General features: G+C 27.0%; 51 protein-coding genes (1 of these 51 running past the window's edge). 6 read left to right on the top strand and 45 right to left on the bottom strand.

Annotation, left to right across the window (positions count from 1 at the left end; all coding sequences use genetic code 11):
• Together ACYUEW_RS12035 and ACYUEW_RS12030 are read right to left on the bottom strand one after the other, a co-directional pair.
• Window positions 1–909, bottom strand: the 5' portion of a protein-coding gene (locus tag ACYUEW_RS12035; protein ID WP_460276852.1) for a protein adenylyltransferase SelO. Its footprint begins 567 nt before the window's first position; 909 of the gene's 1,476 nt are visible here — the first part of the coding sequence; the start codon lies at window positions 907–909; its stop codon lies off the left edge, out of view.
• Window positions 910–1,229: 320 nt separating this feature from the next.
• Window positions 1,230–1,691 carry a YdeI/OmpD-associated family protein gene (locus ACYUEW_RS12030; RefSeq protein ID WP_460276851.1) on the bottom strand — a complete coding sequence of 154 codons (462 nt, stop codon included), beginning with the start codon at window positions 1,689–1,691 and terminating at the stop codon, window positions 1,230–1,232.
• A gap of 387 nt (window positions 1,692–2,078) precedes the next feature.
• Between ACYUEW_RS12030 and nifJ the strand changes: the two genes are divergently transcribed.
• Window positions 2,079–5,597 (top strand): pyruvate:ferredoxin (flavodoxin) oxidoreductase, encoded by a 3,519-nt coding sequence (gene nifJ / locus ACYUEW_RS12025; RefSeq protein WP_460276850.1) that lies wholly within the window; start codon window positions 2,079–2,081, stop codon window positions 5,595–5,597.
• Between the two features lie 39 nt (window positions 5,598–5,636).
• Here the strand turns inward: nifJ and ACYUEW_RS12020 are convergent, their stop codons facing one another.
• The 6 genes from ACYUEW_RS12020 to ACYUEW_RS11995 form a co-directional block, all read right to left on the bottom strand.
• On the bottom strand, window positions 5,637–5,804 hold the full coding sequence (locus tag ACYUEW_RS12020; protein ID WP_061329843.1) for a CDIF630_02480 family spore surface protein: 168 nt from the start codon (window positions 5,802–5,804) through the stop codon (window positions 5,637–5,639).
• Between the two features lie 356 nt (window positions 5,805–6,160).
• Window positions 6,161–8,047, bottom strand: coding sequence for a glycerophosphoryl diester phosphodiesterase membrane domain-containing protein (locus ACYUEW_RS12015; protein WP_460276849.1), 1,887 nt, complete (start codon window positions 8,045–8,047; stop codon window positions 6,161–6,163).
• Window positions 8,048–8,473: 426 nt separating this feature from the next.
• Window positions 8,474–9,217, bottom strand: coding sequence for an ABC transporter permease (locus tag ACYUEW_RS12010; protein WP_460276848.1), 744 nt, complete (start codon window positions 9,215–9,217; stop codon window positions 8,474–8,476).
• Complete coding sequence (locus ACYUEW_RS12005) at window positions 9,210–10,133, bottom strand: ABC transporter ATP-binding protein (RefSeq protein WP_460276847.1); 924 nt, start codon at window positions 10,131–10,133, stop codon at window positions 9,210–9,212. The genes ACYUEW_RS12010 and ACYUEW_RS12005 overlap by 8 nt, the downstream gene beginning before the upstream one ends.
• 246 nt (window positions 10,134–10,379) lie before the next feature.
• Window positions 10,380–11,735 (bottom strand): sensor histidine kinase, encoded by a 1,356-nt coding sequence (locus tag ACYUEW_RS12000; RefSeq protein ID WP_460276846.1) that lies wholly within the window; start codon window positions 11,733–11,735, stop codon window positions 10,380–10,382.
• On the bottom strand, window positions 11,732–12,451 hold the full coding sequence (locus ACYUEW_RS11995) for a LytR/AlgR family response regulator transcription factor (protein ID WP_460276845.1): 720 nt from the start codon (window positions 12,449–12,451) through the stop codon (window positions 11,732–11,734). The genes ACYUEW_RS12000 and ACYUEW_RS11995 overlap by 4 nt, the downstream gene beginning before the upstream one ends.
• Before the next feature lie 561 nt (window positions 12,452–13,012).
• Between ACYUEW_RS11995 and ACYUEW_RS11990 the strand changes: the two genes are divergently transcribed.
• On the top strand, window positions 13,013–13,609 hold the full coding sequence (locus tag ACYUEW_RS11990; protein ID WP_460276844.1) for a hypothetical protein: 597 nt from the start codon (window positions 13,013–13,015) through the stop codon (window positions 13,607–13,609).
• Window positions 13,610–13,673: 64 nt separating this feature from the next.
• A complete protein-coding gene (locus ACYUEW_RS11985; protein WP_460276843.1) occupies window positions 13,674–14,435 on the top strand; it encodes a hypothetical protein in 762 nt (253 codons plus the stop codon).
• A 315-nt stretch (window positions 14,436–14,750) separates the two neighbouring features.
• On the opposite strand, the gene ACYUEW_RS11980 is transcribed toward ACYUEW_RS11985, so the two are convergent.
• From ACYUEW_RS11980 to ACYUEW_RS11920, 13 genes are all read right to left on the bottom strand, one after another.
• Complete coding sequence (locus tag ACYUEW_RS11980; RefSeq protein ID WP_460276842.1) at window positions 14,751–15,377, bottom strand: DUF998 domain-containing protein; 627 nt, start codon at window positions 15,375–15,377, stop codon at window positions 14,751–14,753.
• A 57-nt stretch (window positions 15,378–15,434) separates the two neighbouring features.
• Window positions 15,435–15,680, bottom strand: a complete 246-nt coding sequence (locus ACYUEW_RS11975; RefSeq protein WP_045884620.1) for an AbrB/MazE/SpoVT family DNA-binding domain-containing protein — start codon at window positions 15,678–15,680, stop codon at window positions 15,435–15,437.
• Between the two features lie 395 nt (window positions 15,681–16,075).
• Window positions 16,076–17,146 (bottom strand): tRNA 2-thiouridine(34) synthase MnmA, encoded by a 1,071-nt coding sequence (gene mnmA, locus ACYUEW_RS11970; RefSeq protein WP_460276841.1) that lies wholly within the window; start codon window positions 17,144–17,146, stop codon window positions 16,076–16,078.
• A 114-nt stretch (window positions 17,147–17,260) separates the two neighbouring features.
• Window positions 17,261–17,389, bottom strand: coding sequence for an LDCC motif putative metal-binding protein (locus ACYUEW_RS11965; RefSeq protein WP_265204184.1), 129 nt, complete (start codon window positions 17,387–17,389; stop codon window positions 17,261–17,263).
• A gap of 154 nt (window positions 17,390–17,543) precedes the next feature.
• Window positions 17,544–18,344 carry an ATP-dependent sacrificial sulfur transferase LarE gene (gene larE, locus ACYUEW_RS11960; RefSeq protein WP_043031747.1) on the bottom strand — a complete coding sequence of 267 codons (801 nt, stop codon included), beginning with the start codon at window positions 18,342–18,344 and terminating at the stop codon, window positions 17,544–17,546.
• Window positions 18,345–18,633: 289 nt separating this feature from the next.
• A complete protein-coding gene (locus ACYUEW_RS11955; protein ID WP_460276840.1) occupies window positions 18,634–19,764 on the bottom strand; it encodes a cysteine desulfurase family protein in 1,131 nt (376 codons plus the stop codon).
• A gap of 104 nt (window positions 19,765–19,868) precedes the next feature.
• A complete protein-coding gene (locus tag ACYUEW_RS11950; RefSeq protein ID WP_460276839.1) occupies window positions 19,869–20,693 on the bottom strand; it encodes an amino acid ABC transporter substrate-binding protein in 825 nt (274 codons plus the stop codon).
• 34 nt (window positions 20,694–20,727) lie between these two features.
• A complete protein-coding gene (locus tag ACYUEW_RS11945; RefSeq protein WP_460276838.1) occupies window positions 20,728–21,396 on the bottom strand; it encodes an amino acid ABC transporter permease in 669 nt (222 codons plus the stop codon).
• Window positions 21,397–21,439: 43 nt separating this feature from the next.
• The gene (gene cysK / locus ACYUEW_RS11940) at window positions 21,440–22,369 is read right to left on the bottom strand and encodes a cysteine synthase A (RefSeq protein ID WP_278001019.1); all 930 of its coding nucleotides are present in this window, start codon (window positions 22,367–22,369) and stop codon (window positions 21,440–21,442) included.
• A 333-nt stretch (window positions 22,370–22,702) separates the two neighbouring features.
• The gene (locus tag ACYUEW_RS11935) at window positions 22,703–23,140 is read right to left on the bottom strand and encodes an RrF2 family transcriptional regulator (protein WP_003356138.1); all 438 of its coding nucleotides are present in this window, start codon (window positions 23,138–23,140) and stop codon (window positions 22,703–22,705) included.
• Between the two features lie 652 nt (window positions 23,141–23,792).
• A complete protein-coding gene (locus ACYUEW_RS11930) occupies window positions 23,793–24,602 on the bottom strand; it encodes a ZIP family metal transporter (protein ID WP_257413352.1) in 810 nt (269 codons plus the stop codon).
• 113 nt (window positions 24,603–24,715) lie between these two features.
• Window positions 24,716–25,468, bottom strand: a complete 753-nt coding sequence (locus ACYUEW_RS11925) for a hypothetical protein (RefSeq protein ID WP_431603449.1) — start codon at window positions 25,466–25,468, stop codon at window positions 24,716–24,718.
• Between the two features lie 104 nt (window positions 25,469–25,572).
• Window positions 25,573–25,716, bottom strand: a complete 144-nt coding sequence (locus ACYUEW_RS11920) for a hypothetical protein (RefSeq protein WP_003487160.1) — start codon at window positions 25,714–25,716, stop codon at window positions 25,573–25,575.
• Between the two features lie 192 nt (window positions 25,717–25,908).
• On the opposite strand from ACYUEW_RS11920, the gene ACYUEW_RS11915 reads away from it, so the two are divergent.
• Entirely contained in the window at window positions 25,909–26,415 is a 507-nt protein-coding gene (locus ACYUEW_RS11915; RefSeq protein ID WP_061328032.1) for a GNAT family N-acetyltransferase, read from the top strand.
• Window positions 26,416–26,766: 351 nt separating this feature from the next.
• Here ACYUEW_RS11915 and ACYUEW_RS11910 read toward each other — a convergent pair whose 3' ends face one another.
• The 6 genes from ACYUEW_RS11910 to ACYUEW_RS11885 form a co-directional block, all read right to left on the bottom strand.
• Window positions 26,767–27,561, bottom strand: a complete 795-nt coding sequence (locus ACYUEW_RS11910) for a Cof-type HAD-IIB family hydrolase (protein WP_003490294.1) — start codon at window positions 27,559–27,561, stop codon at window positions 26,767–26,769.
• A gap of 500 nt (window positions 27,562–28,061) precedes the next feature.
• Window positions 28,062–28,910, bottom strand: coding sequence for a bifunctional 5,10-methylenetetrahydrofolate dehydrogenase/5,10-methenyltetrahydrofolate cyclohydrolase (locus ACYUEW_RS11905; RefSeq protein WP_265228331.1), 849 nt, complete (start codon window positions 28,908–28,910; stop codon window positions 28,062–28,064).
• On the bottom strand, window positions 28,910–29,542 hold the full coding sequence (locus ACYUEW_RS11900) for a cyclodeaminase/cyclohydrolase family protein (protein WP_003490292.1): 633 nt from the start codon (window positions 29,540–29,542) through the stop codon (window positions 28,910–28,912). Before ACYUEW_RS11900 ends, ACYUEW_RS11905 begins: the two co-directional genes overlap by 1 nt.
• A gap of 287 nt (window positions 29,543–29,829) precedes the next feature.
• The gene (locus ACYUEW_RS11895) at window positions 29,830–30,762 is read right to left on the bottom strand and encodes a ketopantoate reductase family protein (protein ID WP_460276837.1); all 933 of its coding nucleotides are present in this window, start codon (window positions 30,760–30,762) and stop codon (window positions 29,830–29,832) included.
• A gap of 352 nt (window positions 30,763–31,114) precedes the next feature.
• Complete coding sequence (locus ACYUEW_RS11890; RefSeq protein WP_460276836.1) at window positions 31,115–32,038, bottom strand: pseudouridine-5'-phosphate glycosidase; 924 nt, start codon at window positions 32,036–32,038, stop codon at window positions 31,115–31,117.
• Window positions 32,032–33,129: a PfkB family carbohydrate kinase gene (locus tag ACYUEW_RS11885; protein WP_460276835.1), complete on the bottom strand. Its 1,098-nt coding sequence runs from the start codon at window positions 33,127–33,129 to the stop codon at window positions 32,032–32,034. The genes ACYUEW_RS11890 and ACYUEW_RS11885 overlap by 7 nt, the downstream gene beginning before the upstream one ends.
• A gap of 397 nt (window positions 33,130–33,526) precedes the next feature.
• Between ACYUEW_RS11885 and ACYUEW_RS11880 the strand changes: the two genes are divergently transcribed.
• Window positions 33,527–34,408, top strand: a complete 882-nt coding sequence (locus tag ACYUEW_RS11880; protein WP_003487172.1) for a DMT family transporter — start codon at window positions 33,527–33,529, stop codon at window positions 34,406–34,408.
• Between the two features lie 151 nt (window positions 34,409–34,559).
• Here the strand turns inward: ACYUEW_RS11880 and aspD are convergent, their stop codons facing one another.
• The 9 genes from aspD to ACYUEW_RS11835 form a co-directional block, all read right to left on the bottom strand.
• Complete coding sequence (aspD, locus tag ACYUEW_RS11875; protein ID WP_460276834.1) at window positions 34,560–36,203, bottom strand: aspartate 4-decarboxylase; 1,644 nt, start codon at window positions 36,201–36,203, stop codon at window positions 34,560–34,562.
• Window positions 36,204–36,635: 432 nt separating this feature from the next.
• The gene (locus ACYUEW_RS11870; protein ID WP_003487174.1) at window positions 36,636–36,938 is read right to left on the bottom strand and encodes a hypothetical protein; all 303 of its coding nucleotides are present in this window, start codon (window positions 36,936–36,938) and stop codon (window positions 36,636–36,638) included.
• A gap of 246 nt (window positions 36,939–37,184) precedes the next feature.
• Window positions 37,185–37,979 (bottom strand): ABC transporter ATP-binding protein, encoded by a 795-nt coding sequence (locus tag ACYUEW_RS11865; protein WP_003487175.1) that lies wholly within the window; start codon window positions 37,977–37,979, stop codon window positions 37,185–37,187.
• Window positions 37,942–38,847, bottom strand: coding sequence for an ABC transporter permease (locus ACYUEW_RS11860; RefSeq protein WP_003487176.1), 906 nt, complete (start codon window positions 38,845–38,847; stop codon window positions 37,942–37,944). The genes ACYUEW_RS11865 and ACYUEW_RS11860 overlap by 38 nt, the downstream gene beginning before the upstream one ends.
• Entirely contained in the window at window positions 38,847–39,854 is a 1,008-nt protein-coding gene (locus ACYUEW_RS11855; protein ID WP_003487177.1) for an ABC transporter substrate-binding protein, read from the bottom strand. Before ACYUEW_RS11855 ends, ACYUEW_RS11860 begins: the two co-directional genes overlap by 1 nt.
• Before the next feature lie 882 nt (window positions 39,855–40,736).
• Window positions 40,737–41,153 carry a HutP family protein gene (locus ACYUEW_RS11850; RefSeq protein ID WP_003487178.1) on the bottom strand — a complete coding sequence of 139 codons (417 nt, stop codon included), beginning with the start codon at window positions 41,151–41,153 and terminating at the stop codon, window positions 40,737–40,739.
• Window positions 41,154–41,338: 185 nt separating this feature from the next.
• Complete coding sequence (locus tag ACYUEW_RS11845; protein ID WP_460276833.1) at window positions 41,339–41,758, bottom strand: acyl-CoA thioesterase; 420 nt, start codon at window positions 41,756–41,758, stop codon at window positions 41,339–41,341.
• A 108-nt stretch (window positions 41,759–41,866) separates the two neighbouring features.
• Entirely contained in the window at window positions 41,867–43,030 is a 1,164-nt protein-coding gene (gene rpsA, locus ACYUEW_RS11840) for a 30S ribosomal protein S1 (RefSeq protein WP_460276832.1), read from the bottom strand.
• A gap of 384 nt (window positions 43,031–43,414) precedes the next feature.
• Window positions 43,415–44,587: a YARHG domain-containing protein gene (locus ACYUEW_RS11835; RefSeq protein ID WP_042385340.1), complete on the bottom strand. Its 1,173-nt coding sequence runs from the start codon at window positions 44,585–44,587 to the stop codon at window positions 43,415–43,417.
• A gap of 466 nt (window positions 44,588–45,053) precedes the next feature.
• Between ACYUEW_RS11835 and ACYUEW_RS11830 the strand changes: the two genes are divergently transcribed.
• Window positions 45,054–45,848, top strand: a complete 795-nt coding sequence (locus ACYUEW_RS11830; protein WP_003487187.1) for a zinc ribbon domain-containing protein — start codon at window positions 45,054–45,056, stop codon at window positions 45,846–45,848.
• Window positions 45,849–45,912: 64 nt separating this feature from the next.
• On the opposite strand, the gene ACYUEW_RS11825 is transcribed toward ACYUEW_RS11830, so the two are convergent.
• The 9 genes from ACYUEW_RS11825 to ACYUEW_RS11785 form a co-directional block, all read right to left on the bottom strand.
• A complete protein-coding gene (locus ACYUEW_RS11825; RefSeq protein WP_460276831.1) occupies window positions 45,913–46,851 on the bottom strand; it encodes an ABC transporter ATP-binding protein in 939 nt (312 codons plus the stop codon).
• Window positions 46,823–48,502: an ABC transporter permease gene (locus ACYUEW_RS11820; RefSeq protein WP_003487190.1), complete on the bottom strand. Its 1,680-nt coding sequence runs from the start codon at window positions 48,500–48,502 to the stop codon at window positions 46,823–46,825. Before ACYUEW_RS11820 ends, ACYUEW_RS11825 begins: the two co-directional genes overlap by 29 nt.
• 1 nt (window position 48,503) lies before the next feature.
• Window positions 48,504–49,550, bottom strand: a complete 1,047-nt coding sequence (locus tag ACYUEW_RS11815; protein WP_460276830.1) for an ABC transporter substrate-binding protein — start codon at window positions 49,548–49,550, stop codon at window positions 48,504–48,506.
• 391 nt (window positions 49,551–49,941) lie between these two features.
• Entirely contained in the window at window positions 49,942–51,141 is a 1,200-nt protein-coding gene (locus ACYUEW_RS11810) for a hypothetical protein (RefSeq protein WP_003487194.1), read from the bottom strand.
• 181 nt (window positions 51,142–51,322) lie between these two features.
• Window positions 51,323–51,463 (bottom strand): hypothetical protein, encoded by a 141-nt coding sequence (locus tag ACYUEW_RS11805; protein ID WP_003487196.1) that lies wholly within the window; start codon window positions 51,461–51,463, stop codon window positions 51,323–51,325.
• Window positions 51,464–51,937: 474 nt separating this feature from the next.
• Window positions 51,938–53,677: a phosphoenolpyruvate carboxykinase (ATP) gene (locus ACYUEW_RS11800; RefSeq protein WP_042385343.1), complete on the bottom strand. Its 1,740-nt coding sequence runs from the start codon at window positions 53,675–53,677 to the stop codon at window positions 51,938–51,940.
• A gap of 139 nt (window positions 53,678–53,816) precedes the next feature.
• Window positions 53,817–54,143: a nucleoside triphosphate pyrophosphohydrolase family protein gene (locus ACYUEW_RS11795; protein ID WP_460276829.1), complete on the bottom strand. Its 327-nt coding sequence runs from the start codon at window positions 54,141–54,143 to the stop codon at window positions 53,817–53,819.
• Between the two features lie 157 nt (window positions 54,144–54,300).
• A complete protein-coding gene (locus ACYUEW_RS11790; protein WP_003487202.1) occupies window positions 54,301–56,007 on the bottom strand; it encodes a methyl-accepting chemotaxis protein in 1,707 nt (568 codons plus the stop codon).
• 42 nt (window positions 56,008–56,049) lie between these two features.
• Complete coding sequence (locus ACYUEW_RS11785; RefSeq protein WP_191597315.1) at window positions 56,050–57,150, bottom strand: AI-2E family transporter; 1,101 nt, start codon at window positions 57,148–57,150, stop codon at window positions 56,050–56,052.
• Window positions 57,151–57,671 lie beyond the last annotated feature (521 nt).

Below are 57,671 nucleotides of genomic sequence, written 5' to 3'. Positions count from 1 at the left end.
ATTCCATGCAGCAATATTAGGTTGATTACCATAGGCATATCTACCATAAATATCAATGGAACTAAATACAGTTTCAGGGTCATATGCATCCATGAATGCGCAAGGACCATAATCAATTGTTTCTCCACTAATTGTCATGTTATCGGTATTCATTACTCCATGAACAAAACCAATCTGTTGCCATTTTGCAATAAGATCAGCCTGTTTTTTGATTACCTCCTGAAGCAAAAAAAGATAAGGGTTCTCTTTATCATACCCTACTTTAAAATGTCTTTCCAAAGTATAATCAGCTAGGGCTCTAAGCTCTTCAACTGTCCCCCATCTTGAAACGTATTCAAATGTACCAACACGTATATGACTGGCAGCTACACGAGTTAGTATCGCACCGGGTAGCTCAGTTTCTCGCATTATTGACTCACCTGTTGTAACCACAGCTAGACTACGAGTGCTAGGAATTCCTAATGCATTCATTGCCTCACTTATAATGTATTCTCTTAACATTGGACCTAGCGCTGCTTTTCCATCGCCTCCTCGTGAATATGAAGTTCTACCTGAACCCTTAAGCTGAATATCAAATCTCTCACCTAGTGGAGTGATATGTTCCCCTATCAGTAGAGCTCTTCCATCACCCAACATGGTAAAATGCCCGAATTGATGTCCTGCATATGCTTGAGCAAGAGGTATAGCCCCTTCTGGAGTCTTGTTTCCTGAAAGTATATCTACTCCATCAGCACTTTGTAGTACTTGGGCATTTAATCCTAAGGATGTTATTAACGGATAATTCAATATAGCTAATTTTGGTGAAGGTACACGGCTTGGGCTTTGCCTAGTAAAAAATATTTCTGGAAGGCTAGCATAGCTATTTTCTAAATTCAAGCCTGTTTTTATTATTACTTTTCTTTCTTTCATTGTATCTCCTTTTCTTCTCTTATTTTTTATATAAATTTTTTACATGAAACAAAATCGTAGTTTCTATTACTTTTCAGATATAAACTTCTATGATAACTAAACTATTTTTAGTTTATACTTCTAAAAATTTATTATTCCCGCTACATTTCTCTTTATCTCCTAACTCTTTAATAACTTAATCTATGAATTTATATTTTATCTCTCTATAATGCCAATATATAATAATATTAATTAAATATTTAATATAAAATTCATGTAAAATTTAAAATAACCCAATGTAAGTAATAATGTTATTACTTACATTGGGTTATAAATCAAAATTACATTTTAATTTTATTCTCTAATTTAACTATAGCTTCTTTCATTCTTTTTACTTTAGTCTCTTCTTTTTTAGCTGATGTTATCCATTGAATATATTTACGTTTTTGAGAATATGATAGAGATTCATAAAAATCATTTGCTATCTTATTATTAGAAAGCTTAACTTTAAATTCTTCCGGTACAATAACTATACGTTCTTTCTCATCCTTTTGTAGTTCAACTTTTATAATATCTCCATAAGTTTTATCAATCTTATTTCTTATCTCCTTAGTGATTCCAATTATATAACAAGCTAATCCCATATTTACAATTGAGCCCCTATATTGTTCATTTTCGAATTTTACTAATACCTTAACTCTTTTGGCTGAAAACTCCTTTTCAACATCGAAAGGTATCTCTATATATGTAGCATCTTTTCCTTCAATTTTTTTTATCTCTGCTTCAAAAGTATAAGTTTTCATATAAGTTTTAATCCTCCTATGTAAAAATGATACATTTCTTTATAAATAGACTATATATTATTTAAAATTATATTACTTATTACTAACTCATCCTTTGCAATCAGATTATAACATAAATCAATGACATTTTTAACATTATTGGCTTGTTTCCTTATATTTCATCATATTCCATTTATTTATCCCCCACAGATACTCTTTACCGTATCATAAAAAAAGATGGTAAGTATAAAAAACTTTCTAAGCTATTAAGCAGTAAAGTTAAAGGAAATTTAATGACTTTTCTTTTAGTCCTCTATCCATATTTATGTTACATGTATTTATAATACTTTACTAGTAAATAATAAACATGTCTTATTAAATTAAAATCTTAGGAGGGAGAAATATTTTATGGCAAAAATTATGAAAACAATGGATGGAAACCAAGCAGCTGCTGAGGCATCCTATGCTTTTACTGAAGTTGCAGCTATCTATCCAATTACACCTTCCACTCCTATGGCAGAAGGTGTAGACGAGTGGTCTGCTCATGGGAAAAAAAATATATTTGGTCAGTCTGTAAAAGTTGTTGAAATGCAATCTGAAGCTGGAGCTTCTGGAACTGTTCATGGCTCCTTAGTTGCTGGTGCACTAACAACTACATACACTGCTTCTCAAGGTTTGTTATTAATGATTCCTAATCTATATAAAATAGCTGGTGAACTATTACCTGGTGTATTTCATGTATCTGCTAGAGCCCTAGCCACTCATGCTCTATCAATTTTTGGTGATCATCAAGATGTAATGGCTACAAGACAGACTGGTGTAGCACTTTTAGCAGCTTCAAATGTTCAAGAAGTAATGGACTTAGCAAACATAGCACATCTATCCGCTATTAAATCTAAAGTTCCATTCTTACATTTTTTTGATGGCTTTAGAACTTCTCACGAATACCAAAAAATTGAAACTATTGATTATAATGATGTAGCTAAATTAGTAGATTATGATGCTCTAAAAGAATTTAAATCTAGGGCATTAAATCCAGAACATCCTACTCTTAAAGGAACTGCTCAAAATCCAGATATTTATTTTCAGGGAAGAGAAGCATCAAATAAGTTCTATAAAGAAGTACCTAATATTGTTGAAAACTACATGCGAGAAATAGAAAAAATTACAGGAAGATCCTATCATCCTTTTGATTATTATGGAGATCCTAATGCAGAAAATATTATAGTTGCTATGGGTTCTGTATGTGATACTATAGAAGAAACGGTAGATTATCTAATAAATAAAGGAGAAAAAGTAGGCGTTATAAAAATTCACTTATATCGTCCATTCTGTCCAACATATTTTATGAAATCTCTACCTAAAACTGTTAAAAAAATTGCTGTTCTTGACCGTACAAAAGAACCTGGTTCAATAGGAGAACCTATATATCTTGATGTATGTAAAGTATTCTATAATACAAAAGATAAGCCTATTATTGTAGGTGGTAGATATGGTTTAGGATCTAAAGATACAAGACCTTCTCAAATTATTTCAGTATTTGATAATTTAAATCAAGATAACCCTAAGGATGGATTCACAATAGGAATTACTGATGATGTTACCAATACATCATTACCTGAAAAGGATGTAGTTGACACAACTCCTGAGGGTACTATAAGTTGTAAATTCTGGGGATTAGGTTCTGATGGAACAGTAGGTGCAAATAAAACTGCTGTAAAAATTATTGGAGATAATACAGATTTATATGCTCAGGCATACTTCTCTTATGACAGTAAAAAATCTGGCGGTAGCACCATTTCCCATTTAAGATTTGGAAAGGATAAAATAAAATCACCTTATTTAATTTATAATGCAGATTATATTGCTTGCCATAACAAATCCTTTATATACAATTTTGATGTTCTAAAGGGATTAAAGAAAAATGGCACATTTGTATTAAATTGTCCTTGGGATGAAGCAGAACTAGAAGAAAAACTACCAGCTTCTATGAAAAAATATATAGCAGAAAATAATATAAATTTTTATATTATTGATGGTATATCTATTGCACAAAACATAGGTTTAGGCGGTCGAATTAATATGATAATGCAATCTGCGTTCTTTAAATTGGCTAATGTAATACCTGTAAATGAAGCTGTAGAGCTTTTAAAAAACTCAGTTGAAAAAACTTATGGTAAAAAAGGTGAAAAGATTGTAGAAATGAACAAAGCAGCTATTGATACAGGTATTGATGCAGTACACAAGGTTAATATTCCATCTTCATGGAAAAATGCTGAAACTGAACCAACATCAATGAAAAAAGAACCTGATTTCATAAAAAAAGTTCAAAGACCTATGTCTAGACATGAAGGAGATGAACTCCCTGTTAGCGCTTTTAATGGAATGGAAGATGGTACTTTCCCATTAGGAACCACTTCTTACGAAAAACGTGGTATTGCTGTTATGATTCCAGAATGGCAAATTGATAAATGCATTCAATGTAATCAGTGCTCCTATATTTGTCCTCATTCAGTAATAAGAGCTTACTTATTAGATAAAGATGAAAAAGAAAAGGCACCTGATACATTTGAAACAAAAAAAGCTGCTGGAAAAGGGTTAGAAGATTTAGAATATCGTATTCAAATAAGTTCATTAGATTGTACAGGATGTGGTAATTGTGCAGATGTTTGTCCAGCACCAGGTAAAGCCTTAATTATGAAAAATGCGGAAGAACAAATTGAAATGCAATCTGAAAACTGGGAATTTGGTCTTAATATTACTACTAAAGAAAATTTAATGGATCCAAAAACATTAAAAGGCAGCCAGTTTATAAGACCATTACTAGAGTTTCACGGAGCTTGTCCTGGATGTGGAGAAACTCCATATATTAAACTTCTAACACAACTCTTTGGCGATAGAATGATGATTGCCAATGCTACTGGATGTTCATCTATTTGGGGAGGTAGTGCTCCATCAATTCCATATACTACAAATTCACAAGGCAAAGGTCCTTCTTGGGGTAATTCTCTATTTGAAGATAATGCTGAATATGGTTATGGAATGTACCTTGCTGTAAAACAGGTCAGAGAAAGATTGGCTAATTTAATGCAAGAAGCATTAAATATGGAAATTAACCAGAATCTTAAGGATGCTTTTAAACAATGGTTGGATTCAATGGATGATGGTGAAGGCTCAAAAACTGCTACAGCAAAAATACTAGAAACTATATCAAATGAAAATTATCAAAATAATCTTATCTTAAATGAAATAATGGAGAAAAAAGATTATCTTATAAAGAAATCTCACTGGATGATAGGTGGAGATGGTTGGGCATATGATATAGGCTTTGGCGGCTTAGATCACGTGTTAGCTTCTGGAGATGATGTTAATATATTTGTAATGGATACAGAAATCTATTCTAATACTGGTGGTCAATGCTCCAAGTCTACTCAAACTGGTGCCATAGCTAAATTTGCTGCTGCTGGTAAAAAAATTAAGAAAAAAGATCTTGGGCTTATGGCAATGAGTTATGGATATGTATATGTGGCTCAAATAGCTATGGGTGCAAATATGAACCATACTATTAAAACAATTGCGGAAGCAGAAGCATATAAAGGACCTTCATTAATAATTGCATATGCTCCTTGTATTAGTCATGGAATAAAAACAGGCATGGGAACAAGTATAGCAGAAGAGAAAAAAGCAGTCCAATCAGGTTATTGGCATCTTTATAGATATAATCCAATGTTAAAAGAAGAAGATAAGAATCCATTCATCTTAGATTCAAAAGAACCAACAAAACCTTTTAAAGAATTTATTCAAGGAGAAGTTCGATACTCTTCTCTAATGAATGTATTCCCTGATATTGCTGCAAAAATGTCAGATATGGCTGAACAACATGCTCGTGAAAGATACGACAACTATAGGCATTTAGCAGATAAATAGTATAAATCAAAAATAGAAGGGAACCTATAAGTTTCCCTTCTATTTTTGATTAGTATCTACCCATTCTTTGGCATTTCTCACTTCAACTTCACTTGGGATAGATACATTACAAATAGGTTTCATACTTTCGATATTTGCCCACGCAGCAGTATCATGCTTTTCTATAGGCATCGCCATAAAACTTTCCTTATTATTGTTTTTATCCACTACTATCGCACCCTTCAATTATATCTTTAGTTTATTTTAGTATTCCCTAAATAGATTTACATTAATCTAAATCTATTATATATTTTAAAATTTAAGTCTTATAATATCATTGTGAATTCCAAACCAAATTATATGCAAAATCTTCTAATTCATATCCAATTTTTTAAAAAATTAACAATTTATTTATTTACCTCACTACTTATTTTATAATTTGTATGCACTCATACTTCCATCCGAAATTCAACCACATGACTAAATTTCTTTCTAAGGACTGAATAAGTTCAGCGTGACTTTTCATTAACACTTATATCCTTTTTTCTTATATAACAAATAGTTCAAGAGTTTTAAAACTTTATCTAGTCATTAAATAATGCTACAATTTTGTAAATATAATCTATTTCATTTCTAAGCTGCTTATCTTTTTTCTCCTGAATTAACCTTATTACTTCTTTAGAGTTATCTGTAATAATACTATCTACTTGTAACTCTATAAACTTTTCCATTTTTTCGGGATCATTTATTGTCCAAACATGAATCCTCTTATTATTTTTATGCACTTTCTCAATAAATTCTGGCGTTGCAACGGCTTCTTCTACACTTAAGAAGTCCACATTCAATGCAGTAACATCTCCCATACCTGCAAATACAATATATCCCACTTTGATTCTAGAATTTAAATTTTTTACCTTTTGCAGGACATTATAATCTAATGACGTAACTACACATTGATCTACAAAATTATTGTCCTCTATAAGCTTTACTACCCTTTCTTCTAGCTTTTGATCATGTCCATTCAGTTTAATTTCTATATTCAGCTTTATATTTTTATTGGCTGATTTCATAATGCTGTCCAAGGTTGGAATTTTCTCGCCAGCAAACTTAGGTGAAAAATGACTTCCCACATCTAATTTTTCTACTTCATCAAAGGTCAATTCCCAAATATTTTTGTTTACCCCTGTATTGTTCTTTAAATTGGTATCGTGGGTTAAAACCACCACTCCATCCTTTGTTTCCTGTACGTCTAGCTCACTATAATCTGCTTTGTTGTCAATAGCGCTTAAAAGTGAACTCATAGTATTATCTGGTGCATTAACAGCATCTCCCCTGTGAGCGGTAACAGTAACCAAATTGTTATTAGCATCGAATTCATAAGTAATAAAATAAATATAGGAAAGCCATGTAAATATCATTATTCCTAGCACACTAACTGCTATTAATTTTTTCTTATGTCGATTAAATAAATTTTGCCAGTTTATTTTGCTTGGTGTTACTGTAATAATCATAGGGGTTGGTTCTACACCATCTTTCATTTTGGCTTGTCTATAGTACAATTGAGTAATCAACATAATAGTAAGTGGAGAAATAAATAAAGTGGCTATCATGACTAATATTCCACCCATTGTTGTAACAAAGGAAAGAATAGTTACAAATAGTTTCACATTTCCTTTTAGTACTTCATTTAAAAGCACCATACCAATTCCCACTAAAATCACCACTACTGCTACAATAGCAAAAATACTTAAGTTCCAGAAAAACATAGTAGTCCAAATTTTAAGAAAAGATCCTTTTACAAGCTGTGAACTCCTCTTTAATGCACTAAAAAAATCCTTTCCTTCCAATACTACAACGTGTAATGAAAAAATCCATCTAATTAAAAAATATAATAGTATAAAAAATACAATTGCATATAAACTTATCCATTTTGGTGTTTTGTATACTACATCCATAATAAAGGCTGGTATTTCAATCTTCGGGAGTAAACTTGAAGACAACCCCATTGAACTAGCTACAAAAGGAATAATAAAAAGAACATATATTACAATTGGAATAGAGCCTATTTTTATAATACCTCTAATACTTTTCATTGCTGTAAAAAAAGATGCTTTTGCTGAAATCTTTTTATCAAAGTATGTTTCCTGTGATATTACAATAAGCCCTGCATATTCTATAAAAATAAAAAGGAAGCTAAGAATTCCCAAAATTAAAATTGTCAAAATTCCTGGAATACTTCCTATAAAACTTAATATTTGGTTATTTGCCATCATCTTCATCCCTCTTAGATGCATAAAATAATTTAGCACCATTGTAATAAATGGGAGAAATATAAAGCTTGTCAACACTTTGTATGTCGATTCAAATCCAATATTTATAAAAAAACTCTTTTTAAAATAGGTGAAATTTTTTCTTATCATCTTTAATGTGGATATGGGTTTATTATGCTTTGTCTCCATTCTCGTTGTCATTGATCTGTCCCCTTTACATTTTCTTCTTCAATTTAGCTACAATAAATACCGCTAAAATTAACATACATTATTATGTTTTTCTTATATAATAACAACCATTTCATTGTTTTTAAATATGTTTTTTATAAATAATATATATTTCTTGTCGCTTTATAATATATATAAGATTATATTAAGAAGCACTATATATCTTTACATCTACACCGTAAAAATTTTGTCTACACCCCCCGATGTTAAAATAGCTATCGTAAGGATCAAAAAATTTTATACATCACTTAGAAATTAATACTAAATTCCTTGGTCTTGATATAGAAATTAAAAGCAAATAAAAAAGTGCTCCATCCTCACAAGATTAGCACTTTTTCTTGTTAACATATTTCATTAAAAACCAATAACCCTAAACCAAAATATATTTCCTATTGAACCTTATAACACTATATCCTTCCTTTTAACCACAACTATACTAAGTACTAAGAAAACAGTTATATATATACATGCAGTAAGTGAAAGCATTAGAATATTATCAGAATTTAAATTTTGTACAATCCTATAAGCATACATTCCTCCAGAAAATGTATAATACATTATATTTTTCATCTGAGAATCTATCATCATCATAATAACATCAATTCCAATTCCTAATCCTATCATTGCACCACTATTATTAATGGTCATTGCAATAAAGCTTACAACTGCACTAAAGGATAATAAAGGTAATATTATACTAGCATAGACTTTTATATTATTAATAAACAAATTTAAGCTATCTCCATTATTCCCCAAACTAAAAGCGATAGTTCCAACAATATAACTTCCAACAAAACCCACAATTAAAAATATTAGCGCATATAAAGCTATAAATAAAAATTTTCCAATTATAAAATCACTTTTCTTAATAGGAGTCATTAATGAAAATTTCATAGTTCCATGAATATAATCTTCTGTTAATGTTTCAGTTATTACTAACACCATAAATATTGGAATCATTGGTTTCATCAGCATTCCAAAAAGAGTTTCGATCACAAAATTATTTGCATTCATTCCATCCTGTGGATGGGATTTTCCCAAAACAGCCATAATAGCTATACTTATAATTAAAGTCATTGCTAATACATAAAACTTTTTACCACTAAACATTTTTATAACTTCATTTTTTAGAACCTTAAGCATATTTTTTATCTCCTTCCATTACATCGAAAAAATAATCCTCCAATGAAGTTTCACTGCAATGTAGATTTTCAACATTAACATCATTAGAAATTAAAAGCTTATTTATATTTTGAAAATTACCTTTCTTTATCTTAATTCTTATACCACCTTCAAAACATTCAATCTTTGAGGAAGTATTCATATTTTTTAATAAACGAGAAGTTTTTTCTTTTTCTTTTGTATAAATTTCTATTACTTCCTCATCTGTATTTAAAAGATCTTCAACATAACCTTCAATCTTAAGGCTCCCCTTTTCTATAATTCCTATTCTATTACATACTGATTGAATTTCATTTAATATGTGTGATGATATAAGAAATGTTACATGGTATTTTTTTGATAAATCCTGTATAAGTCCCCTTATATCCTTTATTCCTTGAGGGTCTAATCCATTAGTTGGCTCATCTAATATAACTATATTGGGATTATTTAAAAAAGCTCTCGCAATTCCAAGCCTTTGTTTCATTCCTAGAGAATATTTAGACACATTTTTATGAGCTGCATCCGTTAATCTCACCATTTGGAGTACTTCATCCACTCTTTCTTTAGAAGCACCATATAGATTAGCCATAAGGATAAGATTTTTATATCCTGATAATCCTCCATAAAAGCTTGGGGCTTCTACCATAGCTCCTATTTTTTCAATAGCCTTTTGGCTATCTTTTTCTACATCATATCCATTAATAATAACCTTACCTGAAGTAGGTTTTATAAGTCCCATAATGCTTTTTATGGTTGTACTTTTCCCGGCTCCATTTGGTCCTAAAAATCCATAAACATCTCCTTCATATACAGTAATATTAAGATTATTTACTGCTTTTTTGTTTTTATATTCTTTAGTAAGATTATGAGTACTTAATAAACATTTTTTTTTCATATATAATCAGCTCCTCTTAATATCCTGTGCCTATCAACGCACATTACTTGTTTTTATTTGATGATTATATACTAACAAAGTTATATAGACTATTTTTTATGCCTTCCTAAGTGAACCTTATCTATTCATAAAAAGCTTTATTTTTACGGTTATGAAATAAAACTTTACGGTTAAGAAAAAAGACAGCCTTCTTTAAACTACCACCATATATTAGACAAAAATCTAACACTTCGATGTGCAGTTTAATTAGGATGTCTTTTCTATATATTTTATCCATATTTCCTGAATAAACATATTCCCTTCAATAGATGTATTTAAAAATACATTTCCATATTTCGTATCTATAATATTTTTTACAGTATATAAGCCTAAGCCTCTTCCCTTTCCTTTTGTAGAAAATCCTTCTTTATATATTTTATGAATTATAGGCTTGTCTCCAAAAAAATTATTATGTACTGCTATAACCACATAATCATTTTTATTTGCAACAGCAATACATATCTTAGGTGCTTCACATTCTCCTGCTGCTTCAATGGCATTATCCATAAGTATTCCTATTATTCTACATAAATCCATTATATTTATATGTATATAATCAATATCTTCTACAATATGAACATTTATGTCTATATTCATTGATGAAGCTTTTATAAGTTTTGTTGATAGTATTGCCTTTAGTCCCTGAACTTTAATATATTTAAGCTTATCTATATTGCTATTACTCCATTTTATATTCTTGTCCATATCAATAACATTATTATAAAAAAACTCACTAAGTCCTTCTATATCTTCATTATCTATATATTCCTTAAGAGGTGAAAGCATATTTATGTAATCATGTTTGAATCTTCTTGTTTCACTATACATCTCTTCTATAATATGAGCATATTCTTCTATTTCATTTTTTTCTTCAATTTTCCTTCTCAATTCAACCCTATATTCAACACTTTTATCATAATAATAAACTATAATACTTGTAAGCATAATTGATATTAGTGGCAAAGCTTCTGGAACAAAATTGCCCATAATAAAATCTATCTTTTCATTATTTATTATAGAGGTACATGTAAATATATAAATTGATGCTATCATTACAGTTAATAATGTGCTTATCATTAAAATCATTCTAAATCTTATTTGGGATGATGAAATTTCTTTATTTCTCCTTTTGTTTGATACAGTTCTTTTTATTATTAAAGATGCGAACACTATAATAGGTAACATTATTATAAATTGAATTAATATATAATCTAGTGATACATTATCTAATCTTGCACCCCAAAATGCATATATAAAAGTGTATATTGTATTTGCCAAATATACACTATAAATAGTAATCAATGTTTTTATTTTACTTTCATTTTCATTATTTCTTAATTGAACAATAGTTATAATTGAAAGTATAGGAAGTATTAAAGTATATGAACCAGTGGTAAGCACCATTTCCGTTATAAATGAAATGATAAAATATTTTTTTATATTACTTATATTTATTGTATTTTTATATAAGATATATATTGAAATTGAACATAAAATACTCATTAGTACAGATGGTATTATCATATAGCATAAAAACATATTTATAAACTTAGTAAAAGTCATACCAAGAGTCCCCTCATATATCTAAATGAAACATAACATTCTTCTTCGTTTTCCATTATTATTTTATTATGCTTCTTGTCTATCTCTTGAATTTTGTCTTTGTTCACAATATATGATTTATGACATCTATAAAAATTTAAAGGAAGTTTTTTTTGTATATCCTTTAAGTTTGCATACAATTCAATCTGTCTAGTTTCCTCATGGATTCTTATTTTATGAGGGATTCCTGTAGTTTCAATAAATAAAATATCACTGGGTCTAATATTTATTATTCGTGTATCCGTATCTATTGAAATATATTCTTCTTCATATTCTTGTTTATGATACCTATTATAAGCCTTTATAATACAGCTATTTACTCTTTCTTTAAAATCCTCATCATCCTTAATTACATAATCCATAGCTTCTACTTTATATTTAAATGCTAAATAACTCATTTCTAAATGAGTAGTAGTAAATATTATATATCCTAAGGAATCTAATTCTCTAATTTTTTCACCCAGCTTTATACCATTTATATCATTTTTTAAATCTACATCCAAAAGATAAATACCAGTGTTCCTGTTTTCTTTTATATGACTTATTATTTCCTCAGGACTTTCTGTAGCTAGTGCTATATCTAAATCTAATTTTTCTCTTAATATAGTATTTTCTACAAATTGCTTCAGTTTATCTCTATGTACCCTATTATCTTCACAAATTATTACTCTTAGCATTACTTTTTCTCCTTACTTTATATCAAACTTTTTCATATTCATATATAAATATGAAAAATACTAATGATATAAAAATTAGTATTTTTATCTGCAAATAAATATTAGTTTAAATTCATATATAACTGAAATAGAATGAAAAAAGCTTACCTGTTGTTCCATAACTAAAGATAGATAAAAAATAAATCTTATCTATGTAATAGAATAAATACTTAAAGAAATTTTTTTCCCATGAAAAATTTTCTTTATTTATATTTTAACAAATTTTTATATAAAGTAAAAATTTAAGTTTTAATCTAAATATATTAATATATTCTTTTATAGATGTTATAAAAACAAAAAAACATTCTGGCTAGAAATCACTGCTGATAATTTTCAATAATTATATAATTAGTTATTTCCTTTAAAAGGAATATAGTGGACAAAATAATGGTAAATAAGACAATTTCAATTATTTACATGAATATAATAACATGATATATTATTGAGGATTGAAAATTTTCACAGATAAGAACTAATTTATTAATGCATTAATGAAAATCTTTTAATGTTAGGAAAGATTTTATGAAAGAACATTTAAAAAGTAATAATATTAATAATAATTATTTATCAATTAAAGGGTTAATCTTTTCCTTGCTATCCACTTTAGGGATTTTAATTCTTCAAGAACTTGCACTACATTTTACATTTCTAAATTATTGGGAGGCCTATTTTATTTTTTCCATAGTTGCTTTCCTTTTTGTTTCAGCTACAGTATATTCCAAATTTTGCACAGGCAATGAAAATTTTTTGTCTATTATACTAGTAGTATTTTTAAACATCTTATTAAGATATGTATTTTATTATTTCATAGCAATACTAAATCTTTCGTTAAGTAATAAAGTTAGCTATTTTCAAGTTATAAAGAGTTTACCAATCAACACTTATATAATTAATACATTTTTTAATAACATTATGATTTATGATGATTTACAACTTACTAAAGACTTATTTTTGGGATATCATCTATTCTATTTAGTTTTAGCTATATATTATGCAAAAAAAGAAATATATAGGGCTGTATTTTATAAAACTACAGATTCTGAAGCAATGATAAATTCTATTGCTAGTGAAATGAAATCTAAAATTATATATAATGATGAAATGAAAAATCATAAGTAATATAAATAAGTTTAAACACTAATTATCTATTTACATTTATAGAACATTCAACGGAGGGATAAATATGTCTAAAATTATTAATCTAAATGATGGTGGCATTAAAGAAAATATCGAAAGTATTAATAAAAGACTTGTGCTAGCATACTCTATTTTAATTGTTATATTTGTAGCATTTATATCTTTTGATTTTTATATAAGTTATCTTAGTGATCCAGAGTTTTTTATTAGGCCCGCATTACTTTTTGTAATAATTATGTCCCCTTTTATAATTTACTCCTTAACTAAGTTAATAAAAACTAAACTATACTTAAGTGACTTTACAAAATGTCCAGTATATAAGAGAATTTCAGAAATACATAACTTAAATAATATACCCGAGTTTGAAAAATTTGATAGAACTGTAACTAAAGAAGTTAATCAAAATCTACTATTTAACTTTAAAAAAAGCAAAATAATGGGAACCAAATCTTTTATAATTACCTATGGGTTACCTTTGAACAGTGAATTCAATGTATTTGATCCAAATACATTATTATTAGTAGTATTTAATCCAGTAACTATTAGTGATTTAGTTATAAAACCAAGATCCAAGGCTAAAACTTCTCATGAATTAATTTTATATTTTGAGGATAGAGCCTTCTTACTGTTTGCAAATACAAAAAAAGAAGGACAAGAAATTGCAGATAACCTTGCAAATACTTATAAGGTTTTACAGGGAAATAACCTACAGCTGGAAAGATTCTATGAAAAGGATAGGGAAAAATTTATACAATCCTGTAGAGAACAAATTGAAAATATCTATTCATCAAGTTCTTCTAATATTTAGATCGAGCTTACTTATGAAAAATATATCTCATATTTTACAAAATAATATTCCTACCACAGGTAATCATAAATAAAATTATTTTGTAATTTATAAATTAAAATAATATATCATAAAAAGAAACCTATAAAATAGAAAATGAGAACATTTGTATATTTATAGGTTTCTTTTTATTAATTACCTTAAAGTCTTTTTTATTATTCTATTTAAAAATCTATTCTTATTTTGATCCAGTAATCATATAGGTATTCTTATTAATCCTATCCCACTCTATTTCTTTAAAACTACTTTGCTGTAATAAATATAAAAAATTACTACCTACTTTATATTTTTTATTGCTAATATAACTAAAGGTATATAAAAACTTGCTAGTAACAGTCTTTGCCATAGTCCACTTAATCCAATAACTGTGTTAGAAAAGTGATCCTTTTCACTCATAACAAAAAGTGTAAAAATTATTATATTAATAATAAAAAATATAATAAAAATCATGCCTAATAAACTTTCACTTTTCATATAAGCTAATTTACTAATTATTAAGGGCATAAATGCTAATGCAATAAATCCTATACCCGAACCTATCCCATGAATCTTACCTTCCATAGATTCTATAATTTTTCTATCCTCCACACTAAACATTGCTGATAATATACATGCTCCTCCTCCAAATAATATAAATATTATTGCTCCTATAACTGCAAGCATATTTGAAACTTCTGAGTATGCTCTATAAAAAGTAATTGATGTGAGACTCATTATAATTCCCCAAATTATAAGCCATAGGTTATAATACTTAGAAACAGGACTATTTTTTCCTCCAAGGGCACTTAAAACTTCTCTACTATGGCTGTACTTTGGATAAAAAAGAACTAATATATATGGAACTATAAATTCTAAAAATGCTCCCATAATTAATACAAGCCAATTTAATTTTGCTCCCCACATTTTTATAAAACCCCTTTTTATATCTCCTGTAGACCATACTACATAGATTATATTTATTTACTCTTCGTCATTATCTTTCTCTTTTTCAACCATACCAAATTCCTCTAAGAATTTTACAGCGAAACTCTTCATTATATCCACTTTAGCTATAGCTATTCCCTTTTTTTCATCTCCTAGCACTATAAGATTATCACCAGCATTTATATTAAATTTTTCTCTTGCTTCTTTTGGGATAACAATTTGCCCTCTTTCCCCTACTTTTACTGTACCAAATATATATTTTCCATCTTTTATTTTTGACATTTTCTCCAACTCCATTCATATTATTCATACTTTTCATGTTTATCATATCATTTATATTTTGTACTGTAAATAACTTGTATCATATAATATTTATATGATAATAAGAAAATTCATACTAAAATAATAAACTTATATAACTTTCAAATATTATAAATTTCATTTACTTATATTAGAAAGTTCTAACTAACAAGAATATATATAATATAATTGAACCAAGTACTTCAATAGCTTAATGTATTTTAGTCAATAGAAATCATCAGCCTTATAAAATATTTTGTTGTAAAGATATTTATAAAATTGCAATTTATGAAGATATAAAAATTGAACTTGAAAATATATTTAAATAAAAAAAGATTCTCAAAATAGATTTTATTTTGAGAATCTCTTTTATTTCTTTACTTTTCAATTATTCCTCCACCTATTAATAAATCATCTTTATAGAAAACCACAGATTGACCTTTAGTTATAGCCCTTTGTTTTTCATGAAAATTTACCCTTACTCTACCATCTTCTACAGGAGTTATTATTGCCTTTGAAGGAATTTGAGAATATCTTATCTTAGCCTCAACTTCCATAGGCTCTTTTAAAGTATCAAAGGGTATATAATTTGTATCCTTAGCTATAAGTTCTGTATTTAAAAGATCTTCTAAATCTCCTAAAACTACTTCATTTCTAAATAGATTTATATCTACTACATACATAGGCTTTCCAAAAGCTATACCTAATCCTTTTCTTTGTCCTATGGTATAATATACTATTCCTTTATGAGTACCTAATATATTCCCTTGCTTATCTACAAAGTTACCTTCTCTAACCTTATTAGGAAATCTATTTTTAATATACCTTCCATGATCATTATCTGGTATGAAGCATATTTCTTCACTATCTTTTTTATTGTGAACCCTAAGACCTATTTCTTTAGCTATTTCTCTAATTTTACTTTTTTTATACTGTCCACAGGGCATCAAGGTTCTTTCCAATTGAAATTGTGTAAGATTATAAAGAGCGTAGGTTTGATCTTTTTTATCGTCTTCTGATTTCTTTATTATATATCTATCATTATGCTTTTCTATGATAGCATAATGACCTGTAGCCACATAATCTATACCCATAGCCATGGCTTTATCCAGAAATGAAGAAAACTTTATAAATTTATTGCAGGCTATGCAAGGATTTGGTGTTCTTCCTTCCATATATTCATCTACAAAATAATCAATAACATTTCTTTTAAAGGCATCTTTAAAATTCATAACATAAAAAGGAATGCCTATTTTATTTGCTACCCTCCGAGCATCCGCTACTGCACTTAAAGAGCAACATCCACCTTCTTTTTCTATAAATTCCTCATCATCTTGCCAAATTTGCATAGTTACTCCTATAACCTCATAACCCTGCTCCTTTAAAAGATACGCTGCTACTGAACTATCTACTCCTCCACTCATACCAACTAAAACTTTCTTTTTCAAAATATTCACCTCCCTACTAAATTATTAAAATATCTATTTACTTATTGTTTTTTTTAATACATAATAAATAGTTTTTGCTTTACACAATTATTCTTATTTACTACAATTTTAAAATTACTTGCTTTTAGGCTTATTATTAACCATATTAGTTTTATTTAAGTCACAACAATCTAATTTTTTATTTTCAAATTCTTTTTCATTAACCTTTTCTAATTTTTTTATTAATCTTTTAAGTATGTTCATATTATCACCTTACAGATTTATTTTTAATATAAATGAACTTCATCCTAAGACTTTTTAAATTTTATCTGATACCCATATATTGTGAATTTTAATGTACTAGGAAAATTTTAAATTTATTTTACTTTCCTAATTATTTTCTTTAAACTATATTAAACTAGTTTTTATTTATTTCAGTATTTAAACTGCCCATCTTATACCCTTCTGTATCTACAGTAACATATTTAAATCCTAATTTTTTAAATTTTTCTGATACTTTATCTAGAATATCCTCATTGAACAATTTCACTCTTTCTTTTTTAGGCACTTCTATTCTAGCCAAATCCCCATGACTTCTTACTCTTACTGCTCTAAATCCTAACTCCATCATATATACTTCTGCCTTTTCTATTCTAGATAAATCTTCTTCTTTTATTTCTTGATTATAAGGAATTCTAGACAAAAGACAGGCATAGGCAGGTTTATTCCAAGTTTGTAACCCTAGCTCCTTAGATAAAGTTCTTATTTCCTCTTTATTTATAGAGTTTTCTAAGAGAGGACTTTTTACATCTAATTCTTTTAATGCTCTCATACCTGGTCTATAATCTTTTGTATCATCCAAATTAGTTCCATCTACTATATATTTGACGCCCTTTTCCTTTGCCAATTCTTTTATTTTACTAAATACGCCTTTTTTACATATATAGCATCTGTCTTCTGGATTAAATCTTATTTCTTCAAGCATTGGAACTTCTAAAAAATATGATTTTATTCCTATGTTATTTGCTAATTCTTTAGCTTCTTCTATTTCCCATTTTGGAATATAAGGTGATACTACTGTAATGGAAATAACATTATCTCCTAAAGCTTCCTTTGCTGCTTTTAATAATAAGGTACTATCTACACCTCCAGAAAAAGCTACTGCTACACTACCTAAATCCTTTAAATAGTTAATAAGATTATTATATTTATAATTCATTTTATACCATCCCCATCTTATATTTTTGTCCTATTATTATGCTTGTTAATATTTCCATCTACTATAAAAATCAAGTATTTGTATACATTTTTGTAAGTTAATATAAAATTAAGCTATATAGATATATTTATCCGATGACTACCCGCTCTAATACTCCCATCTTCTTTAAAGTGGGAGTAAAGAGTGGGTACATCCCTGGATAACGATTTCTAAGCTTTAGAGGGAGTAAAAACTCCCCCTGAAGCCAAGAACTCTGTTTATAATAATACAAATCATATCAATTTAAAGATTACTTTACTATTTCCTTTAATTTTTCTAATACAAAATCTATTTCTTCTTCTGTATTTTTAGCACCTAAAGTAAATCTTATAGTTCCTTTTAAAAATTCCTTATCTAATCCTAAGGCTAAAAGCACATGGGATGCATCTACTGCTCCTGCTGAACAGGCACTTCCTGCTGAAGCACATATACCTTCACTATCTAAAAGCATAAGTAATAACTCCCCATCTACATTTTTAAAACTAACATTTATATTCCCTTTTAATCTTTCTTTTCCCAAAGTCCCATTTATTTTAGTTCCTTCTATCTGCAAAAGTCCATTTATAAATTTATCTCTAAGTTTTTCTATTCTTTTGTTTTCTTCTTGACCCTTTTCTTTAAGTAATGAAACTGCCTTTTTAAAACCAACTATAGCAGCTGGATTTTCTGTTCCTGCTCTTTTTCCTCTTTCTTGGCTACCACCATGTAAAAGATTATCTATTTTTGTGCCTTTCTTTATATATAATGCCCCAATCCCTTTAGGACCATATATTTTATGTGCAGTTATAGTCATTAGATCTATGTTCATTTCTTTCACATTTATAGGTATTTGCCCTAAAGCTTGAACTGCATCTGTATGAAATAAAACTTTATGTTCCTTACAAATTTCTCCTATAGATTTTATATCTTGTATAGTTCCTATCTCATTATTAGCAGTCATAATAGAAACTAATGTAGTATCTTTTCTTATATTTTCTTCTAATTTTTTTAAATCTATTTTCCCATAACTATCTACAGGCAAAAATGTTATTTCAAAACCTTTTTCTCTTAAATATTTACAACTATTTAAAACTGCTGGGTGTTCTACAGAAGAAGTTATTATGTGTTTTCCTTTGTTTCCATTTCCATAAGCTATCCCTTTTATAGCCCAATTATCCCCTTCTGTACCACCAGATGTAAAAAATATTTCCTCTGGTTCTCCTCCTATAAAATCTGCAATTTCTTCTTTAGATTCATCTATAGCAATTCTTAAATTATTAGCCATATTATATACAGAAGAAGGATTTGCATAATATTTTGTTAAGTAAGGAATCATAGCATCCATTACTTCTTCCTTTATATAAGTAGTTGCTGCATGATCCATGTATATCTTATTTCTCATATAATCACCACTGTTTTTTATTTTATTATTTGTAACTATATATTTTATATTAATATCTTTAAAGTTTTATATAAAAAATATTTAAATTTAATCAAATAAATAAATTATTTTTTACTCTTTTCTGTAACATTTTCTCCAAACCATTTTTTAGATATATTTTGCAGTGTTCCATCCTTTTTCATATCATCTAAAGCTTTATTTATTTTTTCTATTTTTTCTTTATTTTCATCCTTCTTTGCAAAAGGATATGCATTTTCCATCTCTTCTATAGGTTCACCGGCTAACTGTAAATTTAATCCTGATTTTTTTATATTTACAAGGCAGGCTAATTTGTCCTCTATTAAAGCATCAACTCTACCCAAATCCACATCTTGGAACATACCTGAAAAACTATTATATTGTTTTGTTTTTATATCTTCCCCTTTATTCTTATTATTATAATCTTCTATGGATTTAGAATAATTAGTTCCTACCTGAGTAGCTACAGTTTTGCCCTCTAAATCCTTTAAAGATTTTATATTATTATTTCCTTTTTTAGTAGCTAACTGTACTCCTGAATAAACATAAGGTTTTGAAAAATAATATTTTTCTTTTTTCTTATCTGTTACAGTTATCTCGTTGGCTACAGTATCTATTTTACCTGTATCTAGCATTCCCATAATACCTGTCCAATCCGCTACCTTAAATTCTGGTTTATAACCTGTTCTTTTACCTATTTCTTCCCAAATATCTATTTCAAAGCCTTGAACTTTATTACTATCTTTATCTATAAAAGTAAATGGATAGTACTGTCCTGAAGTTCCTATTTTTATTGTATTTTTATTTTCATTTATTTCTTTATTCTTTTGAGCACACGCTGTTAATCCTACTCCTAAAGTTACAACTAATGACATACTTAAAATTATTTTTTTAAACTTTTTTATATTCAATTCTATATCCTCCTAATACTATTAATATTAAATTTTAATAAGCTTTTCCTATTTTTCTTTCTAATAATTTTTGCATAAAATTAAATAACTCTACCATTACCCAATATATTAAAGCTACTGCTAAATAACTTTCAAAAAATCTATAACTAGATGCTGCATTCATCTGTGCCTTAGATAGTATTTCTGCAACCCCTACAGTAAATGCTAAAGATGAGCTTTTTAAAAGATCAATAAAACTATTACCTAAAGAAGGAATTGCAACTCTAGCAGCCTGAGGTAAAATTATTCTTTTCATAGCTTGGATTTCAGTCATGCCTAAAGATAATGAAGCCTCCATCTGTCCTTTATCTATAGACATTATTGCACCTCTTATTATTTCTGCCATATAAGCTGAACCATTCATACTCAAAGCAATGATCACTGCCATATATGCTGGGATCTCTTTAAAAGACGGAATAATTTGAGGCAAACCATAGTAGAACAGAAAAAGCTGTATCAAAATAGGTGTTCCTCTAAAGAAAGATATATAAATTTCACTTATTCTATGAAAAATTTTAACTTTATACATTCTTATTACTGCTAATATAACCCCCAATAGAACAGCTATAATCATGGATAAAATGGCTATAGACAAAGTTATATGAACATACTTTAAAAGAACTACTAATGATTGTACTAAATATTTTACATCGAAAATTTCCACAATTTTTCCTCCTATCTATGGTTTCCTCATTAATTATTTTTTATTACTCAAATACTCCTGTAGATAAATATCTTTGTCCTGTATCTGGAAGTAATACTACTATATTTTTCCCTTCATTTTCTGGTCTTTCAGCTATTTTCATAGCCGCATAAACTGCTGCTCCTGAAGATATTCCAACTAAAAGACCTTCTGCTTTTGCTATACTCTTTGTTACTTCAAAAGCTTTTTCATTAGATACCTTAAATATTTCATCTAAAACCCCTGTGTTTAAAGTACTTGGTACAAATCCCGCTCCTATTCCTTGAATTTTATGTGGTCCTGGGTTGCCTCCTGATAAAACTGGTGAATCTTCTGGTTCTACTGCTATTATTTTTATATCTTTATTTTTTTCTTTTAGGTATTCTCCTACTCCTGTAATTGTTCCACCTGTCCCTACTCCTGCTATAAATATATCTACTTCTCCTTCTGTATCATTCCAAATTTCTACCGCTGTGGTCTTCTTATGCATAGCTGGATTAAATTTATTTTCAAATTGCTGTGGAACAAAAGAGTTTTTATATTCCTTTGATAATTCTGTTGCCCTTTCTATAGCCCCCTTCATTCCATCCTTTCCAGGTGTTAAAACTAACTCGGCACCATAAGCTTTTAATATAAGTCTTCTTTCTATACTCATAGTTTCTGGCATAGTTAGTATAAGTTTATAACCTTTAGCTGCTGCTACAAAGGCAAGTCCTACACCTGTATTACCACTAGTAGGCTCTATTATTACTGTATCTTTATTTATTAGTCCTTCTTTTTCTGCTTCCTCTATCATAGCAAAGGCTATTCTATCTTTTACACTGTTTGCTGGATTAAAATATTCTACTTTAGCTAGTATATTAGCTTTTAATTTATTTTCTTCTTTTAATTTTCCTAACTCTAATAATGGTGTATTTCCTATTAATTCTGTTATATTTTTATATATTTTTTTCATAATTATTTTCTCCTTTCAACATTAAATATTCTTAAGATGGTACGAGTTTGCCTATTTGTTTACTAGGTTTTAAATTGAAATTTCATTTTTAATTTCTACTGGTATCTTGTAAAATATACATCCACTACACATTAAACCATCCCCTTTTCGTTCAGTACCTAAATATCTATTAGTATAGCTACTTTAAGTAAAATAAAAATTTTATTTATAAACTATTAGATTTACTTTATCTACTATAGCATTAACTTTACTCTATATTCTAATTATCAAGGCATGTCTAATTATTCTTATTGGTTTACTAGGTATTCATTTTAAATAAACTGTACTACAACATTATATGTAGTACATTATGTTTTGGTTATCTGATTTTTTGTATGCCTCTACTAAATCTTCTAAAGTTATAGAATCTACTACTCTTTCTATGCTTTCATTAATTCTATCCCATAAATTTGTCTTAATAGATTTTTCCATTCTATTATTTAAATAATCATCATTAAGTTCTACTACAGATAGATCTCCTTCAAGAGCTCTTAGTATTTCACCTGCAGTTATATGTGCTGAATCCTTTTCTAATATATAGCCCCCTTGAGCCCCTTTTATTCCTTTTATTAAATTGTTCTTTCTTAATAAGGAAAATATTTGTTCTAAATATCCCTCGGATATGTTTTGTCTTTCAGAAATACTTTTTAAAGTAACTGCTTCTTCTGTAGAATTTATAGCTAAGTCTATTATAGCCTTTATGCCATATTTTCCTTTAGTTGATATCTTCATAAAATCTCCTCTTTCATAGTATTCCTATCTATTTACTATGATTATATTCTTTTAATTAATTTATGTCAATATTTTTTAAAAAACTTTTCATTTTATATTGAAATTGATTTTCATTTGCTGTATACTTAGTATTATAAGAAACAAGCACATATAATTAATTGAAACCACACGAAAATCTCTTTGATTTATAGTAAATATTTTTCTAGATTTAAACCTCCTACTAATATTAAGTCTAGGAAACCCTCCTTACTCATTTATTTACTATAAATTAGAGAGATGTTTTCTTTTAAGTTGTAATTTGTTCCTACTCTATAACATTATTAAACTTTCATATATCTCTAATATTTTTTTATAAAATCCAATTATTAATTTTTTAAATAAAAAATACTATGAAACTATCTATTGTATCATAGTATTTTCTTATTAAGGAAATATATTTATCCGATGACTACTCGCTCTAACACTTCCATGGCACTCTGTGAAAGCGATTCCCACCAAATCGAAGATTATTCGGACTCTCTGCTTTTCTTCAAAGTGGGAGTAAAGAACGGCTACGTCCCTGGATAACGACTTCTCCTAATGGATAACGACTTCTAGTCTGTTAATAAGCTTCAGAGGGAGTAAAAACTCCCTCTGAAGCTTAGAAATCTGTTTAGCCTAAGGCTACATCTAATATCATCATTACAGTAAATCCAATTAATACTCCTATAGATGATATATCTGTATCCTTTCCTTCCTGGGCTTCAGGAATTAGTTCCTCTACTACAACAAATATCATGGCTCCAGCTGCAAAGGATAAGGCATAGGGTAATAAATTTCTTATAAATAATACTGCCGCTGCCCCTATAACACCTGCTATAGGCTCAACTATACCAGAAGCTTGCCCATACCAAAAGCTTTTTAATCTACTATTTCCTTCTCTTCTTAGTGGTATAGATACTGCTGCTCCTTCAGGAAAGTTTTGAATTCCTATACCTAATGCTAAAGCTATAGCTCCTGCTAAAGATGCAGACTCTATATTGGCCCCTACTGCTCCAAAGGCCACTCCTACAGCTAATCCTTCTGGTATGTTATGAAGGGTTATAGCTAAAACTAATAATATGCTCTTTTGCCAACTAGTTTTAATTCCCTCTGCATCCTCTCTATCTTTGCCTAAATGAAGGTGTGGAAGAATTCTATCTACTATTCTTAAAAATATTCCTCCTGCTAAAAAGCCTACTGCTGCCGGTATCCATGCAATTTTGCCCTGGGATTCTGCCATTTCTATAGCCGGTGCTAAAAGTGACCAATAGCTAGCTGCAATCATTACTCCTGCTGCAAAACCTAACATAGCATTTAATACTTTTTTATTTATATTTTTAAAGAAAAACACTAATGCTGCTCCTAAAGCTGTAACCGCCCAAGTAAATAAGGTAGCTAAAAGAGCCTGCATAATGGGATTCAATTCTTTAAACCAAGTCATACTATCCCCTTCTTTCTAGTTCTGAATAAACAATAATAATTATTACTTGATAATTTCTTATTTTGATTTTATCACGTACTATCAATATAATCAATATTTACTTTTAGTTTTTTCTATAATTGTTTTTCTCCACTCAAACTAAGTAATATCTGGCTTGGAAGATAAAAAAACCAAATTAAAGGTAAAAATACATTTTCTAAATTTTCCACTTGCTTTATACTCAATAAATAAAAACTAATATTAGAAAAGGCCACATTTAAGTCACATAAAAAGAATAAAGTAATACCTATGCTTATAATTTTACAGGTTTTCTTTTCAAAAAAATTATTATTAAATGTTCCATAGGCTCTTATTAAGCTGTGAATAAGCAATAAAGCATATATAAAAGCCATGGATAGTAAAGTGTTTTCCTTTGAAAATAAATTTAGTCTTTTTAAAATTATAAATAAAAATAAATAGAATACAAACAGATAGATATCTCTATACTTAAATCTCACTTTTCCATTTACATCCTTAAACCTGCCATGTCGTATTGTATATAAACTTTGAACAATTATAAAAAATAAAATACCTAATTTAAATTCTTCTAGAACAAGCATATTAAAATCTGCTAAAACCGTAAAAAATAAAGCTAATCTTAAAATAAATAAATCTTTTTTATCATATATATTTTCTCCTATAGATAAAGTAATAGCAAAACATACAACTATACTAATAAACTTTATATTTGTAGAATATTTATATAGATTTTTAATTTTTAAAAAGTCTACACTTAATATAAATAAATAAATTATTAAATTTAAACCTACTAATATTTTAGTGATATTATTCTTAATATTCCTTATATTCACCCTTTTCACTCCCATACTTTTTAACAATACTTATATTCTTAACATTTAATTTGACTTTAATATTATATATGCTAAATAAAACCCACTGACAACAAGTCAGCAGGTTAATTATTTTTCATTTAATTTTTATTTCTAGTTCCCTGTTTTGCCGCTATTTTGCTAGCATTTCCTCTATCCATATATCCTGTAGTAGAGTTTCTGCTATTTTCACTGTTAGTTATAGCACTTTGATTTTTAGACTTTATATCTAAATCCTTGCTCACAAAATCACATCCTTATATATTATTGAAATTCACTATATATTATTCTCAAAATAACTTTATATTATTTTAAAATGATTTTATTACAATTTTTTCAATTATATTTAAAATTTTTTAAATATTCTTTATTTTATATATTTATTTATATGGTTAAATGTTATAATTTATACAATATATAAAGAATTGAGGGATATAATGAACTTGTTTTTTAAAGACATAACTATTGATAATTTTTATGACTGTATACTACTAAGTACTAATGATAATGGCAGTCATTATGTATTTGAAGAGTTTGTTGATTCAGTAGCATTTTCTATAGCCATATCAAAAGTGGAACCTAAGCTTAAACCTAAAATTATATTCGTAGAAGAGGATATGATAGGATTTACTTTATATGGATACTGCGATATGGAAAAACACTATAAGATTTGGACTATTTTAATAGATCATAGATTTCAAGGAAAAGGTTTTGGGAAGGCTGCATTAAAAAAAATTATAAAAGAATTAAAAAATAATAAAGATTGTAATGAAATTTATCTTAATTTTCATCCCAAAAATATAAGAGCAAAAAAACTTTATGAATCTTTAGGCTTTAAATATACGGGCGAAAAAATATGGATAAACAAAAAACTTTATGAAGATGTTTACTCCGAAATTTATGAAGGAATAAATTACGAATTGTTATATAAATTAAGTTTATAGTTTATATTAAAAAAATTATATAATTATATTCCAGACAGATTTAAATAGCATATAATTTTTAAACTATATATATTTAAATCTAAAAAAGAATATTAAAAATTAGATTAAAATAAAAAAACACTATCAATTCTAATAGATTTTGATAGTGTTTATTTATAGTTATTAAATTTTATCCGATGACTACCCGCTCTAATACTCCCATCTTCTTCAAAGTGGGAGTAAAGAGCGGATACGTCCCTGGATAACGATTTCTAAGCTTCAGAGGGAGTGAAAACTCCCTCTAAAGCCAAGAACTCTGTTTATCAGTGAATTCTCCTATGACAAAAATATATTTTAAAACAGTTTTTTATATTAAATAAAACCCATATGTTTACTTATAGTTTTATAAACTGCATTTTCATTATTGTTACCAGCTATGAAATTAGCCTTTTCTTTTACATCCTCTGGAGCATTTTCCATAGCATAACTATAATAAGCTTGCTTAAACATGGTTATATCATTATAATAATCTCCAAAAACCATAGTATTATCTTTTTCTATATTAAATTTTTTCTGAAGTATTTTTATGGCATGTCCTTTACTTACCTCTTTATTCATCATATCTATCCATTTATCTCCTGAAGCAACAAATTGAAGATTCTTATTTAAATTTTCTTTTAAATAATCTAGCATAGGTGCTTTAATACCATCTTTAACATAATAACTTATCTTTTGAACAGGCTTGTCTACTTCATCAAAGGATTTGTATTCTATATAAGGTACATTATAAAAACTAAACTCTTTTTTAATACTTTCAGAAGGATTTACAACAAAAGCTTCATTTTCTCCTCCTAAAATTAATTCTTCTCCAAAATTTCTTTTTAATTTTTCTACTGATTTTATATACTCTTTGTCTATATAATTAGCATAAAGAGTTTGTCCGTTTTTACTATATTTTATAAGAGCTCCATTATGAGCTATAAGTATCATATCTTCCTTTACACTATTGAAATTTTCATTTAATTGAGAATAAAACCTTCCACTAGCTGCTGCAAACTTTACCCCATTTTTATGTAAATCGTTTATTAAATTAAACACCTTATTATATATTTTTCCTTCACTATTTACTAATGTTCCATCTAAATCTGTGGCTATAAATTTTATCATTTTTTCCTCCTATGTTTTATGGTAATTTTATATTTAAAAATCCCATATGATTTTTATATTTAAAAAATATGTTTTTTCTACTTTCCTATTATATCACAACTAGAATATTTGTTTAGTTAAAGCTTATATACTTTCATATTGTAAATTAATAAATATGAAACTCTAACTAGTAATACATATAAATGAAGAAACCTCAATAAAAGTAAAAATAATAAAATAGAGTCTATAAAATCTTATGTATTATTTATTATAAGAAAAATAAGCCTGCATCTTATATAAATTAACATAGGATACAAGCTTCACTTCTTAATTTTTATCCGATGACTACCCGCTCTAATACTCCCATCGCACTCTGTGAAAGCGATTCGCACCAAATCGAAGATTTGGACTCTCTGCTTTTCTTCAAAGTGGGAGTAAAGAACGGATACGTCCCTGGATAACGATTTCTAAGCTTCAGAGGGAGTAAAAACGCCCTCTGAAGCCAAGAACTCTGTTTATATTTAGCTATTTTTTTCTGCTGCTTCCACTATATGTTTTAATAACAGGGTTGTTGTAACACTTCCCACTCCTTTTGGAACTGGAGTTATAGCTCCTACTTTTTCTTTTACATTTTCAAAATCTACATCTCCACATAGTTTTCCATTTTCATCTACATTAATACTTACATCTATAACTATAGAATCTTCATTAAAATATTCCTCTTTTATTAGTTTAGCTTTTCCTATAGCTGTCACTACTATATCTGCCTTTTTAGTTATGGATTGTAAATCTATAGTTTTTGAATGACATACAGTAACTGTGGCATTATGAGCTAATGACATCATACTCAATGGTTTACCCACTACCATACTTCTGTTTATAATGACTATATTCTTTCCTTTTAAATCTATATCATAATATTTTAACATTTCTATTACAGCCTCTGGAGTACAAGGCATAAATCCATCTAAATCTCCTTCAAATATCCTTTCTAAATTTAAAGGATGCATACAATCCACATCTTTATTTAATGATATAGAGGAGTTTATTATATTTTCATTTAAATGTTTAGGATAAGGTCTAAAAACTAATATACCACTAATATCCTTTTCATTATTTAATCCTTCCATTAGTTTCAAAAAATCTTCTTCTAATATATCTTCCTTTAATTCTTCTACCTTAGTTTCTATATTTAATTTTTCACAACTTTTTATTATACTTCTTTCATAAGCTATATCGTCCTGTTTATTCCCCATACGTAAAATTGCTAGCTTAGGTATTATATTTTTTTCTTTTAATTTATCTATTCTTAATTTTAAATCTTCCTTTATTTTTAAAGCTACTTCATTTCCATATAATATTTTAGTCATTATTCATTTCCCCTTATTAAATTTTCTACATAACTATAAACTTTATCTGCCTTAGTTGAGTATTTAGAAACTAATGTGTTGATTTCTTCTTCTAAAGAATTTTTTATATCATTATTTTTCATCATACCAGTATTTATATATACATTTAGCTTAGAAGCTTCTAATGCTGTTTTGCAAAACAAAACTCCTACACCTACATCACTTATAGCAATTCTAGTTCCCTTTTTAGCTAATTTATAATGAAGGTCTATGGTCTCTGCTGCACATTTAGCTATTTCTAATGGTACTAAACTAGCTTTATATAAAGCCTCTTCCATAATTTTATCTTTATAATCTTTTTCCTCTTCTGTATTTTTAGGTAATCCATAAGCTTTAGATAATGGATAAAACACCTCAGCATCTTTATTTACTAATTCCTCTAATTTCTGTATTAAGACTTCTCCTTCTTTTAATATTTCCTTTACATCCTCTTCTACATCTTTATATTTTTTCTTACCTATAGTAAGATTTGCTACCATATTACCTAAGGCCATACCTAAAGCTCCTACATAAGCACAAGCACCGCCTCCACCTGGTACAGGTTCCTTAGAGGATAAAATATCTATAAATTCTTTACAACTTTTATCTAACATAAAAATCCACCTACCTTATTAATTTATTCTTATTATAGCAAATACTAAATGCTATATTAAATTAATTACACTTCTTATAATACTAATATATATTATACATTATTTTTATATTATATTATTATAGGATTTAAGGTTTTATTAATATTGAAAAATTTATATTTAACTACTTTTCATTTTCTAAGATTTATATATAAAATTAGCTCAAAATAAATTTAACTTTAATATAATTTTAATGAAGTCAGATTTAAAACTTATTAAGGAAATGAATTGGCTTATGAGCGTATTCTTTATCTTTGCGGTGTTAGAATCTTATTTTTTTCTAAGGAAATTATTAAGTTTGTCAGAGTTTCATTTATAGGTGTCTCTATATTAAATTTACTTCCTTCTTTTACAATAGATCCATTTATAGTTTCTATTTCTGTTTTCTTATTATTTAAAACATCTTGTAACATAGAGGATTTATTCTCTGCTGTTTTTAAGGCTACATTTTCTACTTTTTTTGTCATTTCTTCCTCATTAAAATTAAAACCCTTAGCATTAGCTACCTTTACTGCCTCTATAACTGCATCCTTCATAATTTTTTTTGTAGCCATTTCTTTTAAAATTTCACCATTTCTTATACCTAAAATAGCTGTTATAGCATTAATCCCAACATTTATAATAAGTTTATTCCAAATAAGTTCTCTAGGATCTTTACATATATGTGTATTAAAACCACTATGATTCAAAATATTTTCTAACCTTTTTAAAATATTATCTTCTTTTCCAGAAAACATGCCTATATAAGTATCCCCTGAACCTGCATGTTTTATATACCCTGCCTTTATAGTAGTACATCCTTCACCAGTAGTTCCTACTATTATTCTATTCTTATTTATATATTTTTCTATTTTTTCTCCATTACCATATCCATTTTGAAGAGTTAAAACATAGGTGTTTTCTCCTATTATATTTTTATTTTCTAAAATTGCTTCCTCTGTTTTTGTAGATTTTACAAATACTATTGCTAAATCTACTATACCTATATCCTTAGAATTTGTAACAGCCTTTGGATAAAACTTTAATTTTTTATCTCCTGTATCTATTACTAATCCCTCTTTATTTATAGTATTTATATGTTCTTCCCATTTATTAATTAAATAAACTTCCTCTCCACTTTTATGTAAATAAGCCCCATATAAGGATCCCATAGCTCCGGAACCTATTATAGCAATTTTCATATTCTCTCCCCCAAATTTATTATTTTTTATCCCATTTACATCATTTGTAATACTCTCATCACACTCTAAAGTTACTAATATTTAAATAAATAAAATAATTATACTAAGTAACCTCTACCTAAGCCTAAGATTTTAATCTTTTTATAAATTATATCACTATATGGTAATGAAAGCATAAAAAATTAGGCCCTTATTACCATAGGCCTAATTTTTTAAAATTTATGATTACTTCATATAAAATATTATAATTTGATTATTTAAACTTATTTATATGTTTATTACATGTATTTTTTATATTTTCTAAATTAAATTTAAATCTATTTTTAAGACACCTTATTAAAACTGTTTTAAATTATTTATTAAGCTTACTTAATTCTATAGCTAAATCTGAAGCTACAGCTACATTGTTATAAACTAATTGTATATTAGCTTCTAAACTTTTACCTTTGGTTATATCCTTTACCTTAGCTAATAAAAATGGTGTACTCTCTTTTCCTTTTATACCTTTTTCTTCTGCTTCTTTAACTGCATCATTTATAGCCTTTGTTATAGTATCGTAATCCATTTGATATTCCTCTGGTATTGGGTTTCCTATTACCATTCCACCTTTTAATCCTAAATCCCACTTAGCTTTTAAAGCTTCCGCTAGTTCTTTTGCTGTATCTACTTTATAATCTACTTTAAATCCACTTTTTCTTGTATAGAATGCTGGTAACTCTTCTGTACCAAACCCTACTACTGGTACCCCTTGAGTTTCTAAATACTCTAATGTTAAGCCTATATCTAATATAGATTTTGCTCCCGCACAAACTACTGCTACATTAGTATTAGATAATTCTTGAAGGTCTGCTGATATATCAAAGCTTTCCTGTGCTCCTCTATGAACTCCACCTATTCCACCAGTTCCAAAGACTTTTATTCCTGCCAAGTTAGCTACAATCATAGTAGATGCTACCGTAGTTGCTCCATCGAGTTTTTTAGCTAATATAAATGGTATGTCCCTTCTACTAGTTTTAACTACATCAGTTCCTTTTTTACCTAAGTATTCTATTTCGTCCTTTGTTAGTCCAACTTTTAATTTACCATTTAATATGGCTATAGTAGCAGGTATTGCCCCTTTATCTCTTATTATTTTTTCTACATTTAATGCGGTTTCTACATTTTTAGGATAGGGCATCCCATGAGATATTATAGTAGATTCTAAAGCTACTATAGGTCTATTTTCCTTTAAAGCTTCTGATACTTCTTTACTAATTTCTAAATATTTCTCTAACATATTCCTATCTCCTTCATCTTATTATTTATACTCCAAACTGACATGTTTGGATTTATAGTATCTTCATGGGATAAGGCTAGTATGGAAGCTGTCATTGAAAACTTAATAGTTTCTTCTAAAGAAAAATCTTTTAAATAACAATAGACCATAGCTGCCATAAAAGCATCCCCTGCTCCTGTTGCATTTATAACTCTAACTTTAGGAGTAGGTATTTTACCTTTGTTTTTTCCATCATTGTAATAAACCCCTTCTTCACCTAAAGTTATAAACACTCTTTTAACTCCCTTTTCTAAGAAAAACTCAGCTGATTTTTCTAAATCATCTTCCTTTTTTATAGGAATTCCAGACAATATCTCTGCCTCAATCCTATTTAATTTAATAGTATGGAACTTTCCTATAATATTTTTTATCTTTTTAGCCTTAGTAGTAGATACTGTATCTAAAAAGAATTTTACATTTTGATGATCGTTAACTATATATTCTATAATCTCCTGTGGTATATTAGTATCAATTATACATACACCTGAGTTTTCTATAACAGTTTTTTTACTTTTAATAAAATCTAGAGGCATTTTATCAAATATATCCATGTGAGCTATAGCAACCATCATATCCCCTGTTTCATCTAAAATTGAAAGATAGGTAGAAGTTGTATTTTCCCGCATTATTATAGAATGTTCCATATCCATACCTATAGTTTTTGCTTCTTCTAATATTTTGTTTCCATATATATCTTCTCCTAAAGCAGTTATAAGTTTTGTATTTATACCTAATTTAGTTAAATTCTCTCCTATGTTTCTACCTACTCCCCCTAAGGATATTTTACTCTTCCCTGGATTAGAATCTTTGTATATTAATTTATCATTAGGGAAACCTTGTATATCCATATTTGCTCCACCAATTATAGAAACATACTCTTCATCCTTTGAAACTATATAACCTTTCCCTAAAAGATATCCTTTTTTCAAAAGATTAGTTATATGCACTGCTGTAGAAGATCTTGTTATTCCTAGTTTCTCTGCTAAGTCCTTTTGGGATATCATTGGATTTTCCTTTATTAATTCTAAAATTTCTTTTTCTCTATTTGTCATATTTATCCCCTCAAAAACCGTTTACTTAAACAAAAGCTTATAAGATAAGCATTTGTTTAAGTAAATGATATCATATATTTTTTATCTTTTCAATATTTATTTTTTCTCACTTATATTTTATTATTAAATACTTTTATACCAAATAAATATTTCTAAGAATCCACTAAAAAACCTATATTAAACTTTAAAATAGATTTATAGACTATATAATTACCATATTTTTTAGTATAATTTAAACTATGTGCTTAAAAATTCATATTTATATAATATTTATTAGTATTGGATATCAACACTATAATATTTATACTAATACTAAATAACTATAAATTTACCTTATAATTAAAAAATAATTTTTAATAAAAACTATCATAGTATTTTATAATAAGGGGGATTACTTATGAAGGATTCTAAAGTATATTTTTTAATGATTTTATCTACTTTATTTTGGGGTGGAGCTTTTATTGCTGCAAAACTTTCTGCACCTTTTATTCCACCTTTCACATTGACCTTTTTAAGATTTTTAATAGCTACATTAGTGCTCTTTTTCATAATTATTATTAAAGAAAAAAACATATATAAACTAAAGAAAAAAGATATTCCAGTATTTTTATTTACAGGAATAGTAGGAATGGTTGGCTATCATATTTTCTTTTTTAAGGCTTCTACATACACTACAGCTACAAATTCATCTTTAATAGCTGCATCTAACCCTATTATAACCTGCATATTAAGTGTTATATTTCTTAAAGATAAACTAAGTTCAAAAGGAATTATAGGAATTATTCTTTCCTTTACTGGAGTTCTCTTAACCATAACTAATGGTGCTATAGCTAATATTTTTAATATTAATTTTAATAAGGGTGACATTTTAATGATAATAGCTGTATTATGTTGGGCTTCTTATGGGGTTTTTAGCAAAAAGGTAATGCCAAAATATTCTCCAATGACTTTAACCTTTTACAGTTTTTTATTTTGTACTTTATTTTTAATTCCTTTTGTCATATATGAGAAACCTTTATCTTTAATAAATAAGGTTCCCTATTATTCATATATAGCAATTTTATACATGAGCATCTTTGCTTCTGTTATAGGCTATTTAGTTCAACAAATATCCATAAAACAAATAGGGCCTTCCAAAACCTCTATTTTTGTAAATTTAGTCCCTATATCTTCTATAGTTCTATCAGCTATAATATTAGGTGAAAAAATAACTATAATAACAATTTTATCAACAGCTTTAATAGTTGCAGGAGTTTATATATGTCAAAAATCTAATTAACAAAACAAAATCATATATTAGTAAAAGGCCTATTAAAATAAAATAGATTTAATTTTAATATGGCAAATCACTAGTGTTCAGTAATTTGGGTTCTTAAAATTAAATCTATTTTGATATCTTTTATACTAAGATTTATATTTAAAATAATAATTTATTTTTGTAAATCTCTATAACATTTCCATTCCTTAACATACTCATCTAATACATTATGAAGAACTTTACCTATTTTAGAGTAAGCCTCATCATTTAAATTGGCAAGGGATATTCTAATGGACCACTCTGGTCCGTGAAATCCTCCTCCACCTAATAATACTATAGAAGATTTTTCTGCTAAGCGTAATAGTATGTCTACAGGTTTATAATTTTTTTCTAAATAATCACTAAAATCCTCTCCATAATTGCAGTGTGCCCACTGAAGCAAATCAAACTCTGTGTAATAAGAAGCATCATTTTCTTCTCTCTCAAATTTTATGCCTAAGCCCTCGTATAATAATTTTTGACGATGTCTACATATTTGCTGTGTCAATTGTTTATATTTACTTTCCTTATCTAATATTGCAAACACGGAAAAAAAGGCCATTTGAACTTGTTGTGGAGTAGATAATCCTGCTGTATGATTAAGAGCTACTTGACGACTGTCTGCCACTATCCTATCAATAAAAAGAATTTCCTCTGGGTTAGTAGAAAGAGCTCCATATCTCTTTCTCAAGGCTTCTTTTTTATCCTCTGGTAATTCTCTTATTAATTTATCAAATACATTTTCTTCATAAAGCGCAATGGTTCCAAGTCTCCATCCTGTTACTCCAAAATATTTTGAAAAAGAATAAACGCCTATAGTATTAAAAGCTAAATCCGCTACTAAAGAACGAAATTCGTCTACAAAAGTTCCATATACATCATCAGAAATTATCATTAAATTTGGATTGCTCTCATTAACGATTTGAATTATTTTATTTATAGAATCTGATTCTATGGCTACAGAAGGTGGATTGCTAGGATTAACTACAAATAGTGCCTTAATACTTGAATCTCTTAATTTTTCTAATTCCTCATCAGGATATTGCCAAGTATGGGTTCCATCTTCCTTTGTCTCTGTTGCACTAATTTTAACTACTTCAAAATTATAACGAGGTATTAGTGGTATTTCAAGATAAGGAGTAAATATTGGTGTCATAAGAGCTATTCTATCTCCTCTTTGTAACAACTCATTAGCAATTAAAGAATCGAATATATAACACATAGCCGCAGTAGCTCCTTCTACTGCAAACAAATTAAATTTACCTTTTAAGGGTTTATTATAACACATTTCTTGCATAAGATAGTCCTGTACTAATTTTTCAATATGAATTAACATTCTATCTGGAACTGGATAGTTGTCTCCAATAATTCCATCCGCTAGTTCATATACAAAACAATCTTTATCAAATCCTTTAAAATCTATACCATAATGAATTATATTATTTAAAAGTTCTATTCCTGGCTCCCCTTTATGTTTCTCTATGTATTCTTTAAATCTTTTATAAATGCCTTCTTTTTTTGGCATGCCTGCTAAAGCACCATCGCTCCATACTCTACGGGTTTCTTCTACTGCAAATTGACCAAAAGCAAAAAATGCCTCTCTAGGAGCTGCTGCTGTCCAATTTGGATTTCCTCTTCCTGCATCTAAAAGAGCATGGGCACTTTTTTCTATCTGACTTTCTTTAGCAAGACTAATTAATCTATCTTTAAGCTCAAAAGGGCTAATTTTACCATAAATATGTTCTAATTCTATACGTTGAATATTAGGATTATCCATTAAAAAATTCCTCCCTCTACAAATACAACTGCCAATTACAATAAAAGTCTTTTATTAAATTATGTTATCCAATGTTATAAAAACTATTCTTATGAAAAACATATACTAGTAATATATTGTAATAAAGATTATTGTATAAATTATCTGTTATATAAATTATTTATTGCAATGAAATATCTACAAAGAAATTATAACTTCATTACATATAATTATAATTATGGCAAATTTCTATGTCAAAGCATGTAAATTATTATTAATTATTAAATTATAAAAATAAATTAATTTAATGTTATAGAAAAACAAACTTTATAGGTTAATTATGTTATTTAATAAAGAAATTATTGAAATGTCTTATTAATGTGGTAAATTTGTAAAAACTTAAAAGTGCTGGTTTATTTACATAAATCAGCACTTTTAATATAAATTATATTTTTAATTTTTAGTATATTTGTTTACTAATATAAAAGGTGTCATAAAAAGAACTATAAACGCCATGGTGAATATAGGATATTTAGGTGTTTTATTTAAAAATAATAGTACAGCATAAATAAAAAAGCATATAGAAAGAAATAAATAATTTATTCCTAAAGCCTTAGAAAGCTTCTCTTTATCTGTTATCTTCCTATGTTCTCCAACATAAATTTTTATTTTCTTTTTTACTATAGAACTATATGCACAATATAGCATAAATAAGCACATTCCCCCATAAACAGTTATGTATATTAATCTAAGCATGCCAATCCTCCCTAACGATAATTAGATTATTAGCTACATTAATTATATCATCAAATTGGAAACATAAGTATAATCTTTAAAATGATTTTTCACTTTTATTAAAATTATATACTAGGTATTCATATATAAAAGCTTTTTAAATTTAGTAATAATAAAGCAGCCCCTAAGAGCTGCATATTATAAATTAATAAATTGGTGTATTAAATTCTCATTTTTATTTTATTCAGTATTACATTAAAGTTATAACTATGAAAATAAAGTCCTATCACTTAATCCATCTTCTATATTAAGATTTTCAAAGCATTTTAGCAATTTTTCTTTAGTTAAAGATTTTTTTTCTTCCCCTTTTATATCCAGAACTACCTTACCTTTATGCATCATTATTAATCTATTTCCTACATTTATAGCTTGATTTAAATCATGAGTTACCATTAAAGCTGTAATTTTTTCTTCTTCTATTATTTTTTCTGTTATTTCTATTATTCTTTTAGAAGTTTTAGGATCTAGTGCTGCTGTATGTTCATCTAAAAGCAACACTTTAGGTTTATTCATAGCTGTCATAATTAATGATAGTGCCTGCCTTTGACCTCCTGATAATGATCCTACAGTCACATTTAATTTATCCTCTAATCCTAAATTTAGTTCCTTTAACATATCTATAAAATTAGAGGTTTTCTTTTTATTTATCCCTAAGGTAAGACCAAATCTTTTTCCTTTGTTTTCTGCCATAGACATATTTTCTAATATGGTCATAGAAGGTGCCGTTCCTTTAGATGGATCTTGAAATACTCTACCTATATATTTTGAAACTTCATATTCCTTACTAAAAGTTATATCTTTATCTTCTAAGTTTATTTTGCCCTGATCTGGTTTTATACTTCCTGATATCATATTTAAAAGAGTAGATTTTCCTGCTCCATTACTTCCTATTATAGTTATAAAATCTCCTTCTTTTACATCTAAATTTAGATCATTAAATAAATTATTTTCATTTACAGTGTCTTTATTGAACACTTTGTGCAGATTTTGTATTTGAAGCATTTAAAATCCCTCCCTCTTTAGTTTTTTGTTTTTTTATTGTTTTGAAAGGATTCTTGTTTAAACTTAAAGCTATTACCACAATTACTGCTGTTACAAGTTTTAAATCTGTAGGAGCTAACCCTACAGTTAATGCCATTGACACCGCTAACTTATATACTAAAGCCCCCAATAATACTCTTGTAGTGGCATTTAAAGCTTTTATTCTTCCAAATAAAGATTCCCCTATTATTACAGATGCAAGGCCCATAACTACTATACCTGTACCCATTCCTACATCTGAAAACCCTTGATATTGAGCCATTAAAGCTCCTCCTAATGCCACTAATGCATTAGATATCATTAACCCCATTATTTTTATTAAATCCTTATTTACACCAAGAGAAAGTACTAACTGTTCATTATCTCCTGTAGCCTTTAATATAAATCCTGTCTTTGTTTTTAAAAATAAATCTAAAGCGATTTTACATATTAAAAGAAACACTGTAATTATAATTATAGGGTTCATAGTATCTGAAAATAAGTGTGTTTGATTAAATAAAGGTATATTTGATTTTCCCATTATTCTTAAATTAACAGAATATAATCCAACCATAACTAAAATTCCTGAAAGTAAATTAGTTATTTTTAACTTAACATGTAATATACCTGTTATTCCCCCTGCTATAGCCCCTGCTATTAAAGCTATTAAAGAACTTAAAACTGGACTATATCCCTTTACTAGAAAAGCTGCTGCAACAGCTGCTCCTAAAGGAAAGGTTCCGTCTACAGAAAGGTCTGGGAAATCTAATATTTTATATGTTATATATACTCCAAAACAAACAATGGAAAATATAAATCCTTGCTCTAATACTGCTAATAAAATATCCATTATTTTTTCCCTCCTTTGACTTTCTCAGCTTTATCTTCTATATCCTTTGGTATTTTTATATTTAACTTTTTAGCCACATCTGGGTTTATTGACAATTTAGTTTCTTTCATAAATTTCACTTTCATATCTTTAGGATTTTTTCCATTTATAATTTCTATAGCCACATCTGCGGATTCTTTTCCTAATTTGTAGTAATCTATACCTGATGTAGCTAATGCACCCCCTTCTACATGGGCTTTTTCTGATCCTATTATTGGGATATTCTTCTTATTGCATTCATTACTTATAAATGGCATAGAGGAAGCCACTGTATTATCTGTAGGAATGAACATAATATCAATTTCATTTAATATAGAAGCTAAGGATTGATGAATATCATTAACATTGGTTATACCTTTTTTAACAATTTTAAATCCAAATTTTTTAGCCTTTTCTTCTGCCTCTTTAACCTGTATTTCAGAATTTTTTTCGCTAGTATTATATAATATTCCTATGGTCTTTTTCCCAGGTAATATATCTTTTATTAACTTAAAATTTTCCTCTATGGATATTTTATCTGAAGTTCCAGCCACATTAGTACCTGATTTGTCTAAGGATTTTACAACTCCTGATTCTACAGGATCTGTAATAGCTGTCATAACTATAGGTATTTTTTTAGTGGCATTAAAGGCTGCCTGTACTGAAGGAGTTGCTATTGCATATATAATGTCATTTTTTTGAGCTACAAAATTTTGAGTTATAGTTTGAATTGTAGCCATATCCCCCTGAGCATTTTGAAAATCTATTTTTATATTTTCTCCATCTTTAAATCCTTTTTCTGCTAACCTATCTACAAATCCTTTTTTAGTTAAATCCAAAGCTGGATGCTCTATAATTTGAGCTATACCTATGTTTATAACCTTTTTATCCTTTAGTGTTTTTGAACTGGAGATTTTTGAGCAACCTCCAAAGATAGCAACTGAAAGAATCAGTGCCAATAGAATTGAAATTTTTCTTTTTACTACCATACTACCATCCTCCAAAATTTTAATTTATATATTTTTATTTTGCAAAATATAATGAAAAACAATAAGGAGCAAAGATTTTATTTGCATAAATAAAAAAACCCTTCCAGCAGAAGAGTACTCAAATAAAGCCTTTAATTTAAAGACTACAATATCTCCTACCGTAAACTACCATACTACTGTTTTTAAATTATATTGTTACATAACAATACTTTTTAATATTTATTACTTCCATACTACTTTATATATTATTTTTTTATTAATTAAATGCCATTTTCTATATTAATTTTTATATTGTCATATTAAAATTCACTTAATTTATTTCTATAATCTACTTATTAAGTTAAAAATCTATATATTATTTTTAATCTAACATACTACACTACTCTACTAATACTTCCTAGAAATATAAGCTTATTTTAATAAATCTTATATTTAATAATCCTACTTCTACCATACTACTTAACTATGACTAACCTTATAACTCTTTATAATATTAGTCTATATACTTTTAAGTTTTAAAATATAATATATTTAATAATATAATCATATTTTTTAATTTTTATTGTTTACCAATTTAAATATTATAGATTAAAGATTTATGGTGCTTTAATCTTATAGTTAAGAATAATAACATAAATAATATACACTTGTCAATATTTATATATAAACCATAATAGTGTATTTTTAATCAAACAATTTTTCCAATAGATAAAAACCTCTAATAGTGCACTTATTTATATTTTAAAATATACTATCCCAAATTTTTAAAATAAGTCTATAGATATGAATTATTTTTATTAAACTGTAAAATTATTTAATTATTTTATACTATTATAGTTATATATTTATTCATAAATTATCTAAAAAACATTTGAAGTCATATTAAATGTTAGGAATTGATCTATGCCCTAATCCTATAACTACCTCATTTAAATGTAAAAGACCTATGCTCATAAATATACATACACTTATATGTTCTTCTGACCTTGCTATTCCTATTTTGCCACCTACATTTAATCCATTAGCCTTTTCCATAATTTGAAGTAAAGCTTCTCTTGTAGCTCCAACTACGGCTCCATCATCTACATGACAATCTTTTATAAGTCCACATCTCTTGGATGCTACTAATGCTCTTTCTATTATTTTGGTCATAGATGAATTTATATTACCGCCTACATCCACTGCTGTAGCTAAGATATCTTTTGCCTTAAATTTTTCTATTAATATCTTTTCTTCCTCTCTTGAAGAAATTGCCATTTTAACTGAAGCCTTAGCTACTTTTTCACTTTGTATTTTCAAAATAATACCCCCTATTATAGGATTTTTATATAAATTTTAGTTTTTATTATATTAATTAGGTAAATTTTTAGGTAATTTCTATAAAAATATAAAATTGTAATTTAACTATATTATGTACATAAATTATACCATTATCAATACATTTTCAAAATAAAATTTATCATAGATCATTTTTTAATGATAATTTATTTATATAGTTCCATAAATTTATTCCATAATTCTTCATTACATTGTTTTAAATTTATTACTCTAAAATTATTCTTATCTACAAAAGCTTGAGTAGTCCTACCCTTCGCTAATAATTCATTGTTTTCTTTTTTTATAATTTTATAACTAAATATGATCTTTACTGGGGTTAATTTTTCTATAGAAGTTTCTATAATAATCTCATCCTCATATTTTGCTGGTTTCATATATTTACAATAACTCTCTGTTAAAGGCATCATAACTCCTATGTTTTCTATGTCTGTATATTTCATACCTGTAGCCTTTGTAAATTCTGTTCTTCCTATTTCAAACCATGGATAATAATTAGAATGATGTACTACCCCCATTTGATCTGTTTCTACATATCTAACTGTTGTTTCTGTTCTATTAATATACATATTATTCTCCTTTAGTAATTCATTATATAAATAGCATTACTAAAACCTATCATGTAGATGTTCTAGTAATGCGTATTTCTTAAGTTGAAGTGATAATTTATTTATATATTAAAATAAATCTTTAAACTTATCTCCAAATAAATCTCCTAAAGTTACATCATCTTCTCTAGAATCATCATACTTTGAAAAATCTTCCTTTTGTTTGTCTATTGCTTCTTTTATACTTAGTGACATTCTCTTTTCATCTGAGTTTAATTCTAATACTTTTACTTTAACTCTATCACCTATATTTAAATTTTCTGATGGTTTAGCTATATTTTCGTCAGTTATTTCTGATATATGAACTAACCCTTCTATACCCTTTTCCACTTCTACAAAGGCTCCAAAGTTCAATAATTTAATTACTGTTCCTTCTACTACACTACCCACAGCATATTTATCCTTTGCTGTATTCCATGGATCATTTTTAACATCTTTTAAAGATAGAGCTATTTTTTTAGTATCCTTATCAAAATCTAAAACATAAACCTCTACTTTGTCTCCTATAGATACTACTTCTGAAGGATGGTTTACTCTTCCCCAGGATAGCTGAGAATTATGAACTAATCCATCCATTCCACCTATATCTACAAAGGCTCCAAATTTTTCTAGTCTTCTTACAACCCCATCTATCTTTTGTCCCTTTTCTAAACTATTCCATAATTCTTTTTTTCTTTTGGCATCTTCTTCTTCTTTTACTATCCTACTAGATAAAACTACTTTTCCCTTTTGTTTATCTAATTCTATTAATCTTCCCTTTACTGTTTCACCTTTAAATACGTTTAAATCTTTAACATATTTATTATCTATTTGAGAAGCCGGTACAAATACTCTTATACTTTCTATATGTCCTATAGCTCCACCTTTTATTATCTCTTCTATTTTGATTTCTAGTATTTCTTCCTTTTTAAAGGCTTTTTCTAAATTTGACCATGCTTCTATAATTTCTGCTTTTTTCTTAGATAAAAGTACATTTCCTTCACCATCATTTACTTCTAATACACAAATAGAAATTATATCATCTTTACTTATTATGTCTTTAAGATTTACATCTTCATTATCTACAACTTCTTTTTTAGGCAATATTCCATCAGATATGTATCCTATATTTAATACGGCTTCTTTATCTGAAACTGAAATTACTTTTCCTTTTAATAGTTCTCCTTTATGAATTCTTTTCATTGAAGAATTTATTTCTTCCATCATATCCTTCATTGTTATTTCTTCTGACATAAAAAAACAACCCCTTACTTTTCTTTTTATACTAATACAATTAATATAATTTTACCATAATTTAAAGCATATACATATATAAAAATAGTATATGCTTTAAACGTACATTTTAGTAAATAATTAAATAATCTAGTTCTATACAATAATTAAAGCTCTTATACCAATATTACCTCTCTTTATAATCATTTAAATCATTCCTTAACCAAGTTCCTTCATCTTTCTTCAACACATTAAATCTTAAAGTGATATAATCTTCCTTATGGGTAAAAATTATATGTGATTTTTATCTAAAATAAAAAAGTATAGTCAAATTAATAAATAAAATGACTATACTTTTAATTATTTCACTAAATCTTTTATATTTAAATGATTATAATACTTATATTATTTTTTACTAGACAACTCTAGTAAAAGTTTAATATTTTTCAACTCATAATTATTTAATTCTGAATCTGCACCTTTAAAGCTTTCATCTTTAACATACCAATTTTTATTACTAAAATAGCTTTTAAAAGGTTCTTCCTTAAAGGCATATCCGTATCTTGCATATATTTCATTTCTAATTAGATCCAATGTATATTTATCATAATTTTTTAATTCATCCTCTGTTAAGTATCTTTGATTACTTTGAGGGACAATATATCCTTGAAGATTATTATATTCATTATGATTCTTATAATAAACATCGCCTAGACTATTTACATGACTTTCTCCTATTGTAGGATTTGAATTTTTATAAGTATATTGGCTTGAAGAATTGTCTTCAAACTGTTTTTTGTCTTCTGTATTAAGTTTAGTTAATAATTCATTATATTTGGCAAACTCTTTAATATTGTAGCCATTTTTCTTTGCTTTTTCTAGTAACTTAGCACATTCTTCATAGTTTTCTTTTTGAAAACTATCATTAGCTTTATAACTAAATATTTTATTAAGTACTTTCTTTTTATCTTCTTCTTTTAATTTATAAACTCCAGATAATTTTTCTTCAAAATCCTCTGTATTTTTAACAGTTTCATAAATTTCATTTATTATTTCATCTTTGTATTTATAGCCTAATGCTTTATTATAATTACGTATTTTTTCTATTTCGGACATTTCCTTGTCTGCCTTTTTTATATAGTGATTACACATTATATTATCTTTAAATAGAAATGCTGTTATAAAGCATATCACTATAACAAAAATGGATGTAAAAACTAAAATCTTCTTATTTTTATTACCATAGTCTTCATCATCATCTTCTTCAAAATCATCATTTTCCATTTCATCATAGTCTTCTTTAGAAAAACTTTCTCTGTTTCTCTCTTTAACCATAGTTTTATAAGTTTTTTCTAATTCATTGTGAACATCCTCTGAATTAATTAATATAGTAGACTCATCTATATTATTTTTATCTTTTAGTTTGTCCATTTCTTCTTCAGATGTATTTTCTTTTTCCAAAGTTGTTTCTTCTAAGGTTTTTTCCTTTGGATGTTCTTTAATTACCTTTGTACCACACTTTTTGCAAAACTTATCTCTGTCCTCTAACTTTGTTCCACACTTTTCACAGTAACTCATATTCCCCTCCATTTTACTTTACTATTACTGTTAGCATTAATTGCCCATCTGGTTTTCTTATAAATTTATAAGTATTTTTAAAATCCTTTGTACTAGTATTGCCATGTCCTTTAGTTATATCATATATTTCTTTAGTTACAACTGTACCTTCATTAGTATCGAAGATAAAGCTTAGTATTTCTAGTACTAAAAATCTTATGTAATATTAGCTTCATATATATATCTTTACCATCTAATCTTAAACCACATTTAGGACAAAACTTTATGCATCTCCTCCTTTTTTAGCTTATAACTTGTTCATAATTTATTTCTATTTTTTAAAAATTATATGCATATTATATCATAAACTCATACATATCCCATTATTTTATACATTTTATTTTAAAAGATTATCCTTTATGTTATAATTTAGTAGCATTATTTGTTAACTTTTTTTTAATACTATTAATACTAAAGAGGTGATTTTATGTTTTGTTCTAATTGTGGAAATAAACTTCCAGAGGATGCTCAGTTTTGTACAAACTGTGGTTCTCCTGTAGCAGGTAATAAACCAACAAATTTTAAAGATGGAAAAGCTAAAAATGAATTTACTAATTTTTTAAATTTTTTTATTAATTCTTTAAAAAATCCTGTAAATAAATTTAATGAATCTATAAAAAATATGAATCTTTCTATAACTTCTTTGTACTTTGTAATTCTTACATTAATATCTGGACTTATAACCTCTTTTTCAATAAAGAAGTTTATATCTGGATTCATAACTTTCTTTTCAAGTTTTATAGATAACGCTTTATCCTTTCATGAGCGAGCAGCACTATCTACAGAAATTCAAGCAATGATATCCAAAATGATACCTGTTTCAAAACTATTATTTTGGTATGTTTTAGGTATTGTACTATTCTACGGATTAATAATGTTAACTATGTATGTAATAGTTACTTTAATAATGAAAAAACAAATTAAGTTTGAAAGTTATTTAAAGGTTTCTTTAATATCTCTTGTAATATATTCAACTTTTACAGTATTGGCAGTTATAGTAGCATTTTTAAGTTTCATACTTTCTATGTTTGTATATTCTTTAGGTCATATACTTGTTATAGTTGTATTATATAATGGCTTTAAAAATATAATGGAAGATAACTCTAAAACTCCTTACATATTCTCATTTTCTTATATAGTAGCTATGAACTTATCATATTATTTTGTATTTAAATCCATAGTAGAATACTATCTTATGGCTATAAAAAATAATATTTTTTAAAGTTCATATTAAAACAAAGGATTTACTGCTAAGTATAAAAACATCACTTAGCAATAACTCCTTTTTAACTATTGAAAAAATTAAGATATACATTTTCTCCTTCTTTTAAAATTCCATTTTTACTATTAGAATCTTGTACTACTATAGTTTCATCTTTAGTTTCTACAAAATAATTTACATAAGATCCTAAAAATTGTTTATATTTAATCCTACCTTTTTTATCTCCCCGACTTTTATTAATTGTTATTTGTTCTGGTCTTATAAGTTCTATCTTATTATTTATATTAACTTTATTTATATTTCCTATAAAAGATGCTACAAATTCATTCTTAGGATTATTATATATTTCCTCTGGAGTTCCTACCTGAATTAATTCTCCTTTATTCATTACTGCTAAATAATCAGCAATACTTAAAGCTTCTTCCTGATCATGAGTTACAAATATCATAGTCATATTAAACTTACTTTGAATTTCCTTTATTTCCTTTCTCATTTTCACCCTAAGCTTAGCGTCTAAATTACTTAAAGGTTCATCTAATAAGAGCACTTTAGGATTAAGTATTAATGATCTTGCTAATGCTACTCTTTGTTGCTGTCCTCCACTTAATTGAGATATTTTTTTATTTTTAAATTCAGATAATCCTATTATTTTTAAATATTCTTCTCCTTTTTTTAAAGCTTCTTTTTTACTATATCCTTTAAATTTTAATCCATAAATTATATTTTCCATTACATTCATATGAGGGAAAAGAGCATAGGATTGAAAAACTGTAGAAACAGGTCTAACTTCTGGTGAAACCTTTGAGATATCCTCATTTTCTATTATGATACTACCCTTATCCTGTTTTAAAAATCCACCTATCATTTTAAGGGTAGTAGTTTTGCCACAACCACTTGGACCTAAAAGGCATAATAATTTACCCTTTTCCAATTCTAAATTAATATTATCCACTACTTTTATATTATTAAAAGCTTTAACTAAATTTTTTATCCTTAGATACATCTTTTCCTCCTATAATAAACTTTGTAAACAATATATTCGTAATAAGCGTAATTATAATTATTAATGATGCCATAACAGAGCCTACACCATACTCACCACTTTGTATAGCATCAAACATTTCCACTGTAGCTACCTTTTGCCCTGGATATATTAAAAATATTATTGCTCCTATAGTGGTCATAGTAGATGTAAAATTATTTATAAAACCAACTAAAAAAGCTGGTTTTAGCATAGGCAATATTATATCCTTAATTATAAATATATTAGATGCTCCTAAATCTTTTCCCGCTTCTTCTATTTGTGAATCTATTCCAGATAAAACTGCTGAAGATACCTTAGTAGTCATAGGAATTTGTTTAAATATACAATTTGCAATTACTATGAAAGCTGTGCCTGTAAATTCCAAAGGATATTTATTAAATGCAAATATATATCCTATTCCAAAAAATGTTCCAGGAATTATATAGGGTAATGTAGATATAAAATCTATAAATTCTCCACCTATAACCTTTCTTCTATCCACATAATAACATATAAAAATCCCTAATAGACTACCTATTAATCCAGTAATTAATGAATATATTATGCTTCTTCCAAAGCTACTTAAATTATATTCATAAACCCTTTTTATACTATCTAAAGTAAAATGCATTTTATTAAATTTATATTTTGTTATAGCACTTAAAAATATTGATGTATATTGCAATGCCATTACTAATAAAAATAAACAAGTGATTATTTTTAAAATAATAGCGAAAGTTCCCTTTAATTTATATTCATATCCTTCAGAAAAAAGCTTTTTACTATCTTTAGAAAACACTTCAAATTTATTTATGTAAAATCTATATATTAAAAAAGCTATTAAAGAGGGTATTAATATAAGTACACTCATTGCTGCAGCCATAGCGAAGTTTCCATTAGCTATTATATTCATATAAACTTCTGTAGCTAAAACTTGAAAGGAACCTCCTATAATCATTGGTGTTCCAAAATCTGATAAACTTCTTACAAAAGCTAACAGAGCAACAACTATTATACCTGGTTTTATAATTGGTAAAACTATTCTTATTAAAGTATAATTAAGACCTCCTCCTAAATCTAAAGAAGCATCTATGAAATTTTTATCTACTCCCCTTATTATACCTATTAATAATAAGGACGACATAGATACCAAACCTAAGGTTTCCATTATAACAATGCCCTGCCAACCATATGTATTAAGAGTTAATTTTAAAATTCCATGAGTTATAAAACCTCTTCTTCCAAATAAATTTATGTATGCTAGTGATGACACAAAGGGTGGTGATATCATTGTAAGCATTAAAGTAACTGTGATAATTTTCCTTATCCTACCTGATGAAAAACTAGCATAAAGAGCAATAGATATAGAAATTAAAGTAGTAAATATTGTACACACTAACGCTATAAACACACTATTATATATAAGTTTTTTATTATTTTTAAATACATCTTTATATAAATTCAAGGTAAAATTACCATCTCTTAAAAAACTTTCTTTTATGACACAAATAATTGGCCAAAATATAAATAAAAGTACTAATAATATTATTAGTATTATTAGAAATTTATCTAAAATATTATAAAATTGGGTATCTAGCTTATTAGATACCCTTAATTTTTTCCTATTCATATTACTTGTTACCTATCATGGCTTTCCACTTATCAAGTATTTCTTTTCTGTCTTTTCCAAAAGAAGATAAATCCTCTTTCATTAATTTATCCTTTGGTACTTTTAAATCTATGCCTTTAACTCCTGGTTTAACAAGCATAGCTCCATCTTTTCCATCTATTTTAGCTAGTTCTTCTTGGGTTTCTTTCTTTAATACCCAGTTTTCAAATATCTTAGCACCTTCTAGATCGCTGGCATTTTTAAATATAGCCATTCCTTCTACAACCCATGGTATTCCATCCTCTGGATATATAACTTGCATGTTTTTTTCTTTTTCTAATTTTACTATAGAATTATCTATATAAGTTATGCCTATAGCTACCTCTCCTGCTGTAGTCTTTAGTTTTGGATCCTTACCTCTTTTAGAGTAGTAAGATATATTTTTATTTAAATTTTCAAAGTACTTCCAACCTTCATCTTTTCCTTTTTGTTGTAATAAAGCATTTACTACTGCATAATTTGTACCAGATACTGCTGGATTAGACATTAGTATCTCATTTTTATATTCTGGTTTAACTAAATCATCCCAATTTTTAGGTACCTGTAGATTTTTTTCTTTAAGTACATCTTTATTAACTAAAAAACCTACTATTGTTAAACCTTTTCCCATCCAATATCCTTCTTTATCTTTGTATTCTTCTTTTATATCTTTAGATTTTTCTGGTATGTATTTTTCTAATAATCCTGAATCTTTCGCATCCATAAATGCATCCAATCCACCACCAAACCATACATCAGCCATAGGCTTTCCACTTTCAGCCTTAGTTCTTGATATAACTTCTCCTGAAGACATAGATAAAAACTCAACTTTTATGCCAGTTTCTTTTGTGAATTTTTCAAATACTGGCTTATAGTCTTCTGATGTAGCAATGATTTTTATAGTGCTGCCTTTTAAATCTTTTTTTTCCTCTGTATTTTTAGCTTCCTCTTTTTTTGAATCACAGGCAACTAATCCTAATGTCAAAATTCCTATTAAAAATACAGAAACTATTGATCTTAATTTTTTCATTTTCCCCCTCCTCTTAAATTAAATACTTCAAAAATAAATAGTTACATTAACGTATTTTACATTTTTCTCTATATGTTTTCATTATTTGATTAACGTCTTCAAAAATTATTATATCACGCTTAATATTGACAGGTTATTGCATTATTTTATCAGTATAGCTTCAACTATAATTAATATTTATAATCTGTTAAACTGACCAGCTTTAACCAATCAATATATTATAACCTTAGTGAACATAAGTAGAAAAAAAGACTGCTACACAAAGTGCAACAATCTTTTTTATAAATTTATTTTATTTTGATAATTATTTCTTAAATAAACTCCTATAAGTTTTATATGAAATAATATATTCTTTGCCAAACAAATATAACCACATATTGACTTCACTTCATTATGCAATTAATTCTTTTAAATTTATTAATTTATTGGCTTGATTTTCCTTTACCCAATTAAATACCATACAGGAATCTAGGGATGGATTATACATATTAACCATTTTATCCTTTAGCATACTTTTTAAATTATAAGCTGCATAAATAAAGGCTGCTCTTTTCTTATCTATATCCATAAACTTTCTCATGTTTATTAGACCTGCTGCAACTCCTGCAACAAAAAAACTAGGATTATAAGACACATTACGCATATCTGAAACTATTATTTTTAAATTTTCCCTTAAAAGTGGCATAAGCTCTCTTAAAAGACTCATTCCTTTTCCGTCTGGTATATCTACTTTTAATATATCTTGGCTTACACTTTTACATACTTTAAGCCATTGCTGTCTATGTTTTACTTCATATATGTCTAGATAGTCTCCTAATGTTATAGCTTCTAAACATCTTAAATCATGAAATACATTACAATCCTTAAGCAAATCAGAAAAATCTATTATAATAGGTTTTTCTTCTGTTATTATTACGTTATCTCCTTGAAAATCTCCATGCGCATAGGAAGTTAAACAGGTTATTTTTAAATCTCCCCAAAAATTTTCATCATTAAAATAATAATAGGGATTAGGTAATATTTCTTCAGTACCATCTATGGATACCCATTGAATATCCTTTGAAACACCTATACTCTTAAAAGCTTCTTTATACTTTTTATCCATATACCTATAAGCCATCTCATTTTTTACTATTTCCATAGGAGTTAAATATTTTTTCTTATGCTCCTTATTCCAAGTAAAACAAAACTTACCTATTTTTGATATAACATTTTTCTTTAATTCTTGTTCACTTAAAACCTTATCTAAAAAAGTTTCAATATTATATATATTATCACCAGCTAAGTCATATAAATTAGCACTTATCAATTTATTATTATAGGTTATGTTATAGCTACATATTAATTCTGCTATATACTTTTGCATATTATTATTGGTAGCTACCTTATAGGCTTCATTAAATACTTTGGCTTCTTTACAATCAGTAAATTTCATAATTCCTACTTTATTGTCTTCTCCATATTCTACTAAAAACACTAATGCTTTAGATCTTCCAGATTTAAATTGTTTTAATATTTCTACGGGAGCTATTTTATCATTCTTTTCGTTACTTTTATTATTTACCTCATTTATTAATCGAAGTATATCCATTAAATCTATTCCTTTCAAATTTATAATATTTTGATAGACATTTATTTATTTGAATATAACTTTATTTTAAAACTAATAAATTAAATAAATTTAAATATTAACTTAACTTATTATTAATATATAATAAAATAAAAATAAACATCCATAACTAAGCATAGTGTTATGAATGTTTATTTTTATTTTAAAGCTTTTCTGTTATTTCTCTTTCTATTCTTTTAACATCTTTTAATCTTAATTTAGTTTCATCCATTATAAACTCTTTACTTTTTCCTTCTAAAAGCAATTCCTTTGCTCTTGCCTTTGCTGATGATCCATCTTTCATGAATTTTTTCCTCCTCTTTTTATATTCTACTTATAGTTTTTAACTTTTCTCTTTTTATATACTTTTATTATTAAGTATCCTTTTCTTTTTATTTTAGGGTATTTTTACTTTAAAATATGGTTTAATATACCCTCAAACCTATATATAAAAAATTATTAAGTATTTAAACTTAAATCGGTAGATATGTACCAAAATTTGAAAATATCATCCTTGCAACTCACCTTTAAAATTTATATATTAATAGCAGTAATATATATATGTAATAAACCATATGAATAATCTTTAGTAATTCTTAATGTGGCAGAATTAAAAATTCACCTAGTTCACCACCCTAGAACGTAAAAATCCAGGAGTGAATTTTAAAAATGATTCCTCTCCTGGATAGAAAACTTTTAATAAATAAAATTTAAAACTTGTTAAAAACATGAATGGTTCATTAATGTTTTTTATCTTTAGTTTGTTATAATTAACAAACTATATATTTTTTATTTCTTCTAGTAAACTTATAGCCGCTTTTTTAGGTCCGTCCTTTTCCATACCGCTTATACCCAATCTAGTTCTTAATTGTCCAACTTTCACTCCTGATTGGAAGAATTTATTGAAGTATTCTACTAATAATTTTTCTGTATCTTCCATTTTTTGTGCTGGTCCAAAAGGATTTGCAAAATAAGTTTTTACTAATCCCTTTTCAGTAGTGGTTCCTTTAGCCATTCTTGCACCATCTCTAAAGGTGTCTAATGCCACATTTACATCTTTAAAGAATTCTAAATTTTCTCCATCTGCTTCATAGTTATTAGCATATAAGAATAAATCTATTGGATATTCTGTAGTTATTTCTTTATAACTTGCCACAGGTATAACTAATCTAGCATTTACCTTATCTGGATTCATAAATATACTTCTATCTATTTGTTTAAAGGCATATCCAGTATCTAAATCGTCTAATCTTACAAAGGCTCCTATCTCCGTTCCTGAACCTACTGGTTTTTCATCCCTATTTAGTTTAACTACACCCATATCATCAAATATTATAGTCATATCACTTATATAATCTTCGCTTAGTTCCCTAAAGGCTTCTAAACTTTCAGACTTTCCTGCTCCACTATCTCCCATTATTATTACATTAGCAGTTTTGTCATTTTTAGTTACTATATTAACCATGGCACCGTGTATTGGTAAGTATCCTCTTTTTATCATTATTAAATTATGAAGAGTTAATGTCATTTTTTTCATATAACCAAAGTAATCTATAGCTTCATTATAATTTACATACCCTAACATAATATCATTTTCTTTGTCATCATAGAAAACTGTTTGTATTTTTTCATTGTCATCCCTTGCTCCAAGAACATACACTATATCTGGTTTTTTCCCTCTATATTCCTCTTCTGTAGCTATTTCAAATAAGTTACATAAAGTTACTCCATGAGCCATATAGTCTCTATGGAAATATATATATGCTAAAAGTGTTCCTACCTTTGCAGGATAGCAAAACCAATGGTCTAAATTTATTCTGCAATTTTTTAATGGATTTTGAAAAGTTTCTTCAAACATACCATCTCTTGTATTCTTTTTAGGATAAGTTATAAAAGGTGGGTCTAATAATATAGACTCTATAAAAGGTATATCTTTTAAAATTTCATAATTTTTAGGCATATCCCAGCTAGAATTATTTAGTATTAAGCCCGCATTGCCCCCTGCTGGCAATTGTCTGTATATTCTTGGCTTTTCTCCTAAAACATTTTCTTCAATTTTTCTATAAGTTTTTAATATAAGATTAGAAAAATTATTGTTTGCATCTATAAAGCTAACATTTTGAAGCCCATCTCCAATTTTGCTATTTTGAACTATAGTATATCTTTCAAGTTTTCTCCAAAAATTATAAAGGTCTTCTACAAATAAAATAAATTTATCTTTATCTTCTAGCACTTTTTCATATTTATCTTCTAACTTTCTTATTTCTTCTGCTTTTAAAACCATAAGTAATTTAAATATATTAGTAACATCCTCTGAAAATATATCACTATCATCTATATTCATAGTACTTTCTATGTACTTATATACATTAGTTTCTCTTTTTTTTATTTTTTTCATATAAGCTTGTAAAACCCTTTTAAAACCATAACTATTAAACAAAGCTTCTGCAGTATCACAATATTTTGCTGTAAAATTTATCATAGCCTTTCCTGTACTTAGAGAAAATTCTTTTTTCATTCTACTACCTCCAAATATGCAACATGAATTTAAGTTTTCTTGCATTTTATATAATTAAGTTCTATTATATCATATTTTTTTGAAATTTATATAGGATTTATTATTCATTTTGCAAAAAAGTTTATAAAATTTTTAATTATTATTCTCTATGTATACTTCTATCTGGATCCCATCCTTCTGGATATCTTTTTTTTAGTTTTTCAATATTTTTATTTGCTATAGTTTCTAAATCTGACCCTATAACCTTAGATAAATATGTAATATACCAAAGCACATCTCCCAATTCTTCTATTAATTTATCCTCACATAATTCATGTCCATGAAATAAAACCTTTTTAATATAGTCAGTTACCTCTCCTGCTTCTCCAGATATCCCCATAGCCCCTAAACTCAGTCCATTTCTATCTAATTTTATAAATTCTCCTGCGGTTCTTTTCATTTCTTTTTCATAATCTTTAAAATTCATATAACTACCTCCATAAATTTAAATTCTACTGCCATAACATAATAACATAATTTTTTTATATAAATGCTAAATTATAATATTAGCTAATAAAAAAATATATCCTAGCAATTAATTATATTTCCCAGGACATATTTTTTATTGACCTTATATTTTATTTTTAATTTAGTTTCAATTTTTCCAGTTTGTCCATTAATACCCTCGATACAGTATCTAATTCCTCTGTTCTATTTGATAATTGTTTTATTGATGAAATTTGTTCTTCTATATTTAATGCAATTTGGTTAGTAGATTTACTATTTTCCTCTGATACTCCAGTTAAATTTTCTATTTGATTTTTTATATCTGATAAATTAAGAGCCATATTATCAGAGGCCTCAGATACTTCCTCCACTTTTTTTGAAACCTTATCTATAGAATACACTATATCTTTAAATTTATCTGATACATTTTTTATAAAATCTTCCTGCTCTATTGTTTTTTTAGAAACTTCTTGCATTGAAATTTCTGCACTTTTTATACCCTGTCTTACTTCCTGAATTAAATTAAATATTTCTTCTGAGGATTTTGAAGATTCAAAAGCTAATTTACCAACTTCCTCTGCAACTACTGCAAACCCTTTGCCTCTCTCTCCTGCATGCATAGCTTCTATAGAAGCATTAAGAGCTAAAAGATTAGTTTGGTCTGCTATGGCCCCTATAGTATCTGCTATACCATTTATTTGTTCTGATTTGTTTCCTAAACTATTAACTAAAGTTGAAGTTTTATTTACAACCTTTGAAATATCATTGGAATGAGCCTCTAATTTTTTTATATACTCATTTCCTTCATTGGCACTATTAGTAGTATTTACAGATTGTACCGCTACTTCCTTTGTACTAAGGGTCACACCTTTTACAGTATCATTGAACTTTATTACACTGTTAGATATGTCCCCCAACCATAGACTTTGATTGTATATTTTTTCATTTATATTTTTAGTGAGCATTGTAGTATCTTGAAATTGCTCTGCTGATCTATTAAAGGCATTATTAAATTCTTTATTATCACTAGTTAATCTATCTGATACATCCTTTACATCTATTAATATTTGTTGAATAGTATCTAACATTTCATTTGTATACTGTGCCAATTCTCCAATTTCATCATTACTTTCAATATCTATTCTCTTAGTTAAATCCCCTTCTAATTTAGACATCTCTTTCATTTTATTTACAAGTACTGTTATGGATTTTGTTTGTTTTCTAGTTATACCACCTATTATAAGTCTTACAATTATTAATGAAACTACCATAATTATTAACAAAATACCTAACAATATATATTTTGCTTTTGCTATAACAGAATTGTTTACACCTATACATATAGCTAAATTTATTCCATTATTAGCTTTAACAGGTATAAATATTTCTAAATCTGTACTTGAATTATTAACTTGTGTAGTATTAAGTTCTAGTGCTTTTTTAATCCCTTCTAGTTTTTCTTTATCTGAATACTCACCGCCTAATTTAGATTGGTTGTCCTTATTTTTATCTATAACATAATACCATTTATCTTCATTTGTATTTATTAATAAAGCTGCATCATCTATTATTCCTTGAGCCTTGGACATAAGAACTGTCATAGCTTCATCTATTTTCTTATATATTTCACTATTTTCCTTTTCCCTTACTAACTCCGTTAAATCCTTCCCCTCCAACTCACGAGATACTATGGTAGAAAGTCCTGGCCCCGCGCTTACTGCTATATTTTTTATAGCTTTGCTAATAAATATGTAAGTACATGCAGCTATTATTAAAAATACACAGAAAACTATAACCATCATATTTTTGGTTAACTTATCCTTTATAGTAGTCTTCCTATTCATAATAACTCCACCCCCAATTAATAATTATTTCAATAATATACACTATATATTATATTTTTCTGCTAATTTTGTAGTATATATTTTAATTACTGCCATAGCTGGTGATGCCAAAAGCATTCCCCATACACCAAATAAACTTCCACCTATGGTTATTCCTAAAATTATTAAAAATGGACTTAATCCTACCTTATCTCCAACTAATTTGGGTTCTAAATACCATGCATCAAATTGTTGCAGTAAAAATAAAAATATTAGTACCCATAAAGCCTTAACTGGTACATAAAATAAATTTATTACCACCGCTGGAATCATTCCTATGAATGGTCCGAAGTAAGGTATCATATTTGTTACACAAACTATTAAAGCTATTAAAAGAGCATAAGGTGATTTTAATATTATTAACCCTATTAAAGCTAAAAGCCCTATTATTAAAGAATCTAAAGCTTTGATACCTATATATAACTTTATCATTGAATTTACAGTTCTAAAAAACTCTATGATTTTTTCTCCATACTTTTCTCTGAATATTAAAAAAACAACCCTTTTACCATTATATGCAAATTTTTCTCTATCATTTAAAACATATATAGCTATAATTAACCCAAAAACTAAATTAACCATGAAGGTAGTAAAGGATATAGTTTGATTTAAAATAGTGTTTAATCCCACACTAGTAAAACCAGCAATTTTGTCTATTAAATCCTTATAATTCCCTTTAAAAACATTAGAAGAATTTATTATATTAGAAATCTCCTCATTAGCCAATAAATTATTTACCATTTCATATCCCTTATTTGTAAAGTAAGGGATATTTTGAAATATGTCCATTATACTTTGAAAAACTTTAGGTACAATCATACTTAAAACTAAAGCTACAATCCCCAAAGTTATAACATAACATATGAGTATACTTAAGCTTCTTTTAATTTTAAACCTTCTTTCAAAAAACTTAACTAATGGATTTAATATGTAGGCTATTATAAAAGCAATAATGAATGGAGATAATATTTTAAAAACTTTTCCTATTCCTGAAAAAACATTATTATAATTTTTTAATATTTGAATTAATATAAAAGATATTACTAAAGAAGAAACTATAGGTATTATTATATCTAGATACTTAATTTTTTTATCTTTAATCAATTATTTTGCCTCCTAAATATACTAAAATAATTATCGCTCATTACAATATATTAAATTTTATCATGGTTTTATATTTATGTTTATAAACTTTTTGTTAATCATGGTATTATAGAGAAATCTAATATAGACTAGCTTAATTGTTCTATTATTAGAATGACTTTTCTACTATTTATATGTTTAACTTTATTTTAACACAAATAATACTATTAATAGCGTTATTTACTATAATAAAATATTTTAAAAATAATTTTAAATAATTAACTTAAATAAATCTTATAAAATAAATAAGCCAATAGTAAAAAAGTCTATTGGCTTATTCATTAAATTATTAACATCTTCATAAATACATCTATCTATTGGTAAAGATATTTATAAAAAGTTTAATATATTCTATAATCATTATTATAAATATTTCTATTATAAAAAAATGATATGCTTCTAACTTAAATATCTCTTCATAACTTACAAATAAAAATAAACTTATATTAAGCAATATTATTATAAAAAAATTCATTTTATAT

The sequence above is a fragment of the Clostridium sp. CTA-1 genome, assembly GCF_054768215.1.
The sequence above is the reverse complement of the archived record's forward strand: the minus strand, read 5'-3'. Positions and strand labels throughout refer to the sequence as shown.

Coding starts and splice junctions, on each gene's coding strand:
- ACYUEW_RS12030 (WP_460276851.1), bottom strand. CDS start 1,691: ATGAAAACTTATACTTTTGAAGCAGAGATAAAAAAAATTGAAGGAAAA.
- nifJ (WP_460276850.1), top strand. CDS start 2,079: ATGGCAAAAATTATGAAAACAATGGATGGAAACCAAGCAGCTGCTGAG.
- ACYUEW_RS12015 (WP_460276849.1), bottom strand. CDS start 8,047: ATGACAACGAGAATGGAGACAAAGCATAATAAACCCATATCCACATTA.
- ACYUEW_RS12010 (WP_460276848.1), bottom strand. CDS start 9,217: ATGCTTAAGGTTCTAAAAAATGAAGTTATAAAAATGTTTAGTGGTAAA.
- ACYUEW_RS12005 (WP_460276847.1), bottom strand. CDS start 10,133: ATGAAAAAAAAATGTTTATTAAGTACTCATAATCTTACTAAAGAATAT.
- ACYUEW_RS12000 (WP_460276846.1), bottom strand. CDS start 11,735: ATGACTTTTACTAAGTTTATAAATATGTTTTTATGCTATATGATAATA.
- ACYUEW_RS11995 (WP_460276845.1), bottom strand. CDS start 12,451: ATGCTAAGAGTAATAATTTGTGAAGATAATAGGGTACATAGAGATAAA.
- ACYUEW_RS11990 (WP_460276844.1), top strand. CDS start 13,013: ATGAAAGAACATTTAAAAAGTAATAATATTAATAATAATTATTTATCA.
- ACYUEW_RS11985 (WP_460276843.1), top strand. CDS start 13,674: ATGTCTAAAATTATTAATCTAAATGATGGTGGCATTAAAGAAAATATC.
- ACYUEW_RS11980 (WP_460276842.1), bottom strand. CDS start 15,377: ATGTGGGGAGCAAAATTAAATTGGCTTGTATTAATTATGGGAGCATTT.
- ACYUEW_RS11975 (WP_045884620.1), bottom strand. CDS start 15,680: ATGTCAAAAATAAAAGATGGAAAATATATATTTGGTACAGTAAAAGTA.
- ACYUEW_RS11965 (WP_265204184.1), bottom strand. CDS start 17,389: ATGAACATACTTAAAAGATTAATAAAAAAATTAGAAAAGGTTAATGAA.
- larE (WP_043031747.1), bottom strand. CDS start 18,344: ATGAATTATAAATATAATAATCTTATTAACTATTTAAAGGATTTAGGT.
- ACYUEW_RS11955 (WP_460276840.1), bottom strand. CDS start 19,764: ATGAGAAATAAGATATACATGGATCATGCAGCAACTACTTATATAAAG.
- cysK (WP_278001019.1), bottom strand. CDS start 22,369: ATGAAAAAAATATATAAAAATATAACAGAATTAATAGGAAATACACCA.
- ACYUEW_RS11935 (WP_003356138.1), bottom strand. CDS start 23,140: ATGAAGATATCAACTAAAGGAAAATATGGCATAAAGGCTATAATAGAC.
- ACYUEW_RS11930 (WP_257413352.1), bottom strand. CDS start 24,602: ATGACTTGGTTTAAAGAATTGAATCCCATTATGCAGGCTCTTTTAGCT.
- ACYUEW_RS11925 (WP_431603449.1), bottom strand. CDS start 25,468: ATGGGAGTGAAAAGGGTGAATATAAGGAATATTAAGAATAATATCACT.
- ACYUEW_RS11915 (WP_061328032.1), top strand. CDS start 25,909: ATGAACTTGTTTTTTAAAGACATAACTATTGATAATTTTTATGACTGT.
- ACYUEW_RS11910 (WP_003490294.1), bottom strand. CDS start 27,561: ATGATAAAATTTATAGCCACAGATTTAGATGGAACATTAGTAAATAGT.
- ACYUEW_RS11905 (WP_265228331.1), bottom strand. CDS start 28,910: ATGACTAAAATATTATATGGAAATGAAGTAGCTTTAAAAATAAAGGAA.
- ACYUEW_RS11900 (WP_003490292.1), bottom strand. CDS start 29,542: ATGTTAGATAAAAGTTGTAAAGAATTTATAGATATTTTATCCTCTAAG.
- ACYUEW_RS11895 (WP_460276837.1), bottom strand. CDS start 30,762: ATGAAAATTGCTATAATAGGTTCCGGAGCTATGGGATCCTTATATGGG.
- ACYUEW_RS11890 (WP_460276836.1), bottom strand. CDS start 32,038: ATGTTAGAGAAATATTTAGAAATTAGTAAAGAAGTATCAGAAGCTTTA.
- ACYUEW_RS11885 (WP_460276835.1), bottom strand. CDS start 33,129: ATGACAAATAGAGAAAAAGAAATTTTAGAATTAATAAAGGAAAATCCA.
- ACYUEW_RS11880 (WP_003487172.1), top strand. CDS start 33,527: ATGAAGGATTCTAAAGTATATTTTTTAATGATTTTATCTACTTTATTT.
- aspD (WP_460276834.1), bottom strand. CDS start 36,203: ATGGATAATCCTAATATTCAACGTATAGAATTAGAACATATTTATGGT.
- ACYUEW_RS11870 (WP_003487174.1), bottom strand. CDS start 36,938: ATGCTTAGATTAATATACATAACTGTTTATGGGGGAATGTGCTTATTT.
- ACYUEW_RS11865 (WP_003487175.1), bottom strand. CDS start 37,979: ATGCTTCAAATACAAAATCTGCACAAAGTGTTCAATAAAGACACTGTA.
- ACYUEW_RS11860 (WP_003487176.1), bottom strand. CDS start 38,847: ATGGATATTTTATTAGCAGTATTAGAGCAAGGATTTATATTTTCCATT.
- ACYUEW_RS11855 (WP_003487177.1), bottom strand. CDS start 39,854: ATGGTAGTAAAAAGAAAAATTTCAATTCTATTGGCACTGATTCTTTCA.
- ACYUEW_RS11845 (WP_460276833.1), bottom strand. CDS start 41,758: ATGTATATTAATAGAACAGAAACAACAGTTAGATATGTAGAAACAGAT.
- rpsA (WP_460276832.1), bottom strand. CDS start 43,030: ATGTCAGAAGAAATAACAATGAAGGATATGATGGAAGAAATAAATTCT.
- ACYUEW_RS11835 (WP_042385340.1), bottom strand. CDS start 44,587: ATGAGTTACTGTGAAAAGTGTGGAACAAAGTTAGAGGACAGAGATAAG.
- ACYUEW_RS11830 (WP_003487187.1), top strand. CDS start 45,054: ATGTTTTGTTCTAATTGTGGAAATAAACTTCCAGAGGATGCTCAGTTT.
- ACYUEW_RS11825 (WP_460276831.1), bottom strand. CDS start 46,851: ATGTATCTAAGGATAAAAAATTTAGTTAAAGCTTTTAATAATATAAAA.
- ACYUEW_RS11820 (WP_003487190.1), bottom strand. CDS start 48,502: ATGAATAGGAAAAAATTAAGGGTATCTAATAAGCTAGATACCCAATTT.
- ACYUEW_RS11815 (WP_460276830.1), bottom strand. CDS start 49,550: ATGAAAAAATTAAGATCAATAGTTTCTGTATTTTTAATAGGAATTTTG.
- ACYUEW_RS11810 (WP_003487194.1), bottom strand. CDS start 51,141: ATGGATATACTTCGATTAATAAATGAGGTAAATAATAAAAGTAACGAA.
- ACYUEW_RS11805 (WP_003487196.1), bottom strand. CDS start 51,463: ATGAAAGATGGATCATCAGCAAAGGCAAGAGCAAAGGAATTGCTTTTA.
- ACYUEW_RS11800 (WP_042385343.1), bottom strand. CDS start 53,677: ATGAAAAAAGAATTTTCTCTAAGTACAGGAAAGGCTATGATAAATTTT.
- ACYUEW_RS11795 (WP_460276829.1), bottom strand. CDS start 54,143: ATGAATTTTAAAGATTATGAAAAAGAAATGAAAAGAACCGCAGGAGAA.
- ACYUEW_RS11790 (WP_003487202.1), bottom strand. CDS start 56,007: ATGAATAGGAAGACTACTATAAAGGATAAGTTAACCAAAAATATGATG.